The organism is Solibacillus sp. FSL K6-4121 (assembly GCF_038002585.1).
In the GTDB taxonomy this organism is placed as follows: domain Bacteria; phylum Bacillota; class Bacilli; order Bacillales_A; family Planococcaceae; genus Solibacillus; species Solibacillus faecavium.
In genome coordinates, this window is record NZ_JBBOCS010000002.1 from 230,496 (window position 1) to 288,166 (window position 57,671).

Genomic DNA, 57,671 nt, shown 5'->3' on the forward strand with positions numbered 1-57,671 from the left:
TTAAATCAATCCAAGAAGTCCCAACCCATGCAATTACCTTAACGATTCCAGCGCTTATAAGTGCAGAAAAAATCTTTTGTATTGTGCCGGGTCCGACTAAAACCGAGGCTTTATATCGCTTAATCGAGGAGGAAATTAATGAAAATATGCCAGCGACAATTTTAAGAAAGCATGTGAATGCATTACTTTTCACGGATGAAAGCTGTTATCAAAAAGGATGAGAACTTTGGAAATAAACGCTACACATTATAAAACACAAAAATCTTATCGGTTTGAAATATCTAAAACCCAATTTTCAACGATTGAGGAAATTACTTATGATAAAAATTTCCCTATTTTATCTCCAGGGTTCATGGATATTCAAATTAACGGATATAACGGAGTAGACTTTAATGATAGTTTTGATTTTACTCAAGCCAATAATGTATTAATAGAATTATTAAAAAATGGAGTTCATCATATTTATCCTACAATTATTACAAATCAATTTAGTGATTTGAAAAAATTAGGACAGCAAATATGTGAATGGGTTGATTCGAGTGTACTTGCTAAAAAAATGGTGAAAGGTATTCATCTTGAAGGACCGTATATTTCTCCAAAAGACGGTGCGAAAGGCGCACATGCATTGGAGTATATTAAGGCACCCAATATCGGAGAATTTAGAACCTTGCAAGATAATTTAAGACAATTTATTAAAATTGTAACATTAAGTCCTGAGTGGAAAGAAGCAATCCCTTTTATTGAAGCATTGCATTCAGAAGTTACAATTGCAATTGGACATACTACTGCAAATGAAAAAGAAATTAATGCAGCTGTAGAGAAGGGTGCATGTTTATCAACACATTTAGGGAACGGGGCAGAAGCGGTACTTCCACGGCATCCGAATTATATTTGGAGTCAGCTAGCTAATGATAAACTTTATGCGTCGGTGATTGCGGATGGATTTCATTTAGATGAAAGTATTTTGAAAGTCATGAATCGTGTAAAGGGTGAAAAATTAATTTTAGTTAGTGATGCCGTTAATTTGGCGGGCATGCCTGCAGGTAAATACTCACAGGCAGTTGGAGGGGATGTTACGTTATCTGAAGAAGGTCGACTGTTTTTGACAGAATCCCCACAATATTTAGCGGGCTGCGCAAAAAATTTATGGCAATGTATGCAATATTTCCAGCAACATATTGAACCGAATATATTTAACGTAATTAGTAAGGTTACTACGAATGTATATACATTATTGCAGGAAAAAGACCCAATTATCATAGGAAGTAATGCTGATTTTGTTTTACTAGATCCAAATACATTTGAAATTAAGGCATCTTATTTACTTGGAAAGGATTGGTGTTAAATGTCCTATAGTAAAAAGTATTTAAAGTATACGCAACAATTAATGGACGAGATTGTTACTGAGGAAATGGAAGCAATCCAACAAGCAGCAGAACTAATTGTCCAGCAGATAAAAAGTAATGAAATTATTCATATTTATGGTCCAGGTGGTCATTCAAATATTGCTGCTCAAGAAGTTTTTTTTAGAGCTGGAGGACTCATGCACATGAGTGCTATTTTAGATGATGGGACACTTCTTAGTGCGGGAGCATTGCGCTCAATGCAAGTAGAACGCATTACAGGTTATGCACCTATTGTATTACAGGACTATCCCTTAAAAAAAGAGGGAATCTTAGTTATTGTTAACGCGTATGGAATAAATGCAGCTACTATTGATAGCGCACTTTATGCAAAAGAATTGGGGATGAAGGTTATCGGCATTTCATCGAAATCACATGCGGAACAAACGCCCTTAGATCATCCGGCACGCCATACTACGAAAAAAAACTTATACGAGCTAGTTGATGTTCATATTGATTCCAAAGTTTTGCCTGGAGATGCGGTCATTTCAATAGATGGAGTTGCACAACCTGTTGGAGCAATTTCAAGTTTTGCAAATAATATCATTTTAAATTGTTTAACAATAGAAATTATCGATTTACTAAGTAAACAAGGTATAGAGCCGCCTATTTGGAAAAGTGGAAATGTTACAGGGGGAGATGAGTGGAATGCTCAATTTATAAATCAATTTAAGCATCGCATAAAAAAATTATAGGATGGGGTAATATGGCTGGTGCCGGTGTCTTACGTATTGCTAATAAGAAGTCAATCATTAAACTAATTCGTGAAAATCCAAACATTTCACGAAAAGAGTTAGCAAAAATTTTAAATGTTAGTAAAAATACAGTATCTTTAGCTGTTGAAGAACTATTAACTGAAAAAATTGTTGAAGAAAAAAGTGTTTCAGTACTAGAAAAAGGTCGTGGTAGACCAAAAGTAGCCTTAGATATCCAAGCAGACAATTTGAAAATCCTAAGTGTAAATTTAAAAAAGGATGAAGTTCATATTTGTATATATAACTATCGTACAGACTTAATATTTGAGCAAGTTTTCGCATATGAGGGTGAATTAAAAGAAGTTACAAATATATTAGTGGAATTAGAAAGAAGCTTTGGGAAATTTATTGGAATTACGGTAATCGTCCCAGGAATTGTAGATAGTTTAAAAGGAATGGTTATTTATTCTGAAAAGTTAAAGTGGAAGAATATTGATGTGGTTTTAAAATTAAAGAAATACTTAGAATCACCAATATATATTCAAAATAACGTGAAATGTATGGCTATTTATCAAGCCTGGAAAAATAATGACACAGAAACAATATATTATTTGAAGATTGATCAAGGGATAGGAAGTGCTCTTATCGTAAATGGAGAAATTTGGGCAGGTGCATTTAATGTAGCAGGTGAAATTTCACATATTAAGTTAGAAAATGGTCAAACGTTAGAAGAAAGATGTAATACGAAAAATCTCGAAAATAAAACAGTTGAACAAAGAAAGCAACTGATCAAAAATATTGCATCTAATATTGCTCAAGTGTTAAAACATACAATTGTCTTAATTAACCCTAATCGTCTAATTATTGAATCCCAATTTTGCGAAGATAATTTATTCCAAACAGAAATATGGGATACATTAAATGAACAATTATTGGATGAAATCTTGAAACATTTATTTATAGATTTTAATACCCGCATCACTTCCCCTTTAATAGGTGGAGCAATCTTAACAATTTATGAATATGAGAAGGTTGAAGGGGTGACAACATGAATTTTTTAATTGTTGGCGAACCATTAATTTGTTTCAATCCTACTGAAAATGGAGCATTGCGCTTTGTTTCACAGTTTAAGAAAACAATTGGAGGAGCAGAGTTAAATGTTGCTATCGGTCTATCACGGTTAGAAATGGACGTAACTTATATAAGTGCCGTAGGAAATGACGCACTTGGTGATGAAATTATCCATTTTATTAAGAGTGAAGGTATAGATAGTAAACATGTATTACGGTCTAATGAACATACAACTTCGCTTTATATTAAAGAGATTATGAATGAATCTAATATAAATTCTTATTTTTATAGAAAACCTTCAGCAACAGAAATTTTAAATGAAAAGCATTTTGAAGAATTCAAACCATCTCTTTTTTTTATGACAGGAATCTTTCCTGCATTAAGTTGTTATCATTTAGATTTAACTAGAAATTTAATGAAATCAATGAAAGAAAAGAATGTGACAATTGCCTTTGATGTAAATGTTAGAAGAAAGTTATGGTCAGTTGAGGAAATGCAATCAGCATTTAAAATGTTATTCCCTTATATAGATATATTATTTATTGGGGATGACGAAGCAGAACTCTTATTTGGGATAGCCAATTTTGAAGAGCTAGTTGACTTCTTAACTGTATTTAATATTTCAGAAATTGTAATGAAGCAGGGTAAAGATGGCGCTATTGTAAAAGCATCTAATCAGATTTTTAGTGCAAAACCAAAACCTCTTAAAACAATTGATACTGTCGGAGCTGGAGATGCATTTGCAGCGGGCTATTTATACCAATGGGCCCAAAACAGTTCGATTGAAAATCGCGTTCATTGGGGTAATAAACTTGCCGGATATGTTATTAGTACATTAGGAGATAATGAAGGATTACCGACTTTAATTCAATTAAATCGTAACACAATTAATCGATAAGGGATGGATATAACTTGGAAATTAAAGAGTTATTACGTAAAGAGAAATTAGTCGCAGTAATACGAGCAAATGATGCCGAAGAAGCAATTTCTATTATTAATCTTTTAGCAAAAGAAGGCATTCGCCTTATTGAATTAACCTATACTGTACCACAAGTTGAAGAAGTTTTTAAAGAGTTTCGTGATAATCACAACCTACGTATTGGTGCTGGGACAGTACTGGATACAGAAACGGCAAGACATGCGATTTTGTCAGGAGCAAATTTTCTTGTAAGCCCCCATTTTGATAAAGAAATTGCTAAGTTAGCCAATCGATATCAAGTACTATATTTACCGGGATGTATGACAATTTCTGAAATGGTCACGGCATTAGAATATGGTTGTTCTATAATTAAATTATTCCCAGCAAGTAACTTTGATCCATCCTTTATTCGTGCTGTTAAAGGTCCTCTTCCTCAAATTGAAGTGATGCCAACTGGAGGCGTAGGCTTAAATAATCTCAAAGGATGGATTGAAAATGGTGCCATTGCAGTGGGAGTGGGAAGTGATTTTAATAAAGCCTTCTTACAGGGGGAAGAAGAGGTTTCCAAACTTGCTCAAAACTATTTATTAGAAATAGGGAGGAAAAGTTCATGAATATTACATTTCGATGGTATGGGCGGGATAATGACACGGTTTCTTTAGCGGATGTAAAACAAATTCCAAATGTTAAAGGTATCGTTTGGGCACTTCATAAAACACCTGTCGGAGAAATTTGGTCTAAAGAGGAAATACAATCTGAAGTAGCTTACATTCGATCTTTTGATTTTCATGCTGAAGTAGTAGAAAGTGTTAATGTGCATGAAAGTATTAAATTAGGGTTACCGGAACGAGATAGATTAATTGAGAATTATAAACAAACGTTGTTGAATTTATCTGAAGTAGGAGTGAAGGTTGTTTGTTATAATTTTATGCCTATATTTGATTGGACTCGTACTTCCTTGTTTCACCCAAATGAAGATGGATCAACATCATTATTTTTTGAAGCTGAAAAAATTAAAAACATTGATCCTATGGCATTATTACAAGAAGTTAAGGAGAATAGCCATTTAACATTGCCAGGGTGGGATCATTTAAGTAAAGAAAGACTTCAAATATTATTTGAACAATATAAATCTATTGATGAACATAAACTTTGGGAGAATTTGGCGTATTTTTTAAATGAAGTTGCACCCTTTGCTGAAAAAGTTGGAATTCATCTAGGAATTCATCCAGATGATCCACCTTGGACGATATTTGGACTACCTAGAATTATTACAGGTTATGAAAGTTATATGAAGTTAAAGCAAATCACTGCTTCAAGTGGGAATCAATTTACTCTTTGTACAGGTTCTTTAGGAGCCAATCCGAATAATGACTTGTTATCCATATTTAATGATTTCATAAAAGATGCTCCCTTCCTCCATCTTCGTAATGTAAAGACTTTTGAAAACGGTGATTTTATAGAAACCAGCCATAGGACGGCGGATGGATCTATAGATATGGCTGGAATTGTAAAAATACTTGCTGAAAATAATTATTCTGGATATGTAAGACCAGATCACGGTCGTCATATCTGGGGGGAAAAAAGTCGAGCTGGTTATGGATTATACGATCGAGCATTAGGCATTATGTATCTCAATGGGTTGTGGGATGCGTATATGAGAAATGAGTGATGATATATGATGCATAAGCAATTAAAGAGAAAAAAAGTATTAATTACAGGTGGAAGCGGTGTTTTAGGTTCTGAAATGGCGAGGGCATTGGCTAAGCAGGAAATGATAGTTTTTATTTTAAATCGAACTGCTAAAAAAGGTGAGGCTTTAGTAAAGGAAATACATGATGCAGGAGGAGAAGCTTATCAAATAACAGCAGATGTATTAAACATGGAATCCTTAAAAGAGGCAAAAGAGCAAGTAATGAAGCAAGTTGACCATTTAGATATTCTAATTAATGCAGCTGGAGGAAACCATCCAGATGCAGTTACTAAAGATGAATACTATGACATATCAAATCCAGAAAATAGTTTATTAGGTTTAACTGAAGAGGGCATAGATAAAGTTTTTGATCTGAATTTTAAGGGAACGTTGTTACCGGTTCAAATATTTTTACCACTATTATTAAAATCAGAGTGTCCGAGTATTATAAATGTTTCTTCCATGAGTGCATATACTCCACTGACAAAAATCCCAGCTTATTCGGCTGCCAAGTCTGCCTTAAGTAATTTTACTATGTGGTTAATGGTACATTTATCTAAAACCAATATTAGGGTAAACGCAATTGCACCAGGATTTTTTTTAACTGAGCAAAATCGTACTTTACTTAAAGAAGAAACAGGTGAATTAACAGCACGTGCTGAAAAAATTATAAATGCGACGCCAATGGATCGATTTGGTAATCCTAATGAATTAGTAGGGGCAATTCTATTTTTAGCAGATAATACTTACTCAAGTTTTATTAATGGAATTGTTATACCTATTGATGGAGGATTTCAAGCTTATTCAAATGTCTAGTTTTGCATAGTGAAAACCCCGAATCAAATAATATAAATGACATAACTTTGTTCAAAAAAATAACACATTAAAAAGGAAACGCTACTTTTAACTGTAACGCTTCCTTTTTATTTATTATTGGTTTGATTTTCCGCGTAATTGTTGCTCAGCCATCTGAACTAGGCGTTTCGTAATCTCTCCGCCTACAGATCCGTTTGCACGAGATGCTGCCTCAGATCCTAATTGCACACCAAATTCTTGTGCAATTTCGTATTTCATTTGGTCAACCGCTTGTTGTGCACCAGGTACTCGCAATTTGTTTGAACTGTTGTTGTTTGCCATCTGTAACTCGCCTCCTTATGACATTAGATTGTACAAGGAAGCAAGTTTCATACCACAATGAAAAAAGGTAATTTACAGTTTAATTAGGTAGCCATTTTCAAAATGGTGAAATTTTATAATATAGGTACAACATAATTGAAATTCTGGATCTTAAAAGTTTGCACGTATATTTTAACCCCGAATCAAAGGATATAAAGAAGCGCAAAATAAAAAGAAACGCTACATGTTACTGTAACGTTTCCATTTTTTATTATTTTGATTTTAATTGTTGCTCAGCCATCTGAACTAGGCGTTTCGTAATCTCTCCGCCTACAGATCCATTTGCACGAGATGATGCTTCTGCTCCTAATTGTACACCAAACTCTTGTGCAATTTCGTATTTCATTTGGTCAAGCGCTTGTTGTGCACCAGGTACACGTAATTTGTTTGAAGAACTATTGTTGTTTGACATGAGTGCTCACCTCCTTGTGACATTAGAATGTACTAGGAGGCGAATTTCATACTACATAGAAAATAGGTAATTTACAGTTTTATTAGGTAGTAGGTTTCTTAAATGGATAATTTTTGTGATTTTTGAATAAGGGCTAAAATAAATAACATATTTTTCGAAATATAATTCAACATTTAAACGAAAAAGCAGTATTTAAAATTAGCTCGCCTTTGTAATCGTAATGTTCAACCACCCAAACAAAATCGTCAACACCGGGGTGAGTAAACAGAAAAACGCAAACGGTACATAGTCCAGTACAGATACATTTAGAGTAGTTGCAATAAATAGACCACAGACACTCCATGGAACGAGCGGATTGATCACTGTACCTGCATCTTCAATTGTGCGGGCCAAGTTTTTTGGATGTAAGTTAAGCGATTTGAATTTCTCTTTGAAAGCCTCTCCAGTTAATAGGATAGATAAATACTGTTCGCCAATCGTGAAGTTAATCCCAATAGCGGTGAAAGCTGCTCCGCTAATAACGGAACCAATTGATTTCAACTGATTTTGCAATGCTTCAAGCAATGTTTGAATTATACCGAGTGCAAACAGCAAACCACCCATTGAAAGTGAAAGCACGATTAAAATAATTGTAAACAGCATACTATTCATACCACCGCGGGATAATAAGGAATCAATTGCCACTATACCTGTTTCCATTGAATAGCCGTTGTATAAAATTGCAAAGAGCTCATTAAGCGGAATCGTGCTGTGAAAATAAGATAAAACAATTCCGGAAATGGCACTAATGGCTAATGTTGCAAGGCTCGGTATTTTGAAGAATGTACAAACAATTAAAATAACTAACGGCAGCACGGAGTACCAATGAATTAAATTTGTCGCAATTAGGGTTTCTTTATAACTTGTAATTAGAGTCGTATCCATATGCTGACTACTTGGTGACAGCACCGCGTAAATAATAAGTGAAATGATGAAAGCTGGTATTGTTGTATACATCATATTTTTAATATGTGTAAATAAATCAATACCCGCGACGGTTGCTGCTAAGTTGGTAGTGTCGGACAGGGGTGACATTTTATCTCCAAAAAAGGCTCCTGAAACAATGGCACCTGCTGTAAGAGCAATTGAAGCATCGATCGAACTAGCTACCCCCAGCATCGCTACTCCTACCGTTGCAACTGTCGTAAGGGAACTGCCAATTGCTGTACCGATAATACTCGTAATAATAAAGACGACCGCATAAAAAAAGCTAGCAGAAATTATTGAAATACCTAAATATAACAATGTAGGAATCGTTCCACTTATTAGCCAGCTACTAATTAAAACGCCGATTAATAGAAAGATATAAATCGCGCTGATACTTGTTGAAACAGATGTAATCATACTATGTTCCATCGTACGGTAAGGTACCTTTTTTATCGCACCATAACCAAAAAGTACAACAATCGATATTAAAATCGGTATATGTGGCACACTGTCAAGCTTCATAATGGAATAAGATATTAGTGCAATTATGAAAATGATAAGAATAAGAGCTTCCAGTAAATGCGGTTTTACATGTTGCTTTGAATTCATGATGAAATACCTCGCTACATAGTTTCGTACTTCAACGCGTCGAAGTACGAAAGTAAGTGTATCATTTTAAACAAAAAAAAGGAAGAGGAACATAACAAAAGGTACAAATCGAATAACGATTTGTACCTAGAATGAAATTATTCAGCTAACATAATACGCTCTAACTCTAAAGGCTCGATGTATGCATCACCTTTATAGGCACGCATATTTCCACCTGAAATCTCATCAATCAATAAAATTTCGCCAGTCTTTGAATCGCGGCCGAATTCTAGCTTAATATCATAAAGTGTTAACCCTTTTTTCTCTAATTCTGAAGCGACGAATTTTGAAATCTCAATTGTACGCTCCTTTAAAACGGCATATTCTTCATGTGTTAAAATATTCAGCATTGCTAGAGCATCTTCTGAAATAGGAGGGTCCAGACGCTCATCATCCTTAATTGTAACTTCTACAAAAGCATTTAATTCTTGTCCTTCATTTACATATGCACCATAGCGTCGTAAGAAAGATCCTACTGCTTTAAAGCGGCAAATTACTTCTAGACCTTTACCGAAAACAGTGGCAGGCTTAACTGTCATTGTTGCCTCATCAAAATTCGATTCAACATAATGAGTTGGTACATTCAATTCATTTAGTTTTGAATAGAAGAAAGATGTTAATTTCAGTCCAGCTAAACCGGCGCCATCGATTGTTAAACCGACCGTGTTTGCACCTGGATCGAATACGCCGTTTTCTCCGGTTACATCATCTTTGAACTTTAATAAATATAGTTCATTTTCAAGTTTATAAACATCTTTTGTTTTGCCTTTATACATTAATTCCACGTCTAAAAACCTCCAATATGTATTCTATTTGATTATAACACGAATGATTTAATGGTGAACATAAAATAATGTTCGTATTTAAAAGAAGGACGTCTAACATCTGTTAGTTTATAGGGGTTTAGTTTCAAAGTAATGGAAACATTTGTTATACTATCTTTAAGAAAAAGGAGTGATCAAAATGGTTGAGACGTATAAAAATGTAGTTGTTGCTGTAGATTTTTCGGAAAAGGCACAAATCGCCTTTGAGCGCGGAATACGCATTGCAAAGTTGACAGATGCTACGTTAAATTTAATATGTGTTATTGATACACATTCTTTCGGATCGGTAGAGGCCTATGATTTGAAATATGCAAAGGCTCTAAAGGATAAAGCAATTGATCATTTAAATGAATTTAAAACTCAAGCAGAACAATCCGGCGTGGCAAACGTTCAGATTGTAGTCGAAGAAGGCTCTCCTAAAAATGTGTTAACAAGTTTAACTACAGCAGATTTAATCATTGTTGGGGCAACGGGACTTAACCGTGCAGAACGTTTCTTACTAGGTTCCGTTTCAGAAAGTGTTGTTCGCAATGCTAATTGTGATGTACTGGTCGTACGTTAATTAAAATAGTAAGAGGCTGGGACATAAGTAGAAATTTCTTTGTAATAGGAAAATAGTCTTATTAAGAAATTGATATTATATGAATTGATTGGAGTGAAGGGGCGACTCCTGGGGGAACAGCAAAATTTATTTTGCGACGAGTAACCGCAGGAGCACCGACGCCTGAGACTACAGGCTCAGGCCGTGCCCCCGGAAAGCGTCCCCGTAACGGAAATCAATTCTGGCAGAAGCAAAAAAACATCTATTTTTTCTTTGAAAAAATAGATGTTTTTCGTTTTGTCCAAGGTTCTTTTTCTGTTTAATATACGCCTTCTACAAGCATTCCGTTTGCTACTTTAATAAAGCCGGCAATGTTTGATCCTACAACTAAATTTCCTGCATAGCCGTATTTCTTTGCAGCTTCAGAGCTTTCATTGAAAATTGACTTCATAATGTCATGCAATTTGCTGTCTACTTCTTGTTCAGACCAATAATTACGTCCTGAATTTTGAGCCATTTCTAGTGCTGATACTGCAACACCGCCTGCATTTGCAGCTTTACCAGGTCCAAATAATACATCGCTAGCTAAAAATTCATTAATAGCATCTAAATTAGACGGCATATTGGCACCTTCTGCTACTACTTTTACGCCATTCGCAATTAGAGTACGTGCCTGTTCACCGTTGATTTCATTTTGCGTAGCACAAGGTAGGGCAATGTCACATGGAATTGTCCAAATTCCATCGCAGCCTTCTGTATAAGTTGCGTTTGGACGGTGTGTAACATATTCTTTAATACGCTTACCTTGGACTTCTTTTAAATCTTTTACAATTTTTAAATCAATCCCTTCTGGATCGTAAATGTAGCCTGAAGAGTCTGAGCAAGCAACAACTTTTGCACCGAAATGCTGTGCTTTTTCAATTGCATAAATTGCCACGTTTCCTGAACCGGAAACAACGACTTTTTGGTTTATGAAGGATTGTTTTACCTCACGTAACATCTCTTCAACAAAATAGACTAACCCATAACCTGTAGCTTCCTTACGACCTAAAGAACCACCATAGCCAGGTTTCTTGCCTGTTAAAACGCCTGCTTCATATGCACCTCGAATACGCTTGTATTGGCCCCATAAATAGCCGATTTCACGCGCGCCAACACCAATATCTCCAGCCGGAACATCGACATCCGGACCGACATAGCGGTATAATTCTGTCATGAATGCTTGGCAGAAACGCATAATCTCTGCATCGGATTTTCCTTTTGGATTAAAGTCTGAACCACCTTTACCACCACCGATTGCCTGGCCAGTTAAAGCATTTTTGAATATTTGTTCGAACGCTAAAAATTTCATGATAGATTCGTTTACAGTCGGATGGAAGCGTAAACCGCCTTTATATGGTCCGATTACGTTGTTGTATTGTACACGGTAGCCACGGTTTACTTGTACTTGGTTTTGATCATCTTGCCATGCTACACGGAATGATATAATGCGATCAGGCTCTATAATACGTTCTAAAATGTTATGTTGAATGTATTCAGGATGTTGCTCGAATACAGGTACTAATGATATAAAAATTTCCTCTGCAGCTTGGATGAATTCTATTTGATGTGCGTTCTTTTCTTTTAATTTTAAAAATACACCATCAACATATTGTTGTGCATTTGTCTTAGTTGAAATTGTCGTCATTGTGTAACCTCCAAATGAATTAATAAGTATACATTAGTATGAATTATCGGACAATTCAATTACATTTTAAAGTGACGTGACCTTGTTATAACGATGTTAGAAACAATAAATACCAAAAAATATTATATTAGAATAATTTATTTTAACCAATATCTGAAAGGATGAAAAATTATTTTACACCTATTAATTGATGCAGATGCGTGTCCCGTTGTTGATTTGGCGCTATTTATTTCATCTCAATATGAGATTGAACCAATCTTGTTCTGCGATACATCACATCGTATAGAACGTGAAAATATAAAAACAATTATTGTCGACAAAGGACCTGATTCAGTCGACTTTAAGCTTTTAAGTGTATTAAAACGAGGAGATATTGTCATTACGGGGGATTATGGGCTTGCCGCGATGTGTATTGCGAAGGGCGGGATAGTTGTTAATCATAACGGCAAAGAACTGACGTCTGACAATATCGATCAACTGTTGGCATATCGCTTTGAAAGTGCGAAAATAAGACGTGCAGGGGGTCGTACGAAAGGGCCTAAAAAACGTACAGAAGAAAATAATTTAGAGTTTGAACTTAAATTTCGACAAATTTGTGAACGAGCGATTTTTCATAGGGAGGAATAATTAAATGAACAAACAAAAGTTAAATATAAATGAATTATTAATGCAATTTCCACTTATTGAAAAACTACAGACAGAACAATATGTGTTCTGGGAAAATGAAAATTTGAAGAGTGGAAAACAAGAGAACGAAAACATTACAATGGATATGATACGTGATGCGGAAAAAAGACTACAGCGCTTTTCTTCTTATATACAGGCTGCTTTTCCAATAACAAAGTTTTCAAAGGGTATTATCGAATCCGAATTAAAAGAAATTGCAGCGATGAAAAAGCTGATTGAAGGTCGACGTGGTTTTAACATACCGGGCACATTATATTTGAAATGTGATCATGCTTTGCCAATTGCCGGTTCGATTAAAGCACGCGGTGGAATTTATGAAGTGCTAAGTCATGCCGAAAAATTGGCAATAGAAGCCGATCTCATTACAGAGGATGACAATTACGAAAAGTTCTATAGTGATGAATTCCGCCAATTTTTCAGTCGTTATAAAGTAGCAGTTGGATCTACCGGTAATTTAGGGTTAAGTATAGGTATTATCAGTGCAGAGTTAGGTTTTCAAGTAACTGTGCATATGTCTAGCGAGGCGAAAGAGTGGAAAAAAGATTTGCTGAGAGAAAAAGGCGTTGAAGTAATTGAATATGAATCAGATTACACGTCAGCAGTGGAAAATGGGCGGAAAGCTGCAGAGCAGGATGAAACTTGCCACTTTATAGATGACGAAAATTCAATGGATTTATTTTTAGGCTATGCCGTAGCTGGTCTGCGCCTGGAAGAACAACTTAAGCAGGCAAAAATTAAAGTGGATGCAGGTCATCCGTTATTCGTTTATTTACCTTGTGGTGTTGGAGGTGCTCCGGGAGGTATTGCATACTGCCTAAAGCAAATATACGGAGATTTTGTTCATATTTTCTTTGCAGAACCCTTTGCTTCACCAAGTATGCTCTTAGGCATGATGACAGGCTTGCATGACAACATTAGTGTGAACGATATCGGTTTAACAAATCAGACAGAAGCGGACGGGTTGGCGGTAGGTCGTCCTTCACGTTTTGTCGGGACATTGATGGAATCCGTAATTAGTGGATGCTATACTGTGGATGATAGCTTTTTATTTAGAAGTTTAAAAGGCATGTTTGAAACGGAAAATATTTTTATGGAACCATCAGCACATGCCGGAGTTTATGGACCGATTGAATTGATGATGCAAGGTACTTCTTATATTAAAAAGCATGGGCTTGCAGATAAAATGGAGAATGCAACACATATCATTTGGTCAACGGGTGGCGATTTAGTACCTGAAGAATCACGCCAGCATTATTTACAAACAGAGATATAGAGGGGAAGTCGCTTGTGCTAATTGTAGTAATCATCGCAGCATTTATAGGAGCAGGTTTGCTGGATTTAAACTTACGTAAAAAATTTAATATCGAAAAAAATGAAAAATTTATGGATCAGTACGTCGGTATTTGGCATTTCCTATTAGAAATTGTACTTTGCTTCTTATTTTTATCATTCGTTACAGTTAACTTATTTGACCAAATTACGCTATATTCACTATTATTTGCATTTATTATGCTGCTATTTATGGTTCGTGGTCTTTTGGAGTTTTGGTTTAGAAGAGAAAAGGGCCGACATATTATTTCGTTCACATATGTTGGGCTGTGTGCAATAATCAGTGTTGCAATTTCATTGATTTTGTAAAATGAAGAGGCTGGGACAAAACTCGCCTTAAAATCAAAAGTCTTCCAAATTTTACGATGAGTAAATTTTGAAAGGCTTTATTTTGTGTCTACTTCTAAGCCGTTGTTCTCCGTTACGGCGGACGCTTTCCTGGGGGCACGAGGCCAACAGGATGTTGGTCACAAAAGCGTTGCCACAGGACGTGGCGTTTTTCTGGTGAAATTTGTTTGAAGGTTATGAGTGAATCAACTTATTTTCCCCCTAGATTTAGCAAGAAGGTTACATAAAAATGATATTCTCTTGAAGGTTGCTATAGAGGGGGATATGGTGCGAGGGAATTACTTTGTACCATATATTTTCATGATGAAATGTAAAAAGGAGAAATTGCAATGTGCAATCTCTCCTTTTTACGAGAGCTAAAAAAAATTATGTTCCAGCTCATATTTTTAGTCTGCCTGTACTTCTTCAACTGTTGCTTCTACCTCTGCACGTGACATTTTATCGCGACCTTCACGCATTGCTTGTAATGTTTTATGCGCTAATGCTAAAGGTAACTTACAGAATAGTTTAATCGAACGTTTGTCTAAATCTTTCATATAAAGATCGGCTTTTGCCAGGTTTTCCTCTGCATAAGCAAATAGTTCGGTACGAGTCCAGCCGTCTGGAACGAAGCTTACACCACGCTCATCTAAATCCTCTTGCTCGTTTCGTAAAATATTGACTGCCTGTAATCCCCGACCATAGCCAATCGCAAGCTCGCGGTCTGTTTTCGTACCTGCACTCCATTCCCAAAGCTCTGAAAGCATAACACCGACTAACCCAGCTACGTAATACGTATAGTCATCTAAATCTTCTTTTGTATGTACTTGCCAGTTTGCCAATGCCCATTTCGCCATACCTTCAGCCATTTCACTTGTTGCAGACGTTACAATCGGTAATGCGCCTTGTGGGCACACTTGTAGCCAGTCTGCTAAACGAAGTGTCACTTCCGGCATTTTTCCCTTTACAGGAGCCAATGCATCTAAATAAGCATTATTATCGAAAGAAGGGGCCTTTAATAGGTCTGCAACCTTTAAAAGTGTTGCATGTTTTACTTCATTTGATACTTCTTCATGATCTTCAATCTCGTCAATGGCACGCATCGCTAAGTATGCTGCTGCAACCGTTAGTTTTAATTCTTTTTCTAAAAAGGTAATGGGGATATAAAATGTACGGCTCGTCTCTTTTAGAACGCGCATCGCATCTTTTTGTAATTGTTTCGTTGTCATAAGGAAGACATCCTCCAATCTAAATTGCATCCACCTCTTATCGTAACGCAAATTTGTAAAAAGGGAAAATAAAAGTTCTGTCCCAAAATGAAACATGAGCATGCAATTAGAAAGTTTTAGCTTAAAAGTAGAACGGAGGCAGTGGAAAGTAGAACGGGAGCGGCGGAAAGTAAAATGATTGTGGGCAAAAGGAGAACGCTCCACCTGAAAAAGAGAAAGTTCCCAGCCTATATAAACCGCCCCTCCTTAAACAGAGAGATTTTCAACATAAACTTACATACTCGAAAATAATCTTGCAAGCATATAAAAACTACCATTAATCAAGCAAATAATTAACGCGGAAAATGCGTATGCCTTATTCTTTTTAAATTCATATAAAAACGCTATGAAACCTAGAATTAGTATTCCGATCCAGCTACCTTCCCATAATACATTTTCCAGCCTATCAGGTAAAAGTGTGAAAACTCCTGTCAAAAAGCTGGTCCAAATAGCAGCAGTTAAACCTAAGAAAATGATACTTAACTTTGATGGTTTTCCTGAATCACTTCCCCAGTAATAAAGAATTACTATAGGAAATATACAAAGAATTGCAACAATCAGAAACAAGATGAACATTATACCGCCCCCTTTATCATTTTTAAGTTTGACGTATTGTTTGGTAAATAGTTCCAGTTAAAATGAATATCTCTCTAACTTTTCAACCGATACAGTGGCTATGTACGATTGCTACTTTTATGATTAATGTGGACGGATTGTTACTGGAAACACATCTCGCTGGAAAAGAGGAAGCAGATACACAAGGTCAGCTAGATGCTTTAAAACTATATCTTAAAACAGTGCTGCAAATAAATGAACATGGTGTAAGTATGATTTGAAACAGAAAACGGAAACGCAAATAGTGCAGCGTTTCCGTCAACTTTACTCTTATGAAATATATCCAACCTTTTTGAGAAAGATTTTAGAAATGTAATTCAAATGTGGAAGGTTATCTAAAGGGAAATATTGCAGGTCCTTCGTTTCATCCTTTTCCTTAAGTTTCCCTGTAATTTTTACTGCTTCATATATAGCGGTAGCATTATAAATTTCATCGCCATTTGGGTATTTGTAATAGGTTTCTTTTCCGGAGGCTATGCCGATTAATTTCAATTCCTCGGCGTTTAAACCAGTTTCTTCATGTAATTCTTTTTGGGCAGTTTCTTCAAAGCTGTCACCAAGCTCCATGCCGCCACCCGGTAGACCCCAATCATTAGTATCTTCCCGTAATTGTAACAATAACTCGTTGTTATTATTTAAAATAATTACGGCAGATCCAGGTGCAATGATAGGTCTTTCTCCAACGTATTGTCGTAAAGTTTCAATGTAATCCATAGTAGTTTCACACTCCTTTATCGCAATTAACTAAATACTAACATATATTTAGTATTGGAAAGTAATGATATATGTTAAATTTGTTTAAATAGGTATTTTAAGTTTTTGTAGTAAATATCTAGTAATTATAAGATTGAAAGAAGGAGTTACAATGATGAACAAGATTGATACATATTGGCAGCAGTATTGTGAGATGGAAGGCTTATCAAATATACGTTACAAGGAAGCATTTCAATTTGGAGAGAAAGCGGATTGGTTGGCTAGCCTCGTTGTTGCAGGCACTAAAACGGCAACTTGTTCAAGCTTTCCATTGTACGAATTGGAAGGGGAGGCATTACCAAAAGTAGGTGACTATCAAATTGTATTAAATAGTCAGGATGAACCGGTTGCCATTATAAAAACCTATTCAATAGAAGTTTATCCATTCAACGAAGTGCCTGTTGATTTCGCATTAGCTGAAGGGGAAGGGTCGTATGAAGAATGGAAAGAAGCGCATATCGCTTTCTTTGGCCGAATACTGCCTGAATATGAGTTGACGTTTACAGAAGAAATGCTAACTGTATGTGACAGATTTGAAAAAGTATATCCAAAGTAGATAAGGAGCAAGTATTTCGTGTAATACGAAGTACTTGCTTTTTGTTTACTTCAAATTAAAATGCCAAAAAATCTAAACGAAGAAAAAACTTTTCAATGTTTGTGGAAGTGGTTATAAGTTCCTATTGTATTGAAAGCATTAGAAAGGGAAATATTCATGAGGAATATGTTCAAGTGAAATCTATTGGTGTTCATTCTATTCTTGTTTCTAACGTATTCTTTAACTTCCACAATAATTAAAATCAGTTTCAAGAAATGCTGTAAATATTATATTGACATTTTGATGGATTCTTCACGATGTTATTGGTCCGATAATAATTGCTGAAGTTTTACGGATTTTATTATTTAAAAATATTACTATATTTAGAATAATTTAAACGAAATTTATATATATAAGATAAGAGTACTATTAAATATTCATCTGGTAGGTTGTAATTTTTTTGTTTATGCAACATATAGTGAATTTGGAGTAAAGGGTTCCACCATTTTTCAACAAGGAGATAGAACGAAACCAGTATCAGCCAATTAATTTCAAAGGGGGAATAAGTGTATGATAGAAGCGGTAATTGTAGCTGCAACGCGCACACCAGTTGGTAGAAGAAATGGAGTATTAGCAGAGGTAAGAGCAGATGACTTAGCAGCAGATGTTCTAGAGGATGTAGTAAAACGAGCGGGAATTGACAAGGCGCTTGTGGAGGATGTTATTTTTGGCTGTGTGACACAAACACTGGAGCAGGGTGGAAATATTGCACGTGTAGCAGCACTGATGGCAGGCTTTCCGATCGAGGTACCGGGTGTTACGATAGACCGACAATGTGGATCAAGTCTACAAGCAGTTCATTTTGCAGCGCAGGCGATTTTAGCAGGTGATATGGACATTGTCATTGCAGGTGGGATTGAAAGCATGAGCCGAGTACCGATGGGATCGAATGTTCAAGGGAGAGGCAAAAGCGAACGTATAAAAAAATACGAGCTTATTAATCAAGGGTTATCAGCAGAGCGGATTGCAGAACAATGGGAGTTAACAGAACAGGAAATTAACGAATACTCTGTGCTCAGCCAAGAACGGGCCATCAATGCGATTAAAGCGGGTAACTTCAAAGACGAAATTGTGCCGGTTGGAGACGTGGATACCGACGAAGGACCGAGACCAGGAACAACAGTTGAGGTACTGCAAGGCTTGAAAAAGGTATTTAAGGAAGGCGGATTAATTTCTGCGGGAACTTCTTCACAAATGAGTGATGGTGCATCAGCTGTACTCATTATGTCCAGTGAAAAAGCGAAGGAGCTTGGTGTGAAACCGATGGCGAAAATCATTGCACGCACAGTCGTAGGTTCTGATCCTACACTTATGCTAACTGGACCGATTGAAGCGACAAAACGTGTACTTGAAAAAGCGAATTTAACAATTGAAGATATGGATACTTATGAAGTAAATGAAGCATTTGCCCCTGTGCCGATTGTTTGGGCAAAAGAACTTGGAGCGGATTTGGACAAATTAAATCCAGACGGCGGTGCGATTGCACTTGGTCATCCACTTGGCGCAACAGGGACAAAGCTATTAACTTCGATGCTTTATCGGATGGAGCGCAATAACCAACGCTATGGCTTACTTGCGATTTGCGAAGGAATGGGTATGGCGAATGCCACAATTATAGAAAAAATATAGATCAAAAGTATTAATAAAATTAGGAATAATATAAGAATTAATTTCATAGTTAATAGAATATCCATAAGTTATGTAATCGCTTTCAAATAGATAAAACTATAAAAAATAACATGAAGAAGAGAGTGTGAAGAATATGAATAAAACAATGACGAAATCAAGAAAAGAATCACGTACGTTCTTAAATGATGAACATATTATGTTTAGGGAATCTCTTAAAAAATTTATAGAAAAAGAAATTGAACCTTATTTTACACAATGGGAAGAAGATCGCATTGTTCCCCGTGAATTATGGACAAAGCTAGGCAGCCAAGGATTTTTATGTCCAAGCGTTGAGGAAAAGTATGGTGGAACAGGGCTAGACTTTATTTTTGATGTAGTTCTATCAGAAGAACTGTCTAAAGTTGGCGGCGGCTTAAGTGGCATTGGTTTGCATAGTAATGTCGTAACACCTTATATCACGTCATTTGGTACAGAAGAGCAGAAGATGAAGTACTTGCCGAAGTTTGTTAGTGGTGAATGGATTTCTGCCATTGCAATGACAGAGCCAGGTGCTGGATCTGATTTGCAGAAAATTACTACTACAGCGATTAAAGATGGTTCTGACTATATTGTTAATGGTACAAAAACCTTCATTACAAACGGAATTCTTTCAGATGTAATCATCATCGCCTGCAAAACTGATCCAAAAGCGGTACCTGCCCATAACGGGGTAAGCTTAATGATTATTGAACGAGGGATGGAAGGATTTTCACGCGGCAGAAAGTTAGACAAGGTTGGTATGCATAGTCAGGATACAGCAGAATTAATATTCGAGAATGTTAGAGTTCCTGCAGAAAACTTGCTTGGAGAAGAAGGAAAAGGTTTCTTGTATTTAATGCAAAAATTACAACAAGAACGACTACTTACTGCAGTGGGCGCTATTACAGCTGCTAAGGATATGCTAGATCTGACTTTACAATATGTTAAAGAGCGAGAGGCATTTGGTAAACCAATTGGCAAATTCCAAAATACACAATTCGTATTAGCTGAAATTGCGACGCAAGTACAAATCGGTCAAACATTTGTGGATGATTTAATTATGCGCCATTTAGACGGACAGGAAATTGTGACGGAAGTATCAATGGCCAAGTGGTGGGTGACGGATATGGCCCGGAAAATCTCTGCAGAGTGTATGCAATTACATGGTGGCTACGGCTATATGGAAGAATACAAGATTGCGAGACGTTTTAGAGATATTGCTGTCACACCGATTTTCGCAGGTTCCAATGAGATTATGAAAGTTATTATTGCTAAAAATATGGGGCTGTAATAGTACCAAAGAGTAAGAATTTGCGAGGTGAGATGAAAATGAAAAATGCCGTAATAATAGATTCTGTTCGTACAGCAGTTGGCCGGATGGGAGAGACATTGAAAAATGTAGAGGTTGATTATCTCGCGGCAAAAGTGCTGGATGAAATCGTCGTCCGTACCGGTATCAGTAAAAGTGAAATCGATGAAGTCATTCTTGGGCAGGCGAAGCAAAGTACAGACTCGCCCAATTTAGCTCGCTTGGCGCTTTTACGTGCCGGCTTTCCGATTGAGATTACAGGATACACAGTTCATCGGCAATGTGGCTCAGGTCTGCAGGCAATGAATAGCGGTGCACAGCAAATTATGTGTGGTTTATCGGACATCATTATTGCTGGTGGAGCTGAAAGTATGAGCACAGCACCGTATTATTTGCGAAATGCCCGTTACGGTTATGGTGCAGGAAACGGTGAAATTCTGGATTCAAACACGGAAAGTCAGCCACGGGCACAACCTATTGAAACGTATGGAGCTTTAACGATGGGGATGACAGCGGAAAATTTAGCTGAAAAGTACTCCATTTCTCGTAGTGAACAGGATGAGTTTGCTTTAAGAAGCCAGGAAAATGCGAAAAGAGCCATTGAATCAGGTTTGTTTACGCAGCAAATTGTACCTTTTGAAGTCAAGACGAAAAAAGGAATAGTCGAATTTAAAGTAGACGAGCATCCTAGAGAAACAACTTATCAAAAGTTAGCCCAGTTAAAGCCTGTCTTTAAAGAAAACGGCACCGTAACTGCTGGCAATACAAGCGGTCGAAATGATGGCGCGGGTGTTATCATGCTGATGTCTGAAGAAGCGGCTGCTCGTTATGATAAAAAGCCTAAAGCAAAAATTATTGCGCAGGCTGTGGCAGGGGTTTCACCGGAAATAATGGGAATTGGCCCTGCGCCGGCAACGAGAAAAGCGTTGAAAATAGCGGGCTTAACACTGGATCAAATAGGGTTGATCGAATTGAATGAAGCCTTTGCTGCACAATCTTTAGCGGTTATTAAAGAACTTGGTCTTGATATAAACCGCGTTAATGTAAATGGAGGAGCGATCGCCCTTGGTCATCCAATTGGAGGCACGGGCGGAGTTTTAATGACAAAGCTGCTTCATGAAATGGAAAGACGCGGAGAAAAGTATGGTTTAGCAACATTCTGCATTGGCGGCGGTCTAGGTATTACGACAATTATTGAAAATATGCAGTTGTAGAACGAGCCGGAGTTGATCGAGATGGTCCAATCAGATTGGAAACAAATTTATATAGAAAAGTGTACCACCACAGAAAAAGCAATCCATCAAATTGAGTCCTTTCAAACGATTTTTTTGGCGCCAATGTGCAATGAACCTCAAGCACTTGTTGAAGAGTTAATACGTCAAAAGGCGCGTTTGCAAGGGATTTCACTATATTCCATCGTTTTAGGCAGCCCATGTAAATATGCGGATGCAGCCTGTCATCCTCACTTTAGCATTCGGACATTTTTAAGTTCACCTTTACTGCAAAAGGCTTATGAAAATAACATATGTGATTATCTTCCAGTGAACTTCTCGGAAATTCCTCGGTGGATCAATGAAGAGAATATCGATGTTGCGCTCATCCAGGTTTCACCACCAAATGAAAGTGGGTTTTGTAATCTTGGTCTTTCTGTAGATGTAGTTCAGACATTGATCAAAGAGGCGAAGATTGTAATTGCAGAAGTAAATAGCAATCTTCCTGAAACAGCCGGGGAAACGCTTGTTCATGTATCAAACATTAGTTATTTTGTTCCTTCCGACCGGCCGTTACTTACAATTCGTAATAGCCGGACTTCTGAGGAGGACTTAGAAATTGGCCGGTACGTTGCAACACTCATACCTGATTATGCAACGATCCAAGTCGGTGTTGGTAAAATTGCTACCGGGATTGTTCAATCACTTCATTCGAAAGTAGGTTTAGGAGTGCATTCCGGTTCTCTTACTGACGATATTATGGATTTGATAAAGGTCGGTGTCGTTACAAACGAGCGGAAAGAAATCAACCGTAATCGAACCGTCTGTACAACCCTTACTGGGACGAATGAGTTGTATGATTTTTGTCATCGCAACGAACGTATTGAACTTTACCCGATAAATTACACACACAATGCAGCCATAATATCGAAAATAAGCAATTTCTATTCAATCAACTCGGCGCTGGAAGTCAGTTTATCGGGTCAAATAAATGCAGAGCAATTTGATGAAAGCCATGTAGTGGCGGGAGTTGGCGGGCAGATGGATTTTATCCGAGGATCAAAGCTTTCCCCAGGTGGAAGATCAATTATTGCCCTGCCTTCTACGGCACAAAACGGGACGGTATCGCGTATAAAGGTGCATACACAGTATGTGACTTCGTTAAAGTCTGAAGTGGACTACGTTGTCACAGAGTATGGCATTGCAAAATTGTTTGGGAAATCCCTAAAAGAGAGAGCAGAAAACTTAATTGCCATTGCTCACCCAAAATTCCGAACTGCTCTATACGAGGAATTAGAACAATTGCAGCGATAGGATTCTTTAACCTACTAACTTTTAAACGAGAAAGGGTGTTATTTTGGCTAACTTAAAGGATAAGGTGGCGATTGTCACAGGTTCTGGCCGAGGGATTGGACGAGATATTGCTCTGCTTCTAGCAAAAGAAGGAGCAAAAGTTGTAATCAATGATTTAGGTGGGGGATCAGACGGTAAAGGAAATGATTCCAAAATTGCAGATGAAGTAGTTCAGGAAATACTGGAGCTGGGCGGAGAAGCTGTTGCCAACTATGATTCTGTTGCTGACTATGAATCTGCTTCAAATATTATAGATACAGCTTTATCAAGATTTGGACGATTGGATATCGTTGTAAACAATGCAGGTATTTTAAGGGACCGGATGCTATTTAAAATGAGTGAGGCAGAATGGGATGCGGTCATTGCAGTCCATTTAAAAGGATCGTTTAATATGACCCGAGCTGCAGCCCCATACTTTAAAGAGCAAAAAAGTGGGCGCTTTATTCATTTTACTTCCACTTCAGGTTTAATCGGAAATGTTGGCCAGGCGAATTATTCAGCTGCCAAGTTAGGAGTTGTCGGGTTGAGTAAAAGTACAGCGTTGGATATGGCTCGCTATAATGTAACGTCTAATGCGATAGCCCCATTTGCATGGAGCCGTTTAATTGGGACAATTCCTGCAGAAACAGATGATGAAAAACTAAGAGTTGAAAGGCTTAAACAGCTTTCGCCAGCCCATATTGCCCCATTAGTTGGTTTTTTAAGTTCGGATGAGGCAGCCGATGTTTCCGGACAAATTTTTGGTGTACGAGGGAAGGAAATTATGGTATTTTCGCAGCCGCGTCCCGTCCGTTCGGTATTCAATGCAGACGGTTGGTCCGTCGACAGTTTAAGTGCAATTAAAGGTTCACTTCAATCAAGTTTTACACCTCTTGAAGTCAGTGCAGACGTTTTCCCATATGAACCATTAGTGTAAAAGGATTAACAGCAAAATTGTAAAGGGGGAGAAAAATGGACTTTCAGCTATCGCCGGATTTAATGGAAATGAAAAAATCCATTAGAGATTTCATAGACAATGTAGTGGATCCACTTGCTGGACAAATTGATCGAGATGATCACATTCCGGAACATATTATGAAAATGACGCAGGATATTGGATTATTTGGCCTAAGTATCCCAGCAGAATATGGTGGTACAGGCATTGATATGGTCGGCAAATGCGGTATCTATGAAGAAATCGGGCGTACGTCCAACGGATACACAACTGTAATCGGTGCACATACAGGTATTGGAACGGTCGGAATTGTAGATATGGGAACGGAAGAGCAGAAGCGAAGATATTTACCGGGCATGGCGTCGGGTGACATTATTGGTGCATTTGCTTTAACGGAACCAAGTGCAGGTTCCAATGCGGTTGCATTAAAAACAACAGCCGTTCGCAAAGGTGATAAATATATTCTTAATGGCTCGAAGCATTATATTACGAATGCATCCATTGCCGATCTCTTTACGGTAATGGCTGTCACGGACCCAAGTAAAGGCGCAAAAGGAATTACTTCCTTCCTTGTAGATAGAAACTCTCCAGGTTTTATCATCGGAAAAACAGAAGAAAAGATGGGTCTTCGTGGATCACATTCTTCTGAAATCTTTTTTGAGGATTGTGAAGTTCCGATCGAAAATGTGCTGGGCGTAGAAGGTTTAGGCTACGTCAATGCCCTGAAAATTTTAGCAAATGGCCGTGCAGGACTAGCTGCAAGGAATTTGGGCTCATCGCAAAAGCTATTTGAGTTATCCGTCAAATATGCGCATGAGCGTGAACAGTTTGGTAAACCGATCTTTGAGCAGCAGATCATTCAACACTACTTGGCAGAAATGGCAATGGATATTGAAACATTAAGAGCCTTTACGTATCGGGTAGCTTGGATGGTGGATCAGGATATGAATGTCATTAAAGAGGCAGCGATGGCAAAACTTCTCGGGTCAGAAATTTATAACCGTATAGCGGATAAAGCTGTTCAAATCCATGGTGGTATAGGCTATATGAAAGATTTCCCGATTGAACGATATTATCGTGATGCACGTATTACAAAAATTTATGAAGGCACATCCGAAATTCAGAAAAATATTATTGCTGCTCAAATTCATAAAGAATATATGAAAACGGCATCGCCAGCACACATCAAATAATGGAACTCCATTTACCTATTAATAACTTTTAAGGAGGTGAGTTTACTTGAGTACAGAGCTTGAGGAAAAAGTTGGTATGAAAATAGAGTCCTATACCTTTAGAGTAGAAAAAGGAAAAATCAGAGAACTAGCATTAGCGATTGGAGATTTGAAGGAAGAGTATTTGAATGGTGAAGCTGTCCCACCTACCTTCCCAACAGTCATTGATTTTTGGGGCGGGGATTCCTCCTCATCTGAACTTTTAAATTTGAATATGAAGAAGGTACTGCACGGTGAGCAGGAGTATGAATATTTCAGAGAAATCATACCTGATGAAAATATTACTGTACATGGCGTTATTGAAAAAGCATATACGAAAGCCTCCATGAACTTTTTTGTCTTACGCAAGGACTATTTGGACGAACAGGGTGAAACGATACTAATTAGTCGTTCTACAATTATTGAAAGGCACTAGGAGGGATTCTATGGAGATCGGCTATACGCTTGAACCTTTACAAAAGGAAGAAATAACGCATACACAGCTTGTTCGATATGCAGGCGCATCCGGAGATTTCAACCAAATTCATACTGTTGTACCTTATGGGGAAGCAGCTGGTTTAGGTGGAGTCATTGCACATGGCATGTTAGTTATGGGCTTCGTCGGTCAGGCAATTGGACAATGGTTTGAGGCGAAGGATCTGAGAAAATTTACAGCACGATTTAAAGCGATGACAAGACCCGGTGAGAAAATAACGGTGCAAGGCCGGGTTGTCGATGAAAAGGATGATCGCTGGATTTGTGAGGCTGAAGCAATAAATGAAGATGCAGAAGTAAAAGTAAAAGCGTTTTTCGAAATTAAGAAATAAAGGCTTTAATTAGGCTTCTTAGACAGACAAGAGAGATTCATTTCGTAAAAGTTGTTGTGGTAACTACTAATTTACAGTGAAAATCTCTATTTTTTATGCGTTTTTAATAGAATGCATCAAAACATAAATTTAAGGGGGACAAAGCAATGAGAGAATATGTTACGACAAAACAGCAAATTAACAAAAATTCACTTCCGTACAATTTGTATCAAAAGGCGAAGAAATTCGGTATTTGGAATCCGGTAGATATCGATTTTAGCCAAGATAAAGAAGACTGGAAGAAGCTATCGGAAGAGCAACAATTAGAGGTTTTGACGCAATTTGCTCAATTCATTGGTGGCGAAGAAGCGGTAACACAAGATATCCTGCCAATGATTATGGCAGTTTCCAAAAAGGGCTGGTTTGAAGAAGAGTCTTATTTAACGACATTCCTTTTTGAAGAAGCAAAGCATGCTGAGTTTTTCAGTCTGTTCTTGGAAGAAATCGGTGTTACCGAAGATTTGACGCATTTACTATCTCCAGGCTATCGGAAGTTATTTGATGAAACGCTGCCGGAGGTTATGGGGAAATTAATTGACGATCAATCACCTGAAGCGATGATAGACGCAGCGGTTACTTACAATATTTTTGCAGAAGGCGTATTAGCTGAAACAGGTTACTGGTTCTTCCATGAAGCATTATCAAAGGTCAATCTGTTCCCAGGATTTATTTCAGGAATTCGAAATGTAAAGCGTGACGAAGGACGCCATATCGGCTTTGGTACTTTCCTTATTCAGCGTTTAATTAGTGAAAATCCTGAACTGGATTTGTTTGAACGCGTACAGCAAAGACTTCAGGAGCTGTTACCGATTGCAATGATGCTAACAGAACGAAAAGAAGGCGAAACAGTAACAAGCCTTGGAATTGAAGCAGGAAAATCAATGGAGTTTGCGATGAAACAATTGCAGGCGCGTTTAATGGTTCTTTCACGTGCAAAAGGAAAAACACTGGAAGAAATCTACGATACAGAAGTTGTTTTTGAAGAAGTATAAAAAATTCAGGCAAGATGCTTTACAGAATATCGTTTTTTATTTAAAGGGGGATGGAAGATGACGACAGAAGTACAAGTGAAGATTTTTCCACAGTTTATTAATGGTGAATGGACACCATCAGCTTCAGGTGAATTCTTTGATGTAATCAATCCGGCGACATCAGAGGTAGTTGCGAAAGTTTCAAAAGGAAATGCCGACGATGTGAACATGGCAGTTCAAAATGCGAAAGAAGTATTTGAATCCGGTGTTTGGTCAGGAAAAACTCAGGCAGAACGTGCCCAAATTATGATGCGGTTTGCGGGGAAGATTAAACAGCATGCACAGGAAATCATCTTTTTGGAAGGCATTAGTACTGGAGCGACACTGCGTAAACTAGGGGGGGCGGATATTCGTCAGTTAATACTGTCTCTTACACAGACGGCAGATTTATCACTGAAATATGAAGCGGTAAAGGCACTGCCTGTTAATGAACAACTAGGGGCGAATCGCAGCTTACTTGTTCGCGAGCCACTAGGGGTAGTGGCGGCTATTACGCCATTTAACTTCCCATTAGTATTGGCAATGTGGAAAATTGCACCAGCTATTGCTATGGGGAACTCCATTATTATTAAGCCAGCTTCAAATACACCATTAGGTACATTAAAGCTTGCCCAATTGGCAGTTGAAGCAGGTATTCCACCAGGTGTTATCAATGTCGTAACAGGTCCAGGGGCTGAAGTAGGTGATGCACTTGTAACACATCCGGATGTATCGAAGGTTGCGTTTACAGGATCTACAGAAGTAGGTCGGAAAATTATGGCGCAAGCTGCAGGTACAGTGAAGAAAGTTACGCTTGAACTTGGAGGGAAGGCTCCTGCAATTGTTCTTCCGGATGTTGATCTGGAAGTGGCTATTCCAGGAATTCTGCTCGGTGTATTTTTCCATTCAGGGCAAGTATGTGAAGCGAGTACACGTTTAATTGTCCATGAGTCCATTTATGATATCGTCGTTCATCAGCTAGCTGAAACGAGTAAGAAGATTAAACTCGGTCAACCGCTTGATATGGCTACAGGAATGGGACCAGTCATTTCTGAATCACAAATGAATAAAATTCTTGATTATATTCAATCCGGCATCGATGAGGGAGCAAGACTTGTATGTGGTGGTAAACGTGCAACAGAGCCGGGACTGGAGAATGGTTTCTTTATCGAGCCGACTATCTTTGCAGATGTTACAAATGATATGAAAATTGCACGAGAAGAAATATTCGGTCCAGTTCTTTCTGTCATTAAATATTCAACAGAAGAAGAGGCAATTGCCATCGCAAATGATACTGAATACGGATTAACAGGCGGCGTTTGGGGTCGTGATGTGACAAAAGCAAATGAAATTGCAACGAAAATTAAGGCCGGAACAATTTGGATTAATGACTGGCATATTTTCCGTACAGATGCTCCATTTGGTGGCTATAAGCAAAGTGGAGTTGGTCGTGAGCAAGGAGCACAAGTATTTGACGATTACACAGAGCTGAAAAATATTTGTACGTCATTAACGACAGAAAATTCGCAGCGCCCGGCTTTAGGTTTAATTTTCTAATCTGATTACGCCAAGGCGAAATAGATTAACAAAAAGAATGGAGAGATATGATGAAAACAACTTCTTATTTTGAATTCACTCATCGCCCTGAAATCCGAAGCGGCGCAGGTTCACACGTTTTAGTGCCGGATTTAATTCAAGGGTTAGGCGGAAAGCGTCCTGTATTATTTTCTGACAAAGGGTTAACAGATGCAGGCTTAACGCAAAAAATTAAGAGCTTATTTGATATGGTTCCGGGCATAAAGCTTGCTGGTGTATTTGATGATATTCAGCAGGATGCTAAATCGAGCAATATTAATAGAGGCTTGAAATATTTCAAAGAATGTAATGGTGACTCCATTATTGCTATTGGCGGGGGAAGTGTTTTAGATACAGCTAAAACAGTTAAATGGGCCCTCTATAATAAGGTGAATCAGGTGGAATATGTACTGACGGGGAATGTGTTGGAAGTTTGGCCAGATGCCAAGCCGTTAGGGATTCCGCACATTTCGATTCCGACAACTGCCGGTACGGGTGCTGAAATCTCCAGCATTTCAGTAGTATTCAATGAAATGCTGAACCTGAAATGCAATTTAATGAATCCGTATTTAACTTCAGATATTGCGTTGTTAGACCCGGATTTAACGGTTGGTTTACCGCCAAGAGTAACCGCTTTTACAGGTATGGACGCATTAACACATGCAGTGGAAGGGTTTTTCTCAACAAAAGCGACGAATTTTTCAGATGCGTTTGCCCTGCATGCGGCCAAAATTATTGTCGCAAATTTAACAACAGCAGTGCATGAAGGGAAAAACGTTGCAGCACGTGCGAATATGCTTCAGGCAAGTGCAATGGCGATTACAAGTTTCCAATCGGCAATGGCTAATATTCCGATCCACAATATAGCTCACACGTATGGTGCGAGATACGGCATTCCACACGGTTTAGCAAATGCTGTGTTAATGCCAAGTGTAATGAAAAACCTGTCTGGTGTGTATTTACCGAAAATTAATGCATTTGCCCCTGCGTTAGGTGTAGTTCCGAATGAGGCAAATCCTCAGGAAACATTGGATGAGTGCATTAATGTAATTGTTGAATTACGAAATGCTGTCAATTTACCTGCAAGCTTTGACGAGTTTAATATCGATGCAGCTGAGATTCCTCAACTCGTACCGGCTGTTCAAAATGACCCGTCTTCACTAAGTTTCCGAATTCCTGAAGATGTCATTGTTAACGTGTCTCAAGAAGTGATTAGTTCTAAGGTAAGTATTTAATTTAAAGAAAGCGCTCTTGAGGAGAGGGGGATTCCTCCTTTCCTTTGATTTATAAATTGAAAGTAGGAGGTTACATTATGAACATTGTTGAATTGCTTACTTCAACAACTTCTCGTTTGCCAAATCAACCTGTTATCCACTTCAAAAGAGCTCGACTTACTTATAAAGAATTACAAGAAAAAGTTTACAATATTGCAGGCGGTTTAAAAGATCAAGGTGTCAAAAAAGGGACGAATGTTGCGCTAATGATGACGAACCGTCCTGAGTACATCATTACGTATTTTGCTATTTTAGCAAATGGAGCTACGGTTGTTCCGATCAATCCCACCTTCAAGGAACAAGAAGTGACCTATATAGTAAATGACGCCGATGTTGAACTATTGATTATAGAAGACGCATCCAAGCCAGTAGTAGAAAATGCAATGGCCCAATTCAAAACAGTCGGAAAGATTATTAATTACAGCGATACAGAAGATGACCGATTTTTATCATGGCATCAACTGGAGACATCTTCCCCCATTTCCGAAATCATCCCACTTCATGAATCTGATGTAGCACAAATTATTTATACGTCTGGTACAACCGGTAATCCGAAAGGTGCCATGATTACCCATGGAAACTTAAATTGGATGGCAATTACTGCCGCTGTCTACAATCAGTTTGTTCCGAGTGATCGGGTTCTTTGTGTATTGCCATTATTCCATGCTTACGCAAAACTTCAAGGCTTCCTGGCGCCTATCGCTCATGGCTGTACGATTTATTTAGAGGAACGCTTCCATCCGGTAGAAACATTAAAAGCGATTGCAGAATATGAAATTACAATATTCCTAGGTGTACCAACAATGTATGCGTTTTTTGCCCAAGTTCCTCAATTAGTCGAGCAACTGGATTTCTCAAAACTGCGTACTGCCGGTTCTGGTGGAGCAAGCTTACCAGCGGAGCTATTGCATAAAACGAATGAATCTTTCGGTGTAAGTATTTCTGAAGGATACGGTTTAACAGAAAGTACGGTGATGCTTATGACAACGCATCGAAGCTTACCGAAGAAAGTCAATTCTGTAGGTATGCCGTTACCGGGAATTGATTTGAAATTGGTAGATCCTGAAGGTAATGAGGTTGTAAATCATGAAGTAGGAGAAATCCTATTTAGAGGTCCGAACATGATGAAGGGCTACTACAAAAAACCGGATGAGACAGCAAATGCGATTAAAGATGGCTGGTTGTATACAGGTGACTTGGCGTACCGTGATGAGGAAGGCTATCACTTCATTGTAGACCGTAAAAAAGACATTATTATTCGAGGCGGATTTAATATTTACCCTAGAGAATTAGAAGAACTTTTATATCAGCACCCGGCTATAGTAGAATGCTCTGTCATCGGAAGGCCCGACCCGGTATTCGGTGAAAAAACGGTTGCCTATGTCGTATCGAAGGACGCCGAGCTAACAGAAGAAGCAGTTCGAGACTACTGCAAAGAAAAGTTAGCCGAATACAAAGTACCGGATTATGTAAGCTTTATCGAAGAAATCCCGAAATCCGGAACAGGTAAAATCCTGAAAACGGCTTTAAAAGATTTAGATAAAAATGTACTTCCTAATTAAAACTACTTGGTTGGGGTTCATATAGTTTAGCTACAGCTTCAGTACATGAACTAGAACGCAGATAATGTCGTTATGGACTAATCGCGATTAGCGTAGGCCAAGCAATGACGAATGGGTTAATTATTGAACAGGAACGAGGAGTGGATAAAGAATGAATTTTGACCAAAAGGCAATTATCATTACCGGTGGTGGATCGGGATTAGGTGAAGCTACTGCACGCACAGTCGCGGCTGCAGGCGGTTATCCTGTTATATTGGACTTAAATGAAGAAAAGGGTCAAGCAATCGCAGACGAATTGAATGGCCTATTTTTTAAAACGAACGTTGTGAACGAAGAAGATGTACAACGGGCGATTAATGGCGCGGTAGAAAAATACGGCTCTATTCAAGGTGTTGTCAACTGTGCTGGGCTTGGTACATCAACACGTGTTGTCGGTAGAAAAGGCGTGTTTCCGTTAGATGAATTTAACTTTATTATACAAGTTAATTTAGTTGGAACATTTAATGTGATTCGTTTAGCCGCAGCTGCCATGATGACAAATGAAACGAATGATGATGGAGAGCGCGGTGTCATTGTTAACACTGCTTCTGTAGCTGCATTCGATGGGCAAATCGGCCAGGCTGCTTATTCTGCGTCGAAAAGCGGGATTGTAGGGATGACTTTACCGATAGCAAGGGATTTAGCAAGCTATGGCATTCGTGTCATGACGATTGCACCGGGGATTTTCAATACACCGTTAATGGGGAGAGCACCACAGGAACTAAAAGATGCTTTAGGCAAGCAAGTTCCTTTCCCACAACGTTTAGGTGATGCTACTGAATTTGCTCATTTAGTAAAAGCTATTTTTGAAAATCCAATGTTAAACGGTGAAACGATTCGACTCGACGGAGCAATTCGTATGGCCCCGAGGTAAGGAGGAAAACAGATGAACCTTGAAACAATGACGATAGAAGAGCTGGACTATGGTGTACATGTCGTAACGATTAATAATCCGCCAGCCAATACATTAAGTGCAGGAATTCAACGTGATTTACTGCAACTGCTAGAAGAAGTAGAAAATAATCAGGCAATCCGTGCGATGGTGTTTAAATCAGCGAATCCGAAAATCTTTATTGCAGGTGCCGATTTAGGCTCAATGGGAAGCACAAAAGAAAGTGTAGATATTGCGGAAAGCTCGAAACATGTACAGGATATTTTCAATCGTTTAGAAGCGTTGAAAGTCCCGACTATTGCTGCAATTAACGGTCATGCTTTAGGTGGTGGCTGTGAATTCGTGCTAGCTTGTGATTTTCGTATAATGGGTCAGGGCACAATTGGATTAACAGAAGCGTCTTTAGGTCTGTTACCGGGTGCTGGTGGGACGCAGCGTATGACGAGATTAGTAGGTGGAGCGAAAGCGCGGGAGTTAATGTATTTAAGCAAACGTTTAAAGGCGGAACAAGCGGCAGCGATTGGCTTAATTACAGAAGCGGTATCACCGGAAGAGGTAGAAGAAAAAGCGATCTCATTAGCGACAACTTTAGCTCAAAGTGCAGTAGGCGCTATTGGGCTAATAAAAGAAAGTATTTTAGCTGCCGAGGAATTATCGTTAGAACAAGGGTTATTAGTTGAACGAGAAGCTTTTGCAAAAACATTTACAACTGGTGAGGTAGAAGAAGGCATACGTGCATTCTTTGAAAAACGCCCTCCCAATTTTTTAAAGCCTGTAACAAATCAATAGCTATAACAAATGTGCGGCCGTTTTGAAAGTTAACCTTTCATTACGGCCCTGCTTTTTAGTGGAACTCAAAATGACTCGGATAATGAAAGGATGATAGTACTATGCTTTTACAAGGATTAAAAATATTGGATTTCTCCTCAATGCTGCCTGGTCCGTTTGCAACAATGATGTTAGCGGATCTCGGAGCAGAAGTTTTGCACGTCACGAAACCACTAGAAGGAAAGCAATGGGACAAAGATGATTATTTACAGCGTTCTAAAAAATCAATTGCTGTTGATTTGAAATCGCCGGAAATAATTGCTTCGTTAAAAGAACTTGTAAAGGAATACGATATTGTCGTTGAACAATTCCGACCAGGTGTTATGACACGCCTTGGTCTAGGTTACGAAGTGCTTAAAGAAGTGAATCCAAGGTTAATTTATTGTTCCATTACCGGTTACGGCCAGACAGGTCCATACCGCGATCGGGCTGGACATGATATTAACTATGTGTCGATGTCGGGTATCCAAGGTTATTCTGGGACAAAAGAAGGTGGCCCTGCAAATTTAGGCATTCAGTTGGCTGATTTGGCAGGTGGGTCATTGCATGCTGTAATCGGCATTTTATCGTCTGTCATTTACCGGAACTGTACTGGAGTCGGGCAACATCTTGATATTAGCATGACGGATTGTGCTTTAACGTTAAATGCGTTATTTGCACAGGATTACTTAGTACAAGGAAAACCACTTCAGCGTGAAGAACTGTTGTTAAATGGTGGCTCGTTTTATGGCTATTATGAAACGATGGATGGCCGCCACATTTCTGTTGGCAGTCTCGAGCCGAAATTCAGAAAGCAGTTATGCGAGGCGATTGACCGTCCGGATTTGCTTCCATTGGCGATGAGTTTTAAACCAGCTGATGATGTGAAGTTAAAAAAGCAGCTGCAACAAGTATTTTTACAGAAGACGTTTAATGAATGGCAAACGATTTTCACGCAAGTAGATGCTTGTGTAGAGCCGGTTTTAAGCTTTGAAGAAGCAGTAAACCATCCACTTTTCTTAGAACGTGAAATGTTTGTAGATGTGGAAAAGCCAGATGGTACTACACAAAAGCAAATGGCCTGTCCGATTAAGTCCGATATTTTTAAAGCAACTTATACAGCAATCGGTGTGAAGTCAGGAACTCATAATGAGGAGATACTGGGAATTCCATTAAATAGATAGAGGATTTATTTTAATACTAAAGCTGATTTTAGGGGTCTTCTTTTATGAAGGTCCCTTTTGTATTGGAAAAAATTTGTTATTATCATAGATGAGGATTTTTGATTCCATAAAGTGTGTAACTTTGAATTAATTAAGTTGGACGAGCGCTTCTCAGGAGATTGAATTGTTTAATGAGGTAAATAGAGGAATGATTTTCCCTTATTTCAAAAATAAAGTAAAAAATAGTGAAAATAAGGGAAGGGAATTCCTTTATTGGACTAAAAAACATGAGATTTCGTGATTTTATTTAAAATAACGGTAAAACGTTCCCTTATTTATCCAAAAATGAGCAACATCATTTAAATAACGGTAAAATCTTCCCTTATTTTACCGGTTAATTAAAATAATTGAAATATTTTTATGATAGATTGCAACTTTATCGTGCATTTAATCGAGGATAGGGTGAAAGGTGGGAAGTAATGAAGCTGGAACAAATCTATTCGTTGTATGTAAAAGATTTATACAATTATTTATTCTCTCTTTGCCGCCATACGCAGACGGCTGAGGATTTATTGCAGGATACATTTTATAAAGCCCATGTAACATTACTTGCTCAGCCGATTAAAGAACTCAAGCCTTGGCTCTTTAAAGTCGCATATTACACGTATATCGATTATTGCCGCAAAGAAAAACGCAGTGAGCCATATGAGGAGATTGTACGAATCGATCATGCAACACCTGAGACGATTTATATGCAGGAGGACAGTTTTACAACTCTTTTAAATTTATTGGACCAATTGACACCAATTGAAAAGCAGGCGATTTTGTTGTGTGATGTGCAGGATTGTACGAATGAACAGGCAGCGGAAATTTTGGACTTGAAGCTTAATACGCTAAAAAGTCATTTGTTAAGAGGGCGAAAAAAAATGAGATCTATTATCGAAAAGGGGGGCATTAAAAATGGATGAGTATGAAAAATTAATTGCGAACTCAAAAAAACAGCAATTGTCCGATTCGCAGCAGCAAAAGCTAAATCAACAGATGAGACGTTCTGTTTCACTTTCTAAAATGAAATTGATGGTAGGTACGATTACCATTATTTTAATGATTCTTCCTGTCAGTTATATTTTTACTTTTCTTTATTATGCATTTGGTACAAAATCGACAACTTTAATGGATGTCACGAGTCAAACTTTATATGTGACGGAGCCGAATACATCGCTTGAGGAAATTGAATTCGATATGGAATTTTCACCTTTTTCGATGCAGCTGCAGTTTGACCAGTACAAGCGTATTGGGAAAGAGGATTTCAAAGTAAATACGTACGATATGCGCTATACACTAGGAAATTTATCGAGCAAAGAAGTGAGTTCCCAATTGGAGCGTGTCCAAAGGAAAAACCCAAATGAAACAAGTCCGTGGCTCACACATCCTAAAAATCAATCTGAGGTAGATACGTGGAGGGAGTGGGAAGTTTTAAGAGGTTTGCCGGATGAAACGGTTGTGGAAGCATATATTTCCTTCCATGATTTGCATAGAGTCGATGAAATCCGCCGTAGCTTTCGAAATGTAGATGTTGTTTGGGCGGCAGTTGATACGGGTGTAGAGGAGAAAAATCTGAGTAAAGATGGCGATGTCGTATCACCAATCGGTTATCCTGTACAGGTCGATAATACAACTTGGTCACCTTTTAAAAATAACTACAGTAATGAACGGACCTTTATCGATATATTAAACTATATTGTTCAATATGAGGACTTAGCGACAAAGGTATCCAGCCATAAAAATTTAGAGCTGCAGGAGCGAATTGACTACATTAATAAAAACGGGATTAAAACCTATGGGGTAGTTGTAACAGGACCCAAAAATGAAATTGAAAAACTAGAGGATAAAAACTTAATCCGTAAAATAAAGTTAGGCGAGGTGAAATTATGGAACTGGACAAATTAAAGAAACTTCAAATACCGGTAATTGCAGGATGGATTTCGGTTGGCAGTGGGTTGGTCACCTTATTGCTACTGAATATAAGCATGCTGACGAATGACTCTATTTTATTCGAGTATTTCAGTCTGATTTTGTGGGTTGGCTTTATTTGTGCCTGGCCGGCCATCTTTTCAAAGAAATCACGTTTTTTAGGCGTATGGGCACTAGGGATAATTCTATTTTTAATCGCATTCTATATGCTAATCTTTATCTTGGGCTGGATCATTGTACCATTCCCTTGAGGTGTTTATTAATCAGAATAGTACAAATTTAGATTGACACCGTATGATGTTAATGGATATAATTCTATAAATTAAATTCGATGAAAAAGACAGTAATTTACATAAATTTTGATTAGCGAGCCAGGGAAGGTGAAAGCCTGGTGCAAAATATGTAAATGAAACGCACTTTGGAGAAGCAACCTGAAATGAAGTAGGGAAGCCGGGGAGTCACCTCGTTAGCAATGGAAAGTGGTCACAATTTTGTGGCAACTAGAGTGGTACCACGGGATTCCTCGCTCTCGTCTCTAATATTGGAGACGAGGGCTTTTTATATTGGAGGGGAATAGCTGATGAACAGAAAAATTGCAGAAATTTTACTGCAGGCAGTAGAACATGATTTCACATTAAATGAAATCGAAACGTTATTAGAAAAACCAAAGTATGAACACCTAGGAGATGTCGCGTTTCCATGCTTTACATTGGCAAAAAAATTCAAAAGATCACCGAATAGCATTGCAGATGAAATAGGCAGCACCATCAATGATCCGTTTATTCAAAAGGTTCAAGTTGTTGGGGGCTATATTAATTTTTTTGTAAATAAATTGGAAGTAACAAAAGAGGTATTAGGTGAAATTGCATTAGTAAAGGAAACATTTGGTCAAAAACAAAGCAATAATAAAAATATTGTAATCGATTTTTCATCACCTAACATTGCCAAGCCATTTTCAATGGGGCATTTGCGTTCTACTGTAATTGGGAATGCACTTGCAAATATAGCGGAGAAAAATGGCTATGAAGTGATACGTGTCAATCATTTAGGTGATTGGGGCACACAATTCGGGAAGTTAATTGTCGCATACCGACTATGGGGCACTAAAGAACAAGTGGAAGCTGCACCAATTGAGGAGCTATTAAAGTTATATGTAAAGTTCCATGACGAAGCGGAAAAGTGTGAAGATTTGAATAATCAAGCAAGAGCCGCCTTTAAAGCACTGGAAGAAAATGAACAAAACGCACTTGAATTATGGGATTGGTTTAAACGTGCTTCGTTACAGGAATTTATGCAAATTTATGACCAACTTAATATTCCATTTGATGCGTATGAAGGAGAAGCTTTTTACAACGACAAAATGCATTCGATTGTCGATGAATTAGATGATAAGCAGTTACTAACACAATCTGATGGCGCGAATGTTGTCCTTCTAGAAGATATGCCTCCTTGCTTGATTATGAAGCAAGATGGGGCCACATTATATGCAACACGGGATTTAGCAGCTGCTTTTTATAGACAGGCAAACTATAAGCCATCAAAAATCTATTATGTAGTAGGAAATGAGCAGACACTCCATTTTAAGCAAGTGTTACATGTTATTGAGAAAATGGGTTATTCATGGTCAAAAAAATTACAGCATGTCCCATTTGGCATGATGCTTAAAGACGGCAAAAAGATGTCTACTCGTAAAGGTAGAGTAATTCTTCTAAAAGATGTATTAAAGGAAGCAGTGGAAACGGCCGCTAAAAATATTGAAGAGAAAAATCCGAGTTTACGAAATAAGCAGGAGATCGCCAAGCAGGTTGGAATAGGCGCAGTTATTTTTAATGATTTAAAAAATTATCGTTTGAACGATGTTGAGTTTTCTTTACAGCAAATGTTGAATTTTGAAGGGGAAACAGGGCCATATGTGCAATATACGCATGCTCGTATTTGTTCCATTTTAGAGAAAGCTCAATTTACGCTTCATGAAGAAGTAACGATAAAGGAGCTGGAGGAATCAGCTTGGGGAATCGTTTTGCTGCTCCAACAATATCCACAGGTTATTTCAGATAGCCTTGAGCAGGCGGACCCTTCCATAGTTGCGAAATATGTACTGCAATTGGCAAGAACATTTAATAAATATTATGCTCATACAAAAATATTAGTTGAAGATGAGAAGTTGGAAAGCCGTTTAGTATTATGCTTTGCTGTGGCGACGATTTTAAAGGATGGTTTGAAGCTATTAGGAATTAAGACTCCAAAAAATATGTAAAGGAAGAGGCATCATGCCAGGAATGATGTAATAAGCCTGTTAAACCCTTGATATCGCTGGGTTTGTATGTAAGGTGAAAGTGATTTGCTAACATTTTGCTAACATTGTATCAAATTAATCGAAGCGTCTCATGGGTTGTGCAAACTTATGGGATGCTTCTTTTTTCATTTCTTTTGTAATGTGCAAATAAATATTTTTGGTCGTTTGATCATCGATATGACCAAGTCGCTCCATAATTTGTTCAAGTGATACTCTCGCTACTGCTAAGAGCGACGTATGCGAATGTCGTAGTGATGGCATGAAATCTGTACTTAAATGACAGAGCTTTAATAAACGTGCCATACGAAGCTGTACTATCTTTACACCAGCCCCTCCTTACATGAAAAATGTAAATATAATAGCTTCGGTTTCTAATCATTTTCATAGGTCTAAGTGCTCATTTTGAGTATTTTATTAAATCATCTCTTTATTAAGTGGTATATAATGGTATTTTGAGTATTGTGTAGTTTGTTGATGTTAAAATTTATTTTGGAGGGATTGAATTACTTTGTCACAAGTGGAAGAAGTAGATGTACGTTCAAGACAAATTGAAAAGTTAAAAGAATACGTAGAGAAAGAGAATATTACTTTAGATGAAGATATTGAAACTGTAATAGATAAATTAATGGGCGGAAAATTAAGAGATATCGGAGGACTTACTGCTCTCAGGGGGTTCGTCTATCAGTATTATGTAGCTATATTTTATATGATAAAGATGGTATATCCAAAATCAATAGATACTTGGTGGGATTATGTAGTAATAGAATATTTTGATGATGTGACTTTACTTAATGAAAATGACGTTCGATTTATTCAAGTAAAAACAATTCGTGAAGGGACAGGGAATTTATTTACTCCATATGCATTTTATAATCGTTCTAAGCCTAAGATAGAAGATGTTTTAAATAAGAAAGCATATTTTAATAGTTGGTTAGATAAATTATTTCTTAATTATGATTATTTTGTAGAAAAACATTTAAATGAAGGAGGCGTGGCGATAGATAAATTTCTCAATCCGCAATTTGAAGTAGCTACAAATACACCTTTCTCAAGTAGTAACAAATTAAAATATAAAACAAACTCGAAGTATAATTTAGAAGAAAAATTTGACGAAGATGATGTTTTTTTAGAAAAGTTAGAATCAGTAAAAATTGATGGAGACGAAGCTGTTGATATTTCTTTTAATGAAGTATTACAAAAGGATATTAAATTTTACTTAAATCGATTATTCGTTAATCATCTAGGTTCTTCAATAGAACTTAAAGAAACAATCATTCAAATGATTATGGAAACCCTTGATAATACTGAGATTGAAAAATATTCTATTGCGACTTATATATTTGATAAAATATTTGCGAAAGTATTTTCAACTACTTATAGTGATAATCCTAATGTCACACTAGACGACCTTACTTTTAGTAAAGATTACATTCAAATTTTATTTGAAGAGGGGAAAGCGGAAGGGGCAGAAGTTTTAGCTAGAGCAGTAAATAATCACACAACTTATGCTATGTTTGATCGTGCTATAAAAAGCTTAGCGCAGGATATTAATGAAACTTATAATAATGAAGATATTAAAAGCGACCTTAAAGAAACACTGAATTGGTTTTATAATTCATGCAACGAAGAGTTTGAGAAAGATCCTAAATATTTAGCAGTTTTTCTACATAAATTATTTGAAATGGAAAATAATCTACCGGTAGATAATTATACAGGTAGTAATAGTGAACATCATTTAAAAAAATCCATTGAATATATTGTAAATTGTTTAGCATTCTATGTTGATAAAAAATCAGTATTTAATAATGCAAAATTATTATTCCATTCAGGAGAGTTAAATGCTAATCAAAAACTGTTATTTTCGATATATAATGCTCAAAATAAAAAAGATACAACCAGTGTAAAAAACAGCATTGCTACAACCATTCAATATTGTGAGGTAAGTAAAGATATAACAGAGGGTTTCTGTTGTTTAATTATAGACGATTTAGAAACTGTGAGTAGATCTGATGATAAAATAGCTGCACTTTTACAGATTAGTAGTATCGAAGAATCTCAACCTAAAATATTAGAGTCTGTTAAAGATTTAATATTTTTTGATACTAATAATATGAACGAATTTATAAGGAGATTAAAAGAAATTAATAACACTCAAAAAATAGTATTAAAAGATGATGATTTTGTAAAAAGTTGGAGAGAAATCGTGGGAATTCCTAAAAAAGGAGATTAATATGAAAATTGAAGAAGTGATTGATGTTTTATTGAGTCATAATTATGAAAATGTTACTTTGAGAGATCCAAATAGAGAATTATATGAGAATAATCTACAGGTATTTGGAGATAAAGTTAGAATAATTTTTATTAAGGAGTTTAGAACTGAATCGTCCTTTTATCAATGGACTTCTGAACAAGCAATAATTGCCTCTAAATACAATGATTTTACAGCAAAACAGAAAAAAAACTTATATTTTTTTATGGTTTTGGATTTTAATTACGATAATGATAACGTTAAGTTAGAAATAAATAAGATAGAAAAAGACTCATATGTCTGTAAAAAATATATTTTAAGAAATATTGAAAATATGAATAATATTCCCTTTATACCTGATATAAATAGTGATGTCGAAAAGGGATTTGACTATATTACAAATTTTAAAGATACCATAACTAATATAGATTTATTACATAAAGATATGCCGTTAAATATTAATATTAATCGAGAACATTATAAAAATAATATTGAAAAACTAGTGGAATTCTATTTTAAAAAAGATTTTGAAAATCTTAGTGACGAAGAACTAGCAACTGAATTAAAGAAAGTGCTAGATATAGGAGAGAATAATGATTATAAATAAACTTATTTTACAGGATTTCAGGGCATTTAGAGGTTATCATGAATTTGATTTTTCAAATAAAAAGATAATTGTAATTAACGGTCCAAATGGGCATGGTAAAAGTACGATTTTCGATGCAATGAACTGGGTTTTTTTAGGTAAATTAAATCGTTATTCTGGTTCTATTGAAGGCAAAAGATTCAATTATATTGTAAATAATCATGCTAAAGAGAGTGGGAAATATATTACTTTTGTACAGATTGAACTTGAAGAAAATAATGAGACTACAGTAATTAAAAGGGAGCTAAAATATAATAGTTCCGAAAAGATTTATATAAATGGAGTTTTAATTGAATATAACGAAATTCATAGTAAGGTTGCTGATATTTTAGTTAAATCCAAGAATATTGCTGTTGGAGAAGATGAAACACATATAGATTTATCAACATTAGTTTCATCAACGCAGATACTTTCACAAGAAGATTTAGATGAATTTGTTAGAGGAAATAAACCTGGAGAAAGATATAAGAAGTTAGAAAAGATATTAGGATTCAAAAGATATGGTGAAGATTTTAAATCGTTTTTAAACGATGCTAAAACTATCGTAAGTAAAGATTTAGGAGATTTGGAAGCTAAAAAGAAAGAGATTACCAGTAAAAAGGATATACTTGAAACTAAATTTAATGAACAAAAAAAAGCGTATGAAAATTCTGGTGGGATAACTGAGGAACAATTATTAAAGAAAATCTACGATATTAATCATAAGCAAATTCTGCCTGATGGTATGAACTATATTAATCTATTAAGGACTAATGTAATAGAAGATGAAATTTTAGAAAAGCTGAAAGTAATAAAAAAAGAATTAACTGAAAAAAGTAATGACTTAAAACGCTTGGAAAATAAAATTAAATCAAGAAAACTTAGTTCTATAAATTTAGCAGGCATTTTCCAAGATAAACTATTATTAAATAAACAGATAGTAGATTTTAAAAAGGAAATAGACGAAAGAAAGCAACAAATTAATAAAGCTATTAAAAGAGTAAATTATTACAGAGAACTTGATATATCTTTAAATAAGATTCGAAATATTAAAATAGAAGTAACACAGTTAGAAAATAAATATAAAGAGTTAGAGGATAATTTAGAAATATTATTTAATAAAGAGGGCGTTAAAGAATTATTAGTTGAAATGAGTTTCAAAGAATTTCAACAGCAATATAATTTAAAACAAAATTATTTGAGTGATTTAAGATTATGGGTTGAGATTAATGAGAGTGAAGAAAGTATCTCAAAGTATAAAACAGAAATAATTGAATTGAATAACCTTATTGAACAATATAATAATAATTTGAAAAAAATTAATATAGAGAAATTAGAATATAAGAAAAATGTAGATATTCTAAATAACTCTATAGAAAATAAAGAGGATTCTCATTTAAATCAATTTATTTATGATATACGAAATTACATATTAAATTCTGAAGTTATTACAGATTGCCCAGTTTGCGGTACAAATTTTGAGTTGAATGCTAAATCACTTAAAGAACAAATTAGAGAAAAGCTTAATGAAGTAAAAAAAGAATTAACTGTCCTACAAAACAAGAAGTTGGAACTTGTTAATTATTATAATGATTTAGAAAGTAGATCAAAAAATATCTCAAACAATATAGAAAAAAACGAACATTATGCTCGGAATATTCAAGCTAATATAGATTTATTACAAAATAAGATAGTTAATTTAAAATCTAAGGTTCAATTTCATAATATTGATAAAGGATTAGAAAACAATATACAAAGTATAAAAAAGATAAGCGACTATATAGAGAAGTTTGAAAATTTATATAACAATATCAGCATTATATTAAATATAGAAGATCAAAAGAATATAGTTAACGATAAATTAGAATTTAATAAATCAGAAAGAACTAGACATTTATTAAGTATACCTAAGAGATGTTTAATCTATGTAAATTCAATTTCTAAATTAAATCGAAAGGAGCAGGTGTTTAAGAATTATATAGAATCTTCTAATGTTAAAGTTAAAAACGTTGAACTTCTTTTAAATGAAACCATACTTAAATTAGAACAAGATTCAAACGAAGAAGTAATAATAAGAAATATTTCACAGGAATATCAGAAAGAATTTAAAACTAGTAGTTGTATACTAGATATAGGAATAATGCTTAATAATATTAATGAGAAGCATACTGATATTATAAATGCTACAAAATATTTAGATGATGTTATATATTCTATATATTCATATTTAAATGAGAATGAATTTATAGAAATAAAAAATGAAAAGGATAAAGCTTCACTAAGCCTAAATAAGATTTCTAATATTATTGTTGATAATAAAGAAAAGTTAGAGCAAATTGAAGAATTTTTAAAGGGACATAAGAGTATTCAAACAAATATATTAAATCAATATTTAGAAGATCAAAGTAAAAATATTAATTTTTATTATAAACAAATTTCTCCACATGCTTTTTATAAAAACGTTAAATTAGTAGCACTTAAAGGAGAGTTGTACATCTTACTATTAGAAGAAGGACAAAAAATTTCTAGTTTAGAAGTGGAAAATTTAAAAAATGAAGTGAATGCAAGTCTTACTTTTAGTGCAGCACAATCAACTATATTAGCATTAAGTATATTCTTGTCTCTAAACTCTACAAATAATTGGAGTAAACTTGAAGTCCTAGGGATAGATGATCCATTTCAGAATTTAGATGATGTAAATATATTCTCATTTGTAGATGTAATTAGTACATTAATAAATAAAAAGCAAAAACAAGTTTTTTTAAGTACACATAATAATGATTTTGCAAAATTAATTACTTCAAAGTTAGATATTAAAGAGGATGAAATTGGAAATATAACATTTTTATCTTATAGTAAAGATAAGATGTTAATTAGTTCAAATGTAAAAAATAATAATGCCTTATTAAATTAATGAGCTATCTCAATAAAAGAAACTACTCACTACTGTAGTAGCTTTTTGCGGAAATAGTGCAACTGATGATCACTATTTGCTAACACAATCACATAGAAAACAATAAACCATCATGAAATATGTTACAGCTATAAATCCTAAAAACTTGATTTACCGCACTTTCATAACACACCATACAACATATAAATCACTTTCACCTTACGCCAGGAATGATGCCTTCTTATTTTCATATTGCAAAAAGGCTCATCACCATAACATGGGGTTGCTTTTCTAATAAAATTCCACTTCATTGGTGGGCTACGGCAAGGCAGCGATAAAACCACGTGATACGTGTTTTTATCGCTGTCTTTATTGCCGGTTGTGAGGCCCACTAATCCCAAAATTTTGCCCTCGTTATAAAGTGAAGTAAAAAACACCCAATCAAGCCGCTTGCGCTATCGCGAGGCGGCGGAGAGCGGAAAAACTAAGTTTTAATCTTCGGTTTTTACGGAAATCCAATTTATGCCAAAGTAGAGTGAGATGGAACGAAGGGTGAGCCGCCAAAATACTTGCTTCAACGAAAAGAGTTGTGCGAAGTGTAGGGGCAAACTCCTTGGCGATTAAGCGTGCGCGGAAAATGGTTGCTCCTGTCGCTGACGCTTTCGTCGCAAAGCTTTTTGACAAAAACTTTGGAGCCACGCCGCCCGGAAAGCCTGCCCCGGAACGTAGTACAACGGACGCGAGCTTCAAAGACACTTGCTTCATGCGTTTTCCCCGTAGCGTAGTAAAACGGACTTAATTAGAAAATCTTATTTTTCAATTTTGTCATCCCTTACTTATGGTGATGAACCTGCAAAAAGGGTGAAATAGTTAAAATTCCCAATTGATATTGTTTAAGAGGGTAAACTATGCGAGAATTTATTTGAATATTTAAAATTAACAAGGGGGATTATTATGTGGGATCAGCAGTTAATACATACCGAGAATGGGGTTTTTGAAGTTTTTACAAAGGGGGAAGGCAGTCCGCTATGTGTGACTCATTTATACAGTGAGTACAACGCTAATGGGAGCCGGTTTGCTGAAATGTTTGTGCCATTTTACAAAGTATATTTAGTGAATTTACGTGGCTGTGGCAAATCAACAGATGATTTAACGGTATTTAACTATAGCATGCAGGATAGTGTAGGAGATTTAGAGGCAATACGTAAAACGTTAGGACATGAGACATGGGGCTTTGCCGGACATTCAACAGGAGGAATGCTTGCATTAAAATATGCCATTTTATATCCGTTAAGTGTGGAATTTATTGTAGCTGGAGGTCTTTGTGCATCTTCTGACTATATGCAACATCCTGGAAGCATTTATTGTAAGGAAAATCCTAACAATAAAAGAATTCTAGAAATTTTAGCCATGCTGAAAGATCCAGCTTCAACAGTGGAGCAAAGACAAGCGGGCTCTAAAGAATGGGCACTAATGTCCTTATATAAAGAACAAAGCTTTGAGAATATGGTGAGCCGTCCGACTAGCGGAAAAACAGTATCGAAAAGATTGGACTATTTTTCGTATGAGGAGTTGCCTACTTTTGATTTACGACCACAACTGCCTAACGTGAAAACAAGAGCTTTTATATATGGAGGTTTATATGACGCACAATGTCCATACGAATATGCAGTGGAAGCTGCACAATTATTACCGAATGCGACATTGACAACGTTTAGTGAAAGTAATCATCATCCTTGTATCGAGGAAGAAGAAAAGTTCGCCGAATTTGTTCGGGAAATATTTCAGGGCGTTCCAAACAGTTGAAATTGAAAATTAAAATAGGAGTTCAGCTATATGTATACGGAAACTGATAGAGAGCGATATTTTCAAGACGTCATTATAAAAATACAGGCGATTAACGAGGTAGAAGGAATTATTCAACTAGGTTCAGGAACGATAGGCTACAGTGATCAATTTTCCGATATTGATTTAATGGTAGCAACTATAGAACAAGTGGATGTAGCGAAAGATTTAATAAAGACCGAGCTACAAAATTTGGGGTCATTTTTCATTAAAGAAGGCAAGTTCAGTGATCAAATTTTTTTGCTCATTCCTTTTTACGAAAACGGTTTAGAGATGAATATTTCAGTATTACCAACTTCATTTTTAAACGTAAAATCACCTTTATGGAAATTAATATTCGATCGTAACGGGGAAGTACTGCCGAAAATGCTGGAGGAACACGAAAATTTTCAGAAGCTAGAACAGCCTTACATAAAAAAGTTCGATATAGTTTTTGAGTTTGCCTATCATTTAAGAAAGTTGCACATTGAGCATCAGCGTGGAAATGACATCTTTGCTATGGAAATGCTGGAGGAGCTGCGGGAGTTTACTTTAACTGTCCAAATATTAAATGAACAAAAGAAGTTACATCAATTTAAGGCATATCATACGTTAGAAGAAGACTTTGTAAAACAACTAAAGAGGAGCTATCCGTCAACAACAGACAGCTCCGACATTATGGCAGCTGCCAAGTTAGTTACACAGTTATTTAAAGACACGATACAGAAAAATGAAATATTCGATTTTGATGAGCAATTGTTTAAAATTGCAGAAATCTAGATCCCCGAAAAGGAAGGTAGATCCTATGAAAAATATACTTTTAGAAAATGACATTGTCTTATTAAGACCTATTGAAATCGGGGATATCGAAGGCATAAGGAAAGCCGCTAACGATGGGCGGATTTGGGAGCATATGTCGGTTAGTTTACTTGATCTTGCGTCGGTGGAAAGCTATGTAAAAAATGCTATCGCAGATCGTGAAAAAGGTATTACCTATACTTTTGTTGTAATTGAAAAGAAAACGAATAGGATCGTTGGCTGTACGTCTTTTCTTGATATATCACTTCCTCATAAACGAGTTGAAATAGGTTCAACATGGTACCAACCAAGTGTGTGGCGTTCAGCAATTAATACAAATTGTAAGTTTTTATTGCTTCAGTACGGCTTTGAGGAACTCCAGTTGAACCGCATTCAGATTAAAACAGGTCATGAAAATATTCGTTCACAACAAGCAATTGAACGAATTGGCGCAGTGAAAGAAGGGATTTTGCGCAATCATATGATTCGAAAAGAAGGGACAATTCGCCATACTGTCATGTATAGCATAGTTGCAGAAGAGTGGGAAAAGGTGAAGGCAAAGTTTACTCAGGAATTATTAAATCCGTGAGACGAAATCTATTAATATAGAAGAAATTTTATTATGGGAGATAGATAATCTACCAACATAAAATACATGTTTTTTATCTTTTAGCATTATTAATGCAGAATATACGAACATACCGTGTCAGACGCTGTTTTTTCATATACAATAGAAAGAGCATTATTTTCTTTTGAATAGGAACGGTTATTAAAATAGTAGGTGAAAAATTTGGGAAGAACAAAAACATATATAAGTATAGATATAGAAGCCGCCCTGATTCGAGGGAAGCAATATATTATCGAAATAGGTGCAGTTAAATGGTTGCCTGATGGTACGACCGAAACTTTTACACAGTTAATCCAACCATACAAGTTTAAAAGGCTAAATGTACATATTCAAAAATTAACGGGTATTACAACAGAACAATTACTGGATGCGCCGTCATTTAAAGAAGCGTTTTATAAATTCAAACGCTGGTGTAAACAGGATTATATATTTTTGACATTTGGGGAATTTGATCGGAAAGTGCTAGAAGAGGAGCTTTCACGCAATTACATAAAAAATGATTGTCTATATCCAATGATTGATTTTCAACAAAAGTATATGATTGCTAAAGGTATAAAAGAGCAACCGTCATTAGGTGGATTAATGGCAGAGCTCGGTTTGGAAAATGAAACACAGCATCGCGCTTTAGCAGATGCAGCTAGTCTTCTTTCAATTTTTATGGAAGTAGACGGGAAAAAATTAATTGAACAGCAGCAAACAGACGATTTTTTATTAGTATTAACGAATTTACGCATGCTTGAAACAACATATGAATTAGTGATTTCGACTACATATTGCAAAGTAGAGGACGAGCAAGTACATATACAATCCATGCAAACATTTCGAGATGAACTTCCTTTTACAGTTTATACAGTGGAACAACAAAATGAAGATGGGGAAGTTACAACAATAGAAAGAGTCAGTATTAAGCCAAACGAGCAGGCAAAACAGCTGTTGCAACAAATTTCACAAGATGCAATGGGGAAAATATTGATTTCACGTACACCACTTAGGTCTATGTCCAAAATTTTAAAGCTGCACAATGTGGCATTACCAAAAACAGAAGTGATGACCTTAACAAACCTATTGAAAAAAGAAGAGATTATCGCTAAATTCCATTTAGTAGAAGAATCTACGCATTCCTACGAGGCAAAAATTTTACGCTTATTGCGCAAGTATGAACATGTATTTGTTGAAGAGTTTCATAAACGTGCTTTAATCGAAAAGGATATAATTCAAGTATAATAAATTCTCCGATAGTAGGAGAATTTTTCTTTATTGCAGAAGTTCATTAAGTTATGATAGGGTAGTACGAATTACTCGTTGGAATGATAAAGGAGATTATTTTATGTCAACATGGATTGGAATTGATACAGGGGGTACGTTGACAAAGCTTGCCTATATGAATGATCAACAGGAGCTTACATTGACAGTCTTTCCATCTAATGAAATGCATTTAGTTAGAGAATGGTTGGAAAAACATCCTCAAGTAGAAGAAATCGGCTTGACAGGAGGCCGAACTGAGCAATTACGAGATGTTTTAAAAACGATGAAATCGATTCAATATATTGTAGAGTTTGAAGCAACATTAAAAGGTGTGCGCTATTTATTGGAAAAAGAAGGTCATTCCATCTCTCAAAGTATTATTACCAATATCGGTACGGGGACATCAATTCATTATATGGATGGGAATTCCCATCAGCGTGTTGGAGGTACTGGTGTAGGTGGGGGTACGTTAATTGGACTTGCCACAATTATGACAGGTATTTCTGATTTTGATGAGATTAAATCTAATGCTTTTGAAGGTAGCCGTGATGGAATCGATTTACTTGTGAAGGATATATACCAAGGAATGGATACACCGATTGACGGAAATTTAACAGCTAGCAACTTCGGTAAAGTTGGTATTACAGAGCAACGTGAATTTGACCAAAATGATGTTTTGGCAACAACTCAAGGACTGATTGGCGAAGTAATCTCAACTTTAAGCATTCAGCTAGCAGAGCAACATAATACGGATTATATTGTATACATTGGTTCGACATTAATAGACAACATACAGCTAAAAAAGGTAATAGAGCATTATACAATTTTAAAAAAGCATAAACCGATATTTTTACAAGATTGCGGATTTTCAGGTGCTATTGGTGCACTAATAAATATTCGTGAGCACCATAAAATATAATTTGAAGCATTTAAGCTAGTAAAATAGTTTAAATGCTTTTTTTTTAATCTTACTTTACATAATGTTTACATAGGCGTAACATATGAATAAACTATTTAATTAGGTAAATAAATCGGGGGTAAATATGTTGAATGAGTTATTTCACATGTTTTTTCAACAAAATCGTTATTTAGTCAATAAATTAAATGAAGTATTAAAACCACATGGTCTATATAGTTCACAATGGTCAATCCTCTATTTACTGCACCAAAATGGACCAATGTCACTCACTGCAATTTGGAAATATTTAAATGTGGAAGCGCCAACTGTGACAAGAACGGTTAATCGTTTGGAATCTCTAGGTTGGGTTGAAAGACTGTATGCGATGGATAAACGCGAAAAAATGATTTTCTTAACAAAGAAAGGGTTGGAACAGTTTCCGCCCATTGAAGCGTCTGTTCGATCGTTTGAACAGGAAATAGAGAAAAAGTTATCATACGAAGATCAGGAACTCCTAAAGGGGATACTTAAAAAGATAGAAGGTTAATGGAAATGGAGCAACAAAATCAACAGAACAAAATTTTTACTAAACAATTTATTAGCTTATTTTTTACAAACATGTCCGTTTTCTTTGTGTTTTACGGTCTAATCACGACATTGCCGCTATATGCAATCGGTGTGCTGGGAAAATCGGATGATGATTCAGGATTACTCGTTACAGTATTTTTAATCTCGGCAATAATTGTCAGACCGTTTTGCGGAAAATTACTAGAAGTATTTGGGAAGAAGAGGCTGCTTATAGTCAGTCTTGTCTTTTATTTAGCGTGCACTATACTATATATTTTCTTTAAGCCATTTATTTTATTGCTGGCACTAAGATTTTTCCAAGGAATATGGTTTAGTATTGCTACAACAGCATCGGGCTCGTTGGCAGCAGATATTATTCCTGCTAAACGTAAAGGAACAGGCTTAGGCTATTTTACAATGTCAACGAATTTGGCAGTAGTATCCGGGCCATTTATTGGGTTACTTATTATCCAATACGCAAGCTTCAATGTGCTGTTTATTGTGTTATCTGCTTTTGTTGCGGCTGGCGGTTTGCTGGCATTAACATTACCGGTAGAAGAAAATTATGTAACACCCGTACAGGGGAGTAAATTCAAATTTTCATTTAATGATTTATTTGAAAAAAGAGCATTGCCGACTGCTGCCATAGCGTGTTTAATCGCATTTTCCTATGCCAGCATTTTGTCATTTTTATCGTTATATGCAGAAGAACGAAATTTACTTACAGTAGCAAGTTATTTCTATGCTGTGTTTGCAGTCGCGATGATTGCAGTTCGGCCGTTTACAGGGAGAATCTATGATACATTCGGAGCAAAATACGTTATAATCCCATCGTTCTTCCTCTTTAGTATTGGTTTAGTAATACTTGCCAATGCTCAGCAGGCAATACCGTTTTTATTGTCGGCCATCTTTATAGGGATCGGATATGGGACATTAACAACGAGTTTTCAATCTTTATGCATCCAGTCGACTTCACCTATGCGAAGCGGATATGCAACAGCTACGTACTTTACGTTATTCGATATAGGGATAGCAGTTGGCTCGTATGTTTTTGGGGTTGTAGCAGTAGCTGCAGGCTATAAGACCGTTTATATGAGTTCAGCGGCTTTAGTTTTCCTTGTGTTAGTGATTTATATGATGACGCATAGAAAACTTCAAAATCAATCGGAATAGTACAAAAACGATTCATTTACACCTTAGCTGGATAAATGAATCGTTTTATTATTGGTCTGTATTTTTTAATATTGCTTCACGTGCAAGGGCGTCTGCGGCTTTATTTTCTTTATCAGGAATCCATTTAATAAAATAAAGATCAAACTGTTCAATAAGTGCCAGTGCTTCCAATAAAAACGGTTTAAATTCTTCATTTTTAACATATTCTTTTTCAATGGAGCTCACTACAATCTTTGAATCCGAGCGCATTGATACGAAGGTGGCACCAATTTTCAGCGCTTCTTCCAATCCTCTTATTAGCGCTGTAAATTCAGCTATGTGATTATTCGTCATACCTATTGGTTCACTTATCTTTATATGATGACCTTCACCTTTGATAAAAATGCCAATCCCGCTTGGTCCAGGATTGCCGGCACTTGCACCATCAATATATACTTCCAGCATAAAACCGCTCCTTTTTAATTTGCTTATATTTAGTATAGCAAAACACTTGAAAGTTGGAGAAAAATTAAAAATAGCGTACAATAGAAAATCATATTTAAAAGGAGGTACATGAATTGAATAAAGTGGATGTGATGAAAGACATTGATGAATTAATGGATACTTATTGTTCAGACTGTCTAGTCATTCGTGACCTTCGTAAGGAACGTGGAAAACACGGTGCACATCGTTTTTGTATCGAGTCTTGTACAGTTGGGGAACAACTTCAATTTCTAGGACAAGAAATGATGAAAATTTATGAAAAATAACATTTTGTTGCTATCGTACTATTGAATGATAATGTTTTTTTGATATAATGAATAAGTATTTCTTATTTACCTATTATAAATCTCTGGTACAGATTTATGCAAAGTAGGTAAAGCCAATCAACGGAGTGGTTTCCGTTGAAAAGTCTCTTCATTTTTATCCCTTTTATGAAAAAGGGAAAGGAACAATTTGCAATGAGCTGCGCATAACAGCTCATTTGCAAATTGTTTTTTATTATATTTAAATAGTAATTTTACCCTTATATTTAAAAAATAAGGTTATTATGAAAATGTTGGACTCATCACCATTTTGTGGGGTTGCTTTTTATGAAAATTTTCTTAATTGATTTGTGGGCTTTGGCAAGACAGCGCTAAGGCTACGTGATTAAGTACATTCTTTAGTGCCTTCCTAAAAATAAGGGAATATTTTACCGCTATTTGAAGGGTGGAGCTCATTATTAGGTTAATTAAGGGAACGTTTTACCGTTATTTTAAATAAAACCGTGGATTTTTATGCTTTTTAGGTCAATAACGGAAATTCCTTCCCTTATTTTTACTATTTCTCATGTTATTTTAAAAATAACGGAAATTCATACCTCTATTTTTCTCATTACCTCATTCAATATACAAATGCTTTTGAGCCACGCCGCCCGAAAAGCAGGGTATAATCCAAAGCAAAATAAAAGCTACTTCCGACGTCTCGAAAGTAGCTTTTTTACATTATTTTTTTTCTTTATAGAAAACTGTTAATTCTTGATAATATTTATTTAAAGAAGATGGTGATACACTGAAGCTCTCACCGATTTCTTTAACAGTGAATTTTTGTTCGAATAGGTCATGTTCCTGACCGAATCGTACAGCACCGGCAGCGATCGCACCGGCTTTACGTGCAGAAGGCTGTTTTTCGATTAAATAATCTTCTACAACCATTACAAAGTCATCATTGTTAATGCCCTTGTCCACCATAAATTCTTTAAGCAGTTCCACTACTTCCTGTTCGAAAGGTGTAAACTCTTCGCCTTCATAGCCATTCTCCACTAAACCTTCCCATAATAATAGATGGTTTTCTTTTGCAAATTGTTCGACAGTTAACTTACTAGCTTTAAATGCATTTGTAAACTGTTCAAATGATATTGCATGTTCTTTGTGGAAGAAAATCAATGTTGATACAGCTAGTACATGATTCTTTTCGTTCGAGCCATCCGGTAATAAGAATGCGAATACGCGCATGCCTAATGGAATTGATTTATGGCTTTCTCGTTGAATTTGATAAGTCGTACCATCTAATGCAGAAATAGCCGTAAAGTACTCATTTTCTACTTCTTCAACAGTCCCGATGAAGAAAATCGGCTGTTCCCATGATTTTAACAGTTCAATCATTGATGGGCGAAGCGTCTTTTTCGCTGTTTTTGTTAAAAAGTTTTGCCAAATATCAGGTCGTTGATGGAAAAAATATTCATCCAGTGCAACAGCTTCTACTAACTCTTTGTGTAATTTTTTTTCAAGTTTCGGTGCCCATTTTCGAACTAGCTCCATAAATTCACGGATATCTTTTCGTTCTGGGTAATTACTATAGAAAGTTTGTAATACGTTTTCGATCTCTTCCTGGAAAACGTTTTGCGAAGTTACTTGATTTTTACCTTCACAACATTTCTTGTATTTTTTTCCACTACCACATAGGCATGGGTCATTACGTCCAATCATTGTAACACTTCCTTTAATACAACTTTTAAATACTAATACCGCAGTATTGCTACTATTAATAATAACGTCAGATTGTTATTATTGAAACTGATTATCTTTTTTGAACTATCAGAAAGATTGTTGCATTTTAGATTATATTAAATTATATGCAAAAATAGAACAATAATAGATAGATTATAAAAAAAAGAGACAAAAGCAAGCATTCTTGCTATGTCTCCTCATATTATATCATTGTTTCAGAGTGTGGTGCTGTAGATAACTTTTTCATAAATATAAATTGTTCAAGTTGGGCAACAGTATTTCCGATTAAGATAAAGGCACCGCCTATAACAAGCTGGGAAGTTAACCCTTCACCAAGGAAAATCAATGCAAAAATTGCAGCGAAAATCGGCTCCAGTGAAAAAATCAGTCCAGTATGAGTCGGAGAAGTATATTGTTGTACAACAGCTTGTGCAATAAAGCAAAATGCTGTACATATAATACCTAATCCTAAAATAGCGATCCATCCTGATGAAGTAGAAGGGAGTTTAGGAGATTCAAACATCATCGTAAAGAATGCTCCAAACAAACCTGCAACACCTAATTGATAGACTCCATATGAGATTGACTCCACATTTTTTGTAAATCTACTATTCAAGATTATGTAAATGGAATAACATAAGGCCGCAATCGCAACTAAAATATCCCCAATCTGAAAAGTGAGAGACGGATTAAATGTCAGTATTGTAATTCCGATCATTGTTGCTACAACAGCAAAACTAACTGCACGTGATGGAAGGCGTCTTTCCATTAAGCTAGTAATAATCGGTACTAATACGACAGTTAGGCTCAATATAAAGCCCGCATTTCCAGCGGATGTTGTTTTTAATCCATATAATGATAAAGCGAAAACTGAAAATAATAAAAATCCTTGGATGGATGCGTACAGAATCGTTTTTATATTCACACGTAACATTTTCGGTAAAAAGATTAACCCTGCGATTATAAATGCAATTAAACAACGTAATGCTACAACATTATAAGCTTCCAAAACTTCCAATCCCATTACCATAAAGGTGTAGGAGATGCCCCAGAACATTGTAACTATTACCATCAAAATATTTGCTTTTCCTTGTAAACTCACTGATGTCACCACATTTCCAAAGTATAAATATATCACTGTTATAAAACAGTATAAAACAGGATATTGTTATTAGTAAAACGAATGTTTATAATGGTAATTATGAAAAAAATTCATGATGAAATCGTGTTTGTGGAGTGAAATATAATGAGTCTAGTTAAATATGAAATTTTAAATAAAGTAGCAGAAGTGCACAGTTTTACTAAAGCGGCTACAAGTTTAGGGTTAACGCAATCTGCTGTAAGCCATGCTATATCCAGTCTGGAAAAGGAATTTGGATTTAATTTAATACATCGGAATCGGACCGGAGTAACATTAACGGAGGATGGCATGCAAATGCTGTATGAAATGCGGAAAGTTCTATCAGCACAAGAACATTTACAGCAAGCAGCCTCCAATATTTTAGGGGTAAGTAAAGGTACGGTGCGTATAGGGCTGATTTCTACAATTTCTACCCACTGGATGCCTAATATTATTCATATTATGGATTCCGAGTATCCGGGGATTCGTATCGAGCTCCGTGAAGGGGATTACTATGAAATTGAACAATGGTTGTTAAAAGGAGAGGTAGACTGTGGATTTTTGAATCGTACAAGCTCCAAACAATTTGACTTTATGCCTTTAAAACGGGATCCGTTATTATGTATTGTGTCGTCACATAGTCCACTATATGATAGAACAGAGATAGATTTATTGGAGATAGGGGATACACCAATAATTATGCCTTATTATAAAGGAACAAATGATGTAATGACCACATTTGAGAAATACGGTGTGCAACCGAATATACGCTTTGAACTGTATGATGAGAAGGCGATTGTATCAATGGTGGAGCATAATGTGGGCATAAGCATTTTACCGGAAATGGCGATATCCATGTTACCGGATAATGTTAAAGCATTGCCGCTCGCTCAGGAAAGTTTCCGGACAATCGGGTTATCAACAAAGCAAAAGCTTTCACCGGCCTCAAAAAAATTCGTGGAAATTCTAAAAAATTGGCTAGTAAATGTAGAATCAAAAGGGGAACAACTATGTTAAAAGGAAAAAAGGTTTTAATAACAAGTGGTGGCACATTTGAAAAGTGGGATAATGTGCGTGGTCATACGAACTTATCTAAAGGGACAATGGGCAGCTATTTAGCAGAAGCCGCATATGAAAAAGGTGCGGACATTACGTACATGCATGGTGTCTTTACACAGCTGCCAGAGCATAAAGATAAAATGCAGCTTATTAAATTTGAAGGCATTGAAGATTTAGGGGAAAAGCTGAAACATTTATTGCAATCAGAAAAAATCGATTATGTCATTATGGCGGTAGCAGGATCTGATTGGCTAATAGATAAAGTGTTTGACCAAAGTGGAAACGAGCTGACTGAAAAAGGGAAGATGCCATCTGATGAACCGCCGATCATCCATTTCAAAAAGGCACCAAAAATACTGGCGCAAATAAAAAACTGGTCACCGGATACTACGCTAGTAGGGTTTAAACTGGAAGCAACCGATGACGAACAGTTTTTAATGGATCGAGCAACATTACGAATGGAAACGGCAAAAGCGGATTATATGGTCGCGAATAGCTCGAAATCACTATACGGTGCGATGGAGCCGCATTATATTATTCACCGTTCAGGTAAGGTCGTAAAGGTAGATGGTAAACAAGCAGCCGCTACAGCTCTAATCGATTTATTCTCATAGATGATTTTATCTATTTCAATTTCAAGGACAATGTTATAATTAGAATATTCTAGCTATTTGAAATTGAAAAGAGGTTTAAATATGTATCAATTCGATCACCTAGTTCACTTTGTGGAACAACCAGAAAAAACGTTGCAAAAACTTCAGCAGGGAGGATTCCATGTTGTTCCTGGTGGAAGCCATGAAGCATGGGGTACATATAATACGTTGAGTTATTTTGATTTATCCTACATTGAATTAATCGGTATAGAAAATGAAGAGAAGTACAAAGAAGCGGCAAAACAGAAATATACATTACATGCCAGCTATGAACAAAATCGACGTAAAGACGGCTTGACACGATTCGCGATTCGTACACAAACGATTGAAGAAGATGCGAAAAAGTTTAAACAAGCAGGCTTGGAAGTTTCTGGTCCTGAACATTTTACTAGAAAGCGAGATGACGGTTCGATAGTAGGCTGGCAATTGTTATATATTGGCCACCCAAATGCCAAAATTGAGCTGCCATTTTTCATTCAATGGGATGAGGAGGACTCGATTCGCCGTGAGGAACTAACAGAGCGTGGTATATTAGCACAGCATCCGTTAGGGAATTTAAAGCTCGATGCCGTCCATTTCGTCGTTCCGAACTTTGATGATGTAGAGCAAATTGCTAAACTTTGCGATGCGGAAATTGTAAAGAAGGAAGATTTAGAACAAAATGCCGAATACAGAATTGTTGTGTTAGGAGACGTAAAGCTCATTTTTGTAAAGCCGATTGGTGAAGGTATAGCTTG

Annotated in this window: 60 protein-coding genes and 1 other annotated feature (2 of these 61 cut by a window edge); of the genes, 47 read left to right on the forward strand and 13 right to left on the reverse strand. The window is 36.3% G+C overall.

Going from position 1 to position 57,671, the window contains the following annotated elements:
- The 8 genes in view from MHH95_RS10595 to MHH95_RS10630 are tightly spaced (at most 14 nt apart) and all read left to right on the forward strand, a layout consistent with a single transcriptional unit that may run on beyond the window.
- On the forward strand, nt 1-221 hold the 3' end of the coding sequence (locus MHH95_RS10595; protein WP_340727514.1) for a 6-phosphogluconolactonase. It extends 535 nt beyond the left edge of the window; 221 of the gene's 756 nt are visible here — the last part of the coding sequence; its start codon lies off the left edge, out of view; the stop codon is at nt 219-221.
- A 5-nt stretch (nt 222-226) separates the two neighbouring features.
- On the forward strand, nt 227-1,345 hold the full coding sequence (locus tag MHH95_RS10600; protein WP_340727515.1) for an N-acetylglucosamine-6-phosphate deacetylase: 1,119 nt from the start codon (nt 227-229) through the stop codon (nt 1,343-1,345).
- Nucleotides 1,346-2,098 (forward strand): SIS domain-containing protein, encoded by a 753-nt coding sequence (locus MHH95_RS10605; RefSeq protein ID WP_340727516.1) that lies wholly within the window; start codon nt 1,346-1,348, stop codon nt 2,096-2,098. It begins immediately after the preceding gene.
- Between the two features lie 11 nt (nt 2,099-2,109).
- Entirely contained in the window at nt 2,110-3,150 is a 1,041-nt protein-coding gene (locus MHH95_RS10610) for an ROK family transcriptional regulator (RefSeq protein ID WP_340727517.1), read from the forward strand.
- Nucleotides 3,147-4,067 (forward strand): sugar kinase, encoded by a 921-nt coding sequence (locus MHH95_RS10615; RefSeq protein WP_340727518.1) that lies wholly within the window; start codon nt 3,147-3,149, stop codon nt 4,065-4,067. The genes MHH95_RS10610 and MHH95_RS10615 overlap by 4 nt, the downstream gene beginning before the upstream one ends.
- A 14-nt stretch (nt 4,068-4,081) precedes the next feature.
- A complete protein-coding gene (locus tag MHH95_RS10620; protein ID WP_340727519.1) occupies nt 4,082-4,702 on the forward strand; it encodes a bifunctional 2-keto-4-hydroxyglutarate aldolase/2-keto-3-deoxy-6-phosphogluconate aldolase in 621 nt (206 codons plus the stop codon).
- Nucleotides 4,699-5,760, forward strand: coding sequence for a mannonate dehydratase (uxuA, locus tag MHH95_RS10625; RefSeq protein WP_340727520.1), 1,062 nt, complete (start codon nt 4,699-4,701; stop codon nt 5,758-5,760). The genes MHH95_RS10620 and uxuA overlap by 4 nt, the downstream gene beginning before the upstream one ends.
- Nucleotides 5,761-5,769: 9 nt before the next feature.
- Entirely contained in the window at nt 5,770-6,597 is an 828-nt protein-coding gene (locus tag MHH95_RS10630) for an SDR family oxidoreductase (RefSeq protein ID WP_340728747.1), read from the forward strand.
- Nucleotides 6,598-6,711: 114 nt separating this feature from the next.
- Here the strand turns inward: MHH95_RS10630 and MHH95_RS10635 are convergent, their stop codons facing one another.
- The 4 genes from MHH95_RS10635 to MHH95_RS10650 all read right to left on the reverse strand — a co-directional run bounded on the left by MHH95_RS10635 (nt 6,712) and on the right by MHH95_RS10650 (nt 9,768).
- Nucleotides 6,712-6,918, reverse strand: a complete 207-nt coding sequence (locus MHH95_RS10635; RefSeq protein ID WP_340727521.1) for an alpha/beta-type small acid-soluble spore protein — start codon at nt 6,916-6,918, stop codon at nt 6,712-6,714.
- Nucleotides 6,919-7,168: 250 nt separating this feature from the next.
- Complete coding sequence (locus MHH95_RS10640; RefSeq protein ID WP_191702937.1) at nt 7,169-7,369, reverse strand: alpha/beta-type small acid-soluble spore protein; 201 nt, start codon at nt 7,367-7,369, stop codon at nt 7,169-7,171.
- A 198-nt stretch (nt 7,370-7,567) separates the two neighbouring features.
- Entirely contained in the window at nt 7,568-8,944 is a 1,377-nt protein-coding gene (gene nhaC / locus MHH95_RS10645) for a Na+/H+ antiporter NhaC (protein WP_340727522.1), read from the reverse strand.
- Between the two features lie 137 nt (nt 8,945-9,081).
- On the reverse strand, nt 9,082-9,768 hold the full coding sequence (locus tag MHH95_RS10650) for a phosphoribosylaminoimidazolesuccinocarboxamide synthase (protein ID WP_340727523.1): 687 nt from the start codon (nt 9,766-9,768) through the stop codon (nt 9,082-9,084).
- A 178-nt stretch (nt 9,769-9,946) separates the two neighbouring features.
- Between MHH95_RS10650 and MHH95_RS10655 the strand changes: the two genes are divergently transcribed.
- Entirely contained in the window at nt 9,947-10,369 is a 423-nt protein-coding gene (locus MHH95_RS10655) for a universal stress protein (RefSeq protein WP_340727524.1), read from the forward strand.
- Between the two features lie 298 nt (nt 10,370-10,667).
- On the opposite strand, the gene gdhA is transcribed toward MHH95_RS10655, so the two are convergent.
- Nucleotides 10,668-12,035: an NADP-specific glutamate dehydrogenase gene (gdhA, locus tag MHH95_RS10660; RefSeq protein ID WP_340727525.1), complete on the reverse strand. Its 1,368-nt coding sequence runs from the start codon at nt 12,033-12,035 to the stop codon at nt 10,668-10,670.
- Nucleotides 12,036-12,251: 216 nt separating this feature from the next.
- Here gdhA and MHH95_RS10665 point away from each other — a divergent pair, with 216 nt between their 5' ends.
- Genes MHH95_RS10665 through MHH95_RS10675 form a run of 3 tightly spaced genes read left to right on the forward strand, consistent with a single transcriptional unit; the run spans nt 12,252 to nt 14,360 of the window.
- Complete coding sequence (locus MHH95_RS10665; RefSeq protein WP_340727526.1) at nt 12,252-12,662, forward strand: YaiI/YqxD family protein; 411 nt, start codon at nt 12,252-12,254, stop codon at nt 12,660-12,662.
- Nucleotides 12,663-12,666: 4 nt separating this feature from the next.
- The gene (locus MHH95_RS10670; protein ID WP_340727527.1) at nt 12,667-13,995 is read left to right on the forward strand and encodes a D-serine ammonia-lyase; all 1,329 of its coding nucleotides are present in this window, start codon (nt 12,667-12,669) and stop codon (nt 13,993-13,995) included.
- 14 nt (nt 13,996-14,009) lie between these two features.
- Nucleotides 14,010-14,360: a DUF4181 domain-containing protein gene (locus tag MHH95_RS10675; protein WP_340727528.1), complete on the forward strand. Its 351-nt coding sequence runs from the start codon at nt 14,010-14,012 to the stop codon at nt 14,358-14,360.
- Between the two features lie 425 nt (nt 14,361-14,785).
- On the opposite strand, the gene MHH95_RS10680 is transcribed toward MHH95_RS10675, so the two are convergent.
- Together MHH95_RS10680 and MHH95_RS10685 are read right to left on the reverse strand one after the other, a co-directional pair.
- The gene (locus tag MHH95_RS10680; RefSeq protein WP_340727529.1) at nt 14,786-15,607 is read right to left on the reverse strand and encodes a squalene/phytoene synthase family protein; all 822 of its coding nucleotides are present in this window, start codon (nt 15,605-15,607) and stop codon (nt 14,786-14,788) included.
- 273 nt (nt 15,608-15,880) lie between these two features.
- Nucleotides 15,881-16,222 (reverse strand): hypothetical protein, encoded by a 342-nt coding sequence (locus MHH95_RS10685; RefSeq protein ID WP_340727530.1) that lies wholly within the window; start codon nt 16,220-16,222, stop codon nt 15,881-15,883.
- 119 nt (nt 16,223-16,341) lie between these two features.
- On the opposite strand from MHH95_RS10685, the gene MHH95_RS10690 reads away from it, so the two are divergent.
- Complete coding sequence (locus MHH95_RS10690) at nt 16,342-16,482, forward strand: hypothetical protein (RefSeq protein WP_340727531.1); 141 nt, start codon at nt 16,342-16,344, stop codon at nt 16,480-16,482.
- A 49-nt stretch (nt 16,483-16,531) separates the two neighbouring features.
- Here MHH95_RS10690 and MHH95_RS10695 read toward each other — a convergent pair whose 3' ends face one another.
- On the reverse strand, nt 16,532-16,975 hold the full coding sequence (locus MHH95_RS10695; protein ID WP_340727532.1) for an NUDIX hydrolase: 444 nt from the start codon (nt 16,973-16,975) through the stop codon (nt 16,532-16,534).
- A 154-nt stretch (nt 16,976-17,129) separates the two neighbouring features.
- Between MHH95_RS10695 and MHH95_RS10700 the strand changes: the two genes are divergently transcribed.
- The 20 genes from MHH95_RS10700 to argS all read left to right on the forward strand — a co-directional run bounded on the left by MHH95_RS10700 (nt 17,130) and on the right by argS (nt 38,693).
- Entirely contained in the window at nt 17,130-17,570 is a 441-nt protein-coding gene (locus MHH95_RS10700) for an ASCH domain-containing protein (protein WP_340727533.1), read from the forward strand.
- A gap of 549 nt (nt 17,571-18,119) precedes the next feature.
- Nucleotides 18,120-19,238, forward strand: coding sequence for a thiolase family protein (locus MHH95_RS10705; protein ID WP_340727534.1), 1,119 nt, complete (start codon nt 18,120-18,122; stop codon nt 19,236-19,238).
- Nucleotides 19,239-19,371: 133 nt separating this feature from the next.
- A complete protein-coding gene (locus MHH95_RS10710) occupies nt 19,372-20,547 on the forward strand; it encodes an acyl-CoA dehydrogenase family protein (RefSeq protein ID WP_340727535.1) in 1,176 nt (391 codons plus the stop codon).
- Nucleotides 20,548-20,585: 38 nt separating this feature from the next.
- Nucleotides 20,586-21,779, forward strand: a complete 1,194-nt coding sequence (locus tag MHH95_RS10715; RefSeq protein WP_340727536.1) for a thiolase family protein — start codon at nt 20,586-20,588, stop codon at nt 21,777-21,779.
- Between the two features lie 21 nt (nt 21,780-21,800).
- Nucleotides 21,801-23,090 (forward strand): acetyl-CoA hydrolase/transferase family protein, encoded by a 1,290-nt coding sequence (locus tag MHH95_RS10720; RefSeq protein WP_340727537.1) that lies wholly within the window; start codon nt 21,801-21,803, stop codon nt 23,088-23,090.
- Nucleotides 23,091-23,133: 43 nt separating this feature from the next.
- Nucleotides 23,134-24,045, forward strand: coding sequence for an SDR family NAD(P)-dependent oxidoreductase (locus MHH95_RS10725; protein ID WP_340727538.1), 912 nt, complete (start codon nt 23,134-23,136; stop codon nt 24,043-24,045).
- 35 nt (nt 24,046-24,080) lie between these two features.
- Complete coding sequence (locus tag MHH95_RS10730) at nt 24,081-25,256, forward strand: acyl-CoA dehydrogenase family protein (RefSeq protein ID WP_340727539.1); 1,176 nt, start codon at nt 24,081-24,083, stop codon at nt 25,254-25,256.
- Nucleotides 25,257-25,302: 46 nt separating this feature from the next.
- Nucleotides 25,303-25,710: an FAS1-like dehydratase domain-containing protein gene (locus MHH95_RS10735; protein WP_191699377.1), complete on the forward strand. Its 408-nt coding sequence runs from the start codon at nt 25,303-25,305 to the stop codon at nt 25,708-25,710.
- A 10-nt stretch (nt 25,711-25,720) separates the two neighbouring features.
- Nucleotides 25,721-26,101: a MaoC/PaaZ C-terminal domain-containing protein gene (locus MHH95_RS10740; protein ID WP_191699376.1), complete on the forward strand. Its 381-nt coding sequence runs from the start codon at nt 25,721-25,723 to the stop codon at nt 26,099-26,101.
- Between the two features lie 146 nt (nt 26,102-26,247).
- The gene (locus MHH95_RS10745) at nt 26,248-27,132 is read left to right on the forward strand and encodes a R2-like ligand-binding oxidase (protein ID WP_340727540.1); all 885 of its coding nucleotides are present in this window, start codon (nt 26,248-26,250) and stop codon (nt 27,130-27,132) included.
- Between the two features lie 57 nt (nt 27,133-27,189).
- Nucleotides 27,190-28,707, forward strand: coding sequence for an aldehyde dehydrogenase family protein (locus MHH95_RS10750; protein WP_340727541.1), 1,518 nt, complete (start codon nt 27,190-27,192; stop codon nt 28,705-28,707).
- A gap of 50 nt (nt 28,708-28,757) precedes the next feature.
- Complete coding sequence (locus tag MHH95_RS10755; RefSeq protein WP_340727542.1) at nt 28,758-29,960, forward strand: iron-containing alcohol dehydrogenase; 1,203 nt, start codon at nt 28,758-28,760, stop codon at nt 29,958-29,960.
- Between the two features lie 77 nt (nt 29,961-30,037).
- Nucleotides 30,038-31,561, forward strand: a complete 1,524-nt coding sequence (locus MHH95_RS10760; RefSeq protein WP_340727543.1) for a class I adenylate-forming enzyme family protein — start codon at nt 30,038-30,040, stop codon at nt 31,559-31,561.
- 151 nt (nt 31,562-31,712) lie between these two features.
- Nucleotides 31,713-32,474, forward strand: a complete 762-nt coding sequence (locus MHH95_RS10765) for a 3-hydroxyacyl-CoA dehydrogenase (RefSeq protein ID WP_340727544.1) — start codon at nt 31,713-31,715, stop codon at nt 32,472-32,474.
- A gap of 12 nt (nt 32,475-32,486) precedes the next feature.
- Nucleotides 32,487-33,281, forward strand: a complete 795-nt coding sequence (locus tag MHH95_RS10770) for an enoyl-CoA hydratase/isomerase family protein (protein ID WP_340727545.1) — start codon at nt 32,487-32,489, stop codon at nt 33,279-33,281.
- 101 nt (nt 33,282-33,382) lie between these two features.
- Complete coding sequence (locus tag MHH95_RS10775; protein ID WP_340727546.1) at nt 33,383-34,483, forward strand: CaiB/BaiF CoA transferase family protein; 1,101 nt, start codon at nt 33,383-33,385, stop codon at nt 34,481-34,483.
- Between the two features lie 458 nt (nt 34,484-34,941).
- Nucleotides 34,942-35,430 carry a sigma-70 family RNA polymerase sigma factor gene (locus MHH95_RS10780; RefSeq protein WP_191699368.1) on the forward strand — a complete coding sequence of 163 codons (489 nt, stop codon included), beginning with the start codon at nt 34,942-34,944 and terminating at the stop codon, nt 35,428-35,430.
- Nucleotides 35,423-36,412, forward strand: a complete 990-nt coding sequence (locus tag MHH95_RS10785; RefSeq protein WP_340727547.1) for an anti-sigma factor — start codon at nt 35,423-35,425, stop codon at nt 36,410-36,412. The genes MHH95_RS10780 and MHH95_RS10785 overlap by 8 nt, the downstream gene beginning before the upstream one ends.
- Nucleotides 36,394-36,687, forward strand: a complete 294-nt coding sequence (locus MHH95_RS10790; RefSeq protein ID WP_340727548.1) for a hypothetical protein — start codon at nt 36,394-36,396, stop codon at nt 36,685-36,687. The genes MHH95_RS10785 and MHH95_RS10790 overlap by 19 nt, the downstream gene beginning before the upstream one ends.
- A gap of 71 nt (nt 36,688-36,758) precedes the next feature.
- Nucleotides 36,759-36,976 (forward strand) — a binding site (T-box leader).
- 40 nt (nt 36,977-37,016) lie between these two features.
- Entirely contained in the window at nt 37,017-38,693 is a 1,677-nt protein-coding gene (argS, locus tag MHH95_RS10795; protein ID WP_340727549.1) for an arginine--tRNA ligase, read from the forward strand.
- Nucleotides 38,694-38,807: 114 nt separating this feature from the next.
- Here argS and MHH95_RS10800 read toward each other — a convergent pair whose 3' ends face one another.
- The gene (locus MHH95_RS10800) at nt 38,808-39,035 is read right to left on the reverse strand and encodes a tyrosine-type recombinase/integrase (RefSeq protein WP_340727550.1); all 228 of its coding nucleotides are present in this window, start codon (nt 39,033-39,035) and stop codon (nt 38,808-38,810) included.
- 214 nt (nt 39,036-39,249) lie between these two features.
- Between MHH95_RS10800 and MHH95_RS10805 the strand changes: the two genes are divergently transcribed.
- Genes MHH95_RS10805 through MHH95_RS10815 form a run of 3 tightly spaced genes read left to right on the forward strand, consistent with a single transcriptional unit; the run spans nt 39,250 to nt 44,519 of the window.
- Nucleotides 39,250-40,962: a dsDNA nuclease domain-containing protein gene (locus MHH95_RS10805; RefSeq protein ID WP_340727551.1), complete on the forward strand. Its 1,713-nt coding sequence runs from the start codon at nt 39,250-39,252 to the stop codon at nt 40,960-40,962.
- Between the two features lies 1 nt (nt 40,963).
- Nucleotides 40,964-41,587, forward strand: coding sequence for an ABC-three component system middle component 1 (locus MHH95_RS10810; RefSeq protein WP_340727552.1), 624 nt, complete (start codon nt 40,964-40,966; stop codon nt 41,585-41,587).
- Nucleotides 41,574-44,519, forward strand: coding sequence for an SMC family ATPase (locus tag MHH95_RS10815; protein ID WP_340727553.1), 2,946 nt, complete (start codon nt 41,574-41,576; stop codon nt 44,517-44,519). Before MHH95_RS10810 ends, MHH95_RS10815 begins: the two co-directional genes overlap by 14 nt.
- A gap of 420 nt (nt 44,520-44,939) precedes the next feature.
- Here MHH95_RS10815 and MHH95_RS10820 read toward each other — a convergent pair whose 3' ends face one another.
- Nucleotides 44,940-45,263, reverse strand: coding sequence for a hypothetical protein (locus MHH95_RS10820; RefSeq protein ID WP_340727554.1), 324 nt, complete (start codon nt 45,261-45,263; stop codon nt 44,940-44,942).
- Nucleotides 45,264-45,452: 189 nt separating this feature from the next.
- Between MHH95_RS10820 and MHH95_RS10825 the strand changes: the two genes are divergently transcribed.
- From MHH95_RS10825 to MHH95_RS10855, 7 genes are all read left to right on the forward strand, one after another.
- The gene (locus MHH95_RS10825; protein ID WP_340727555.1) at nt 45,453-46,304 is read left to right on the forward strand and encodes an alpha/beta fold hydrolase; all 852 of its coding nucleotides are present in this window, start codon (nt 45,453-45,455) and stop codon (nt 46,302-46,304) included.
- A gap of 30 nt (nt 46,305-46,334) precedes the next feature.
- Nucleotides 46,335-47,102: a hypothetical protein gene (locus tag MHH95_RS10830; protein WP_340727556.1), complete on the forward strand. Its 768-nt coding sequence runs from the start codon at nt 46,335-46,337 to the stop codon at nt 47,100-47,102.
- A gap of 25 nt (nt 47,103-47,127) precedes the next feature.
- Nucleotides 47,128-47,709 (forward strand): GNAT family N-acetyltransferase, encoded by a 582-nt coding sequence (locus MHH95_RS10835; RefSeq protein WP_340727558.1) that lies wholly within the window; start codon nt 47,128-47,130, stop codon nt 47,707-47,709.
- Between the two features lie 192 nt (nt 47,710-47,901).
- The gene (locus MHH95_RS10840; RefSeq protein ID WP_340727559.1) at nt 47,902-48,972 is read left to right on the forward strand and encodes a 3'-5' exonuclease; all 1,071 of its coding nucleotides are present in this window, start codon (nt 47,902-47,904) and stop codon (nt 48,970-48,972) included.
- Nucleotides 48,973-49,075: 103 nt separating this feature from the next.
- On the forward strand, nt 49,076-49,912 hold the full coding sequence (gene coaW / locus MHH95_RS10845; protein WP_340727560.1) for a type II pantothenate kinase: 837 nt from the start codon (nt 49,076-49,078) through the stop codon (nt 49,910-49,912).
- Between the two features lie 124 nt (nt 49,913-50,036).
- Nucleotides 50,037-50,438: a MarR family winged helix-turn-helix transcriptional regulator gene (locus MHH95_RS10850; protein ID WP_340727561.1), complete on the forward strand. Its 402-nt coding sequence runs from the start codon at nt 50,037-50,039 to the stop codon at nt 50,436-50,438.
- Nucleotides 50,439-50,443: 5 nt separating this feature from the next.
- Nucleotides 50,444-51,631 carry an MFS transporter gene (locus tag MHH95_RS10855; protein ID WP_340727562.1) on the forward strand — a complete coding sequence of 396 codons (1,188 nt, stop codon included), beginning with the start codon at nt 50,444-50,446 and terminating at the stop codon, nt 51,629-51,631.
- A 48-nt stretch (nt 51,632-51,679) separates the two neighbouring features.
- Here the strand turns inward: MHH95_RS10855 and MHH95_RS10860 are convergent, their stop codons facing one another.
- A complete protein-coding gene (locus tag MHH95_RS10860; protein WP_340727563.1) occupies nt 51,680-52,075 on the reverse strand; it encodes a ribonuclease HI family protein in 396 nt (131 codons plus the stop codon).
- 113 nt (nt 52,076-52,188) lie between these two features.
- Between MHH95_RS10860 and MHH95_RS10865 the strand changes: the two genes are divergently transcribed.
- A complete protein-coding gene (locus MHH95_RS10865; protein ID WP_191699357.1) occupies nt 52,189-52,380 on the forward strand; it encodes a zinc-finger domain-containing protein in 192 nt (63 codons plus the stop codon).
- A 717-nt stretch (nt 52,381-53,097) separates the two neighbouring features.
- Here the strand turns inward: MHH95_RS10865 and MHH95_RS10870 are convergent.
- Together MHH95_RS10870 and MHH95_RS10875 are read right to left on the reverse strand one after the other, a co-directional pair.
- A complete protein-coding gene (locus MHH95_RS10870) occupies nt 53,098-54,081 on the reverse strand; it encodes an SEC-C metal-binding domain-containing protein (protein WP_340727564.1) in 984 nt (327 codons plus the stop codon).
- 223 nt (nt 54,082-54,304) lie between these two features.
- On the reverse strand, nt 54,305-55,174 hold the full coding sequence (locus MHH95_RS10875; protein ID WP_445683007.1) for a DMT family transporter: 870 nt from the start codon (nt 55,172-55,174) through the stop codon (nt 54,305-54,307).
- A gap of 174 nt (nt 55,175-55,348) precedes the next feature.
- Here MHH95_RS10875 and MHH95_RS10880 point away from each other — a divergent pair, with 174 nt between their 5' ends.
- The 3 genes from MHH95_RS10880 to MHH95_RS10890 all read left to right on the forward strand — a co-directional run.
- Entirely contained in the window at nt 55,349-56,239 is an 891-nt protein-coding gene (locus tag MHH95_RS10880; RefSeq protein WP_191699354.1) for a LysR family transcriptional regulator, read from the forward strand.
- Entirely contained in the window at nt 56,233-56,895 is a 663-nt protein-coding gene (locus tag MHH95_RS10885) for a phosphopantothenoylcysteine decarboxylase domain-containing protein (RefSeq protein ID WP_340727566.1), read from the forward strand. The genes MHH95_RS10880 and MHH95_RS10885 overlap by 7 nt, the downstream gene beginning before the upstream one ends.
- A gap of 81 nt (nt 56,896-56,976) precedes the next feature.
- Nucleotides 56,977-57,671 carry the 5' portion of a VOC family protein gene (locus MHH95_RS10890; RefSeq protein WP_340727567.1) on the forward strand. Its footprint extends 118 nt past the window's final position, so the window shows 695 of its 813 coding nt (coding positions 1-695); the start codon lies at nt 56,977-56,979; its stop codon lies beyond the right edge, outside the window.

What these genes read in the sequence shown, in the direction of transcription:
- MHH95_RS10630 (WP_340728747.1), top strand. Translation starts at nt 5,770, where the DNA reads ATGCATAAGCAATTAAAGAGAAAAAAAGTATTAATTACAGGTGGAAGC.
- MHH95_RS10810 (WP_340727552.1), top strand. Translation starts at nt 40,964, where the DNA reads ATGAAAATTGAAGAAGTGATTGATGTTTTATTGAGTCATAATTATGAA.
- MHH95_RS10870 (WP_340727564.1), bottom strand. Translation starts at nt 54,081, where the DNA reads ATGATTGGACGTAATGACCCATGCCTATGTGGTAGTGGAAAAAAATAC.
- MHH95_RS10755 (WP_340727542.1), top strand. Translation starts at nt 28,758, where the DNA reads ATGAAAACAACTTCTTATTTTGAATTCACTCATCGCCCTGAAATCCGA.
- MHH95_RS10815 (WP_340727553.1), top strand. Translation starts at nt 41,574, where the DNA reads ATGATTATAAATAAACTTATTTTACAGGATTTCAGGGCATTTAGAGGT.
- MHH95_RS10615 (WP_340727518.1), top strand. Translation starts at nt 3,147, where the DNA reads ATGAATTTTTTAATTGTTGGCGAACCATTAATTTGTTTCAATCCTACT.
- MHH95_RS10730 (WP_340727539.1), top strand. Translation starts at nt 24,081, where the DNA reads ATGGACTTTCAGCTATCGCCGGATTTAATGGAAATGAAAAAATCCATT.
- MHH95_RS10835 (WP_340727558.1), top strand. Translation starts at nt 47,128, where the DNA reads ATGAAAAATATACTTTTAGAAAATGACATTGTCTTATTAAGACCTATT.
- MHH95_RS10855 (WP_340727562.1), top strand. Translation starts at nt 50,444, where the DNA reads ATGGAGCAACAAAATCAACAGAACAAAATTTTTACTAAACAATTTATT.
- nhaC (WP_340727522.1), bottom strand. Translation starts at nt 8,944, where the DNA reads ATGAATTCAAAGCAACATGTAAAACCGCATTTACTGGAAGCTCTTATT.
- MHH95_RS10720 (WP_340727537.1), top strand. Translation starts at nt 21,801, where the DNA reads ATGGTCCAATCAGATTGGAAACAAATTTATATAGAAAAGTGTACCACC.
- MHH95_RS10775 (WP_340727546.1), top strand. Translation starts at nt 33,383, where the DNA reads ATGCTTTTACAAGGATTAAAAATATTGGATTTCTCCTCAATGCTGCCT.
- MHH95_RS10685 (WP_340727530.1), bottom strand. Translation starts at nt 16,222, where the DNA reads ATGTTCATCTTGTTTCTGATTGTTGCAATTCTTTGTATATTTCCTATA.
- uxuA (WP_340727520.1), top strand. Translation starts at nt 4,699, where the DNA reads ATGAATATTACATTTCGATGGTATGGGCGGGATAATGACACGGTTTCT.
- MHH95_RS10765 (WP_340727544.1), top strand. Translation starts at nt 31,713, where the DNA reads ATGAATTTTGACCAAAAGGCAATTATCATTACCGGTGGTGGATCGGGA.
- MHH95_RS10700 (WP_340727533.1), top strand. Translation starts at nt 17,130, where the DNA reads ATGAACAAGATTGATACATATTGGCAGCAGTATTGTGAGATGGAAGGC.
- MHH95_RS10850 (WP_340727561.1), top strand. Translation starts at nt 50,037, where the DNA reads ATGTTGAATGAGTTATTTCACATGTTTTTTCAACAAAATCGTTATTTA.
- MHH95_RS10705 (WP_340727534.1), top strand. Translation starts at nt 18,120, where the DNA reads ATGATAGAAGCGGTAATTGTAGCTGCAACGCGCACACCAGTTGGTAGA.
- MHH95_RS10715 (WP_340727536.1), top strand. Translation starts at nt 20,586, where the DNA reads ATGAAAAATGCCGTAATAATAGATTCTGTTCGTACAGCAGTTGGCCGG.
- MHH95_RS10885 (WP_340727566.1), top strand. Translation starts at nt 56,233, where the DNA reads ATGTTAAAAGGAAAAAAGGTTTTAATAACAAGTGGTGGCACATTTGAA.
- MHH95_RS10825 (WP_340727555.1), top strand. Translation starts at nt 45,453, where the DNA reads ATGTGGGATCAGCAGTTAATACATACCGAGAATGGGGTTTTTGAAGTT.
- MHH95_RS10790 (WP_340727548.1), top strand. Translation starts at nt 36,394, where the DNA reads ATGGAACTGGACAAATTAAAGAAACTTCAAATACCGGTAATTGCAGGA.
- MHH95_RS10830 (WP_340727556.1), top strand. Translation starts at nt 46,335, where the DNA reads ATGTATACGGAAACTGATAGAGAGCGATATTTTCAAGACGTCATTATA.
- MHH95_RS10800 (WP_340727550.1), bottom strand. Translation starts at nt 39,035, where the DNA reads ATGGCACGTTTATTAAAGCTCTGTCATTTAAGTACAGATTTCATGCCA.
- MHH95_RS10690 (WP_340727531.1), top strand. Translation starts at nt 16,342, where the DNA reads ATGATTAATGTGGACGGATTGTTACTGGAAACACATCTCGCTGGAAAA.
- MHH95_RS10745 (WP_340727540.1), top strand. Translation starts at nt 26,248, where the DNA reads ATGAGAGAATATGTTACGACAAAACAGCAAATTAACAAAAATTCACTT.
- MHH95_RS10750 (WP_340727541.1), top strand. Translation starts at nt 27,190, where the DNA reads ATGACGACAGAAGTACAAGTGAAGATTTTTCCACAGTTTATTAATGGT.
- argS (WP_340727549.1), top strand. Translation starts at nt 37,017, where the DNA reads ATGAACAGAAAAATTGCAGAAATTTTACTGCAGGCAGTAGAACATGAT.
- MHH95_RS10760 (WP_340727543.1), top strand. Translation starts at nt 30,038, where the DNA reads ATGAACATTGTTGAATTGCTTACTTCAACAACTTCTCGTTTGCCAAAT.
- MHH95_RS10655 (WP_340727524.1), top strand. Translation starts at nt 9,947, where the DNA reads ATGGTTGAGACGTATAAAAATGTAGTTGTTGCTGTAGATTTTTCGGAA.
- MHH95_RS10670 (WP_340727527.1), top strand. Translation starts at nt 12,667, where the DNA reads ATGAACAAACAAAAGTTAAATATAAATGAATTATTAATGCAATTTCCA.
- MHH95_RS10860 (WP_340727563.1), bottom strand. Translation starts at nt 52,075, where the DNA reads ATGCTGGAAGTATATATTGATGGTGCAAGTGCCGGCAATCCTGGACCA.
- MHH95_RS10880 (WP_191699354.1), top strand. Translation starts at nt 55,349, where the DNA reads ATGAGTCTAGTTAAATATGAAATTTTAAATAAAGTAGCAGAAGTGCAC.
- gdhA (WP_340727525.1), bottom strand. Translation starts at nt 12,035, where the DNA reads ATGACGACAATTTCAACTAAGACAAATGCACAACAATATGTTGATGGT.
- MHH95_RS10635 (WP_340727521.1), bottom strand. Translation starts at nt 6,918, where the DNA reads ATGGCAAACAACAACAGTTCAAACAAATTGCGAGTACCTGGTGCACAA.
- MHH95_RS10780 (WP_191699368.1), top strand. Translation starts at nt 34,942, where the DNA reads ATGAAGCTGGAACAAATCTATTCGTTGTATGTAAAAGATTTATACAAT.
- MHH95_RS10610 (WP_340727517.1), top strand. Translation starts at nt 2,110, where the DNA reads ATGGCTGGTGCCGGTGTCTTACGTATTGCTAATAAGAAGTCAATCATT.
- MHH95_RS10740 (WP_191699376.1), top strand. Translation starts at nt 25,721, where the DNA reads ATGGAGATCGGCTATACGCTTGAACCTTTACAAAAGGAAGAAATAACG.
- MHH95_RS10695 (WP_340727532.1), bottom strand. Translation starts at nt 16,975, where the DNA reads ATGGATTACATTGAAACTTTACGACAATACGTTGGAGAAAGACCTATC.
- MHH95_RS10875 (WP_445683007.1), bottom strand. Translation starts at nt 55,174, where the DNA reads ATGGTAATAGTTACAATGTTCTGGGGCATCTCCTACACCTTTATGGTA.
- MHH95_RS10640 (WP_191702937.1), bottom strand. Translation starts at nt 7,369, where the DNA reads ATGTCAAACAACAATAGTTCTTCAAACAAATTACGTGTACCTGGTGCA.
- MHH95_RS10680 (WP_340727529.1), bottom strand. Translation starts at nt 15,607, where the DNA reads ATGACAACGAAACAATTACAAAAAGATGCGATGCGCGTTCTAAAAGAG.
- MHH95_RS10770 (WP_340727545.1), top strand. Translation starts at nt 32,487, where the DNA reads ATGAACCTTGAAACAATGACGATAGAAGAGCTGGACTATGGTGTACAT.
- MHH95_RS10605 (WP_340727516.1), top strand. Translation starts at nt 1,346, where the DNA reads ATGTCCTATAGTAAAAAGTATTTAAAGTATACGCAACAATTAATGGAC.
- MHH95_RS10820 (WP_340727554.1), bottom strand. Translation starts at nt 45,263, where the DNA reads ATGAAGCAAGTGTCTTTGAAGCTCGCGTCCGTTGTACTACGTTCCGGG.
- MHH95_RS10785 (WP_340727547.1), top strand. Translation starts at nt 35,423, where the DNA reads ATGGATGAGTATGAAAAATTAATTGCGAACTCAAAAAAACAGCAATTG.
- MHH95_RS10710 (WP_340727535.1), top strand. Translation starts at nt 19,372, where the DNA reads ATGAATAAAACAATGACGAAATCAAGAAAAGAATCACGTACGTTCTTA.
- coaW (WP_340727560.1), top strand. Translation starts at nt 49,076, where the DNA reads ATGTCAACATGGATTGGAATTGATACAGGGGGTACGTTGACAAAGCTT.